Here is a 57671-nt window from a genome sequence, read left to right as displayed (position 1 = left end):
GAATGATGAGCGATAATAGATGAGCGATAATATATGAAAATCTGGGGCGGAGGCGTTGGGGGAGATAATAAAGGCGAACGGAAGGAATCCTGTCGGGGGTCCCGATTACTTAAAATCTCAAAACACAAAAATGCCTATTGACTATTCAAAAAATGGTAATATGCTGGTAGAAAGAAGCGTTGCGCAAGAAATTTCTCAAAAGTTACCCAAATAATATATTTACGGAGACGACTGGTTCGTCACGGCAGATATCGAGGGAGGCATGGAGAACGTGAAAACCATCCGCTTAACTGTAGGGCAGGCGATAGTTCGTTTTCTCGACAGCCAGTACGTGGAATTTGACGGGGTCGAAAGCAAGTTTGTGAAAGGCGTCATAACGGTATTCGGGCATGGAATAGTCCTTGGCATTGGCGAAGCGATGGCATCGTACAACGGAGACATGCGCTTTTATATGGGCAAGAATGAGCAAGGAATGGCGCACACCGCGATAGGCTACGCTAAACAGAAGAACCGCCGAGAGATAATAGCTTGCGCGGCCAGCATCGGGCCCGGCACCACCAACTTCGCGACAGCGGCGGGAACGGCGACGGTGAACCGTATTCCGTTGCTGTTGTTCTGCGGAGACACTTATGCTACTCGCCAGCCGGACCCGGTCCTTCAACAGCTCGAACAACCCGCGAACTACAGCGTGACGGTCGCCGACTCCCTGAAACCCTTATCGAAATATTGGGATAGGGTGACGCGCCCCGAACAGGTGATGAGCGCGTTGCTCAACGCATTCCGCGTGCTGACGGACCCGGTGGAGACCGGCGCGGTGACAATCTGTTTGCCGCAGGACTCCGAGGCGGAAGCCTACGATTATCCCGAAAACTTCTTTGAGAGACGGATACACCACATCGAACGCCGAGTCCCCACTAACGGAGAGATAAAGCGAGCCGCGGAACTCATCGCTGGGAAGAAAAAACCTATGTTGATATGTGGAGGCGGGGTTCTGTATTCCGAAGCGGGGGAGGCGCTTCGCGCCTTCGCGGAAAGACACGGCGTGCCGTTTGCCGAAACGCAGGCGGGCAAAGGAGCCATACTGTGGGATCATCCGCTAAACCTTTCGGGCGTCGGCGTTTCGGGTTCGACAGCTGGCAACAAAATAGCTAAAGAAGCGGATCTCGTCATCGCCGTGGGAACAAGGCTGGGAGACTTCACCACGTCATCCCGGTGGCAGTTCCAGAACCCGGACGTCGATATCCTATCAATCAACGTCAGTGGGTTCGATGCCTATAAAATGAACGCCCGCCAAGTTGTGGCCGACGCGCAACTGTCGCTGTACGCGTTGGACAACGCGATAGGCGGATACAAGGCGTCTTGGGGCGACGAAGTCAAGCGCCTCAGAGATGAGTGGTTTGTCGAGGTTGACCGCGTATTGTCGCTGGAGACGGAGCGTGGGATTGCTCAGACCAGAGCGCTGGGCGAGATGTGGAAGGCTATGGAAGCGGACGACATCATCATTTCCGCCGCCGGGAGCCTGCCCGACGACGTCCGCAAATTCTGGAAGACGCGCGCGTACAAATCCTATCACGTCGAGTACGGATTCAGTTGCATGGGATACGAGGTCAACGCGGCTGTCGGGGTCAAATTGGCAGAGCCGAGCAGGGGTGTGTACGCGGTGGTCGGAGACGGCACATGGCAGATGTTACACTCGGAACTGCTGACGGCCGTCCAGGAAAATCTCAAGATCACCGTGGTCGTATTCGACAACCAGGGATTCGGCTGCATCGAAAACCTACAAAACAGCCAGGGGATTGACTCTTTCTGCACCAGGATCGCCGCGCGAAACGAGAAAACAGGCCGTCTGGATGGCTCACCGCTCGAAATCGACTACGCGAAGGTCGCCGAAGGATACGGGGCGAAGGGCTTCAGGGCATCAACCCCACAAGAGCTGGCGGAAGCGTTAGCGTCCGCAAAGAACGAACCGGGCGTTTGCGTCATAGACGTGAAAGTGCTGCCGAAGACGATGGGCGGCCGCTATGAGGGATGGTGGCGCGTTGGCACGCCGCAGGTTTCGGAGAATCCCAAAGTGCTCGAAGCCCGAAAAGAGCAAGACGACGAGATCATCAAAGCCTGGAAGTATTGATGGAGATTTTTCGAGGGGCAGCGTATTCTGCCCCTTTGCGTATTTTAGGAGGAGTGCGATATGCAGCCAAGGATATTTGTGCAGGGTTATAATGCCCTGACGGACAGGCGGGGGATTCATCCTGAATCCCTTATGGATATAGGGGTGTACGTGTTCTCTCCCGGAGAGAAATTCACGTTTCGAGCCGAACGCGACGAGTCGGCGTTCCTTTTGCTGGATGGGGAAGTATCGTTTGAATGGAATGGACTCTCGGAGAGCGCGTCTCGTCACAGCGTTTTCGACGCGCCGCCGACGGCTCTTCACGTTTCGTCCCACGTGGATGTGGCGATCACAGCCAAATCGTCCGCCGAGGTCCTGATACAGAAAACCGATAACCCTCGCGCCTTTGAGCCCGTGTTTTACCCTTCTTCTTCGATCAAAAACGTATTTCTCGGTGCCGACAACATGCAAGGTTGCGCCAAACGTGTTCTGCGGGATATCTTCAACTACGGCAACGCTTCTTATTCCAACATGGTGCTTGGCGAGGATCTGCACCTGCCTGGGAGATGGAGCAGCTACCCGCCACACCATCATCCCCAGCCGGAGGTATACTACTACAGATTCGACAAGCCTCAGGGATTCGGGGTCACGATCGTGGGAGATGACGCGACCGTCATTAAACATAACCACATATGCGTAATACCCGGCGGAGAGTGTCATCCCCAGGCGGCCGCCCCGGGATACGCCATGTATTACACTTGGATGATACGCCATCTCGATGGTAATCCCTGGACTGACCGCATTGACGACCCCAAACATGTATGGCTGCACGATAAGGACGCGATAATCTGGAACGGCCCGGCGCGCGCGTGACAGTAGAGTAGGATTAAAAGGGCGCGACTAAGGAGTTGGGGGAGTTGAGTTACGTGAAATTTGACGAGAGCAGGCCAATGGACATGGTACTCCTGGGCAGGGCCGCGATAGACCTCAATCCTGAGGATTATTACAAACCTCTCAGCAAAAGCGCGACCTTCAAGAAATACCTCGGCGGCTCGCCCGCCAATATAGCCGTGGGATTATCGCGCCTTGGAAAGAAGTGCGGGTTCTTTACGCGGGTCTCAGACGATCAGTTCGGCGATTTCGTGATAGAGACTTTCGAGTCCGAGGGTGTGGATGTATCTCGTATTCGCCGTTGCACGAACGGTGAAAAACTCGGACTCACCTTCACCGAGATTTTGAGTCCCGAAGAGAGCAGCATTCTGATGTATCGCAACCAGGCGTCAGACCTCAGCCTCTCGGTCGAGGACATTGACGCGGGATACATAGAAGGCGCGAAATGCCTGCTCATATCGGGTACTGCGCTTGCTCAGAGTCCGAGCAGGGAGGCCGCGTTGAAGGCCATGATACTCGCGAAGTGGTCATCGACCCCGATCATATTCGATATCGACTACCGAGCCTATAACTGGAAGAACTTTGACGAGCTTGGCATCTACTGCTCACTGGCCGCGTCGGAGGCGTCGATCATCCTGGGCAGCCGAGAGGAATATGACCTGACCGAGCGAATGTTATGCCCTGGAATGGATGACGCGGCCTCGGCCGCCTTTTGGCATTCCAAAAAGGCTCGTCTGGTGGTGATCAAACACGGCAAGGCAGGTTCGACGGCCTATACGAACGATGGAAACAAATATTCGATCAAACCGTTTCCAGTCAAGATGTTGAAGGGTTTTGGTGGGGGAGATGGATACGCCTCGGCATTTCTCTACGGCATATTGAATGGTATGGAGATAATCGACTGCCTGGAACTGGGCAGCGCGTCGGCGTCGCTGCTGGTGGCAAGCCACGGATGCGCGCCGAACATGCCCACGCTGAAGCAGATAACGGATTATATCGGCGATTGCAAAAGGCAGTATGGTGAAATGATCGCCAGGGCGTAATATTTACGATAAAGCGATGAGAAAGCCAAGGGCTTCAGCCGTTGAGCCGTTAGATGAAAATCGCAACGCCACCAACGAGCGGTGTTCGTTTTTGTTTCTTATCGTGTCTCTAAATTCATGTTAGACTTCTTTCATGATTACGATATCAATGCGGCGCTATCAATGCGGCGCTGAATATCCGCAGAGTCGGGGTATCGACTCTTAAGGGAGAAGACGTAAGACCCACTTCGGTTGGCTGTCTTTGTCGATCCTAGAATCACACGACTTTAGTTGTGGGAGTATGTCAACGAAGCGAAAGGAAGGATCATCGATGATGAAAGCCACGGAATTTTATATGCCTGAGGTTCTTCTTCAGGGACCGAAATGTTTGTCTTTGTTGGGAAAAGAGCTTAAAAGGCTGGGAAAGAACAAGGCTCTTCTGGTTACGGATAAATTCATGGAAAAAGCCGGTTACGCCGAGAAAGTCGGAAAAATTTTGGAGGAAGCTGGCTGTTCGTTTTCGGTGTTCAGCGATATTGGAGGCGAACCGGGAGATAAAGACGTCGTGGCCGGGCTGGAAGCGTACAGAAAGAACGGTTGCGAATTTTTGGTGGCGCTTGGTGGAGGAAGCCCGATTGACGCCGCCAAGGCCATCGGGATCCTTGAAACGAATGGCGGGAAAATAACCGACTATATGGGAGCCGGCAAGGTTCAAAAGCCGACGCTGCCCCTGATTGCCATAGCTACGACCGCAGGAACTGGTTCGGAAATGACGAAGGTCACTATTATCAATGACACCGCCAATGACGTCAAAATGCTGATCAGTTCTCCCTGGATCATCCCGACGATTGCCGTAGCCGATCCGGAACTTACCCGCTCGATGCCTCCCGGCGTCACCGCCGCTACGGGGCTGGATGCCTTCTGCCATGCTATTGAGGCGTTTGTTTCCAAACGAGAGCAACCGATAACGGATGTCGTCGCCCTAAAGGCAATCCGGCTCATCTCGGAAAACTTGCGTAAGGCTTGGTGCGACGGGGATGATATGGAGGCGCGGGCGAATATGACGCTCGCTGCTACCCTTGGAGGAATCGCCTTCAATAACTCCTCGGTAACTTTAATTCATGGCATGTCCAGACCCATAGGCGCTCTTTTCCATATCGCCCATGGAATATCCAACGCGGTGCTGCTACCGGTGTGGGCGGAATTTACTTATGTCGCGAAGCCGGAAAAATTTGCCGAAGTGGCCGCGGTTATGGGCGAAAACGTGAATGGACTGTCGACTCTCCAGGCGGCCCGGAAGGCGGTCGATGCCATCGTGGCTCTTTGCGGGGATGTGGAAATCCCTCCGATCCGCACTCTGATTCCTGACCGTGCGGAGTTTGAAAAGCATCTCGGGAAAATGGCTCATGACGCGCTAGTCAGCGGAAGTCCCGGCAACAATCCTCGTTTTGTTACGGAGGAAAAAATCATCGAACTCTACAAGAAGGCGTATTGAAAGTAGGTGCCCTGCCCGGCTTGCCTTTCCCGAAAGTGGGAGCATGAGCCTAGCGCGTTTAGGGCTCAAAGGAGATTCTTCTCAAGGGAGTGCGGGCAGTGTCTACTGTATGGAGATTTCAGGTTCATTCGTAAATAGAAAATAGAAAAAAGATCTAAACAGCATACTGCCGCCATATGAATAGGAACAAATAACCGGCGCGCGTTGAACGCCACGCCGGAAATTGCCCGATAATTCAACTAAATATTTTTTCTGACAATTCACAAGCCGAAATTCGTGAAACTTCACGCCTCGCGAGCGTAAAGCTCCAGGATTTTAAGCATTGTCGCTGTGGCCTTTTCCATCGCTTGGACGGAGATAAACTCGAAGCGCCCGTGATAGTTGTGCCCGCCGGTGAAAATGTTCGGGGTGAGGAGTCCCCGCCAGGAAAGAGCCGCTCCGTCCGTGCCGCCCCGCATAGGGGTGATCTTGGGTTTGATCCCCAGCTCGCCCATCGCCTCCAGGATCGTATTCACGATATGATCGTGTCCTTGGAGCTTGTCGGACATATTGCGGTATTGGTCTTGTAACGTCAGGGTGAAACGGTTTTCCCCGTATTTGTCCTTCATCCACTGGACAGCCTTCTCCATGAACTTTTTTCGGGCCTCGAAGTGGGGCGTGTCATGGTCGCGGATAATATACTTTAGAGTTGCGGACTCCGTGGTCCCCTGAAAACTGAGGCAGTGATAGTAACCCTCGTAACCCTCGGTGTATTCGGGAACCTCCGCTGGGGGGAAGAGTCGGTTCAGCTCTTGCCCTAAGGTAATGGCATTCAGCATCAGATTTTTGGCCGTGCCGGGATGCACCGCGCGCCCTTTGATGCTCACGCTCGCCTTCGCGGCATTGAAATTTTCGTAGCACACATCCCCCACGGGACCGCCGTCGAAGGTATAAGCGAAGTCCGCGCCAAATTTTTTGATGTCCAGGAACTTCGCCAGGTGCCCCACCTCTTCGTCGGGAGTAAAAGCGATCTTGACGTCACCGTGTTTGATCTCAGGATGCCGTAACAGATAGTCCACCCCGGCCATAATCTCCGCGATACCCGCCTTGTTGTCCGCGCCCAGAAGTGTGTTGCCGTCCGTCACCACTAGATCCTGTTCTTTGTAGTCTGCCAGGTAGGGAAAATCTTTCGGTGATAGGACAACCTCGTCCGCGCCATTGGAGGCGGACCTCAAAACAATATCGCCTCCATCGTAATTTTTCACCACCCGGGGGTTCACGTCTTTGCCCGTCACCTCCGTGGCTGTGTCCATGTGGGCGACGAAGCCGATGGCGGGGATTTTCTTTTTCTTTTCCGAGTCTGTGACATTGGACGGAAGGGTCGCCGTGACGTAGGCGTGCTCGGTGACCTCCACGTCATGGAGCCCCAAGACCTTCAGTTCTTCGCCCAGGACCTTGGCCAGCGTCAACTGTCCCGAAGTGGAGGGAACAATCGTCGCCCCATCCACGGATTGGGTGTCGTAAGTCACATATTTTAAAAAACGGTCGAGAATGGCGTACATCAGACATTGTCCCCCTTTGTGGTGTAGAGGCGCACGGCCGTGTGTCTCTACTTTTTTGACATACTCCCACGACTAAAGTTGTGGGATTCTAAGATCGACAAAGACAGCCGACTGAAATATGAAAATAGACATATGGCAAGAAACCAAATATAAAACAAACGCCGCCAACGGCGGCGTTGCGATTCTCATCTAATGGCTGAAGCTGTTGGATGAGAATCATTTTATCGTAATTCCTCCGTGAAATGACAGGCGACGAAGTGATTTGGCAAGGTTTCCTTCAGCTCCGGTGTCTTTTCTTTGCAAAGATCTTGGCAGTAACGGCATCGACCCATGAAGCGACAGCCCTCCGGCGGCGTGATCGGCGAAGGTACATCGCCCTCCAGGATGATTCGCTCCTTCTTGACGTCCAGCTTCGCCACGGGAATGGCCGATAAAAGTGCCTGCGTGTACGGGTGCAATGGCTTCACGAACAGCTCCTTATAGTTCGAGAGCTCCACGATCTTACCCAAATACATCACCGCGATCCGATCCGACACGTGCTTCACCACACTCAGGTTATGGGAGATGAAGACGTAGGTGTAATGAAATTCCTTTTGCAGATCGTTCAGCAGGTTCAGAATCTGGGCCTGTATGCAGACGTCCAGAGCCGAAACGGGCTCGTCCAGGACAATGAACTCCGGATTCAAGGCGAGAGAGCGGGCGATTCCGATGCGTTGGCGACGGCCGCCGTCCAACTCGTGAGGGTAGTTATTCTCCAGGCGCTCCGCCAGGCCCACGGTGTTCATCAGCTCGCGGACACGTTTTTTCATGGCGTTTTTGGCGGAAAAAACGCTGTTCACGATCAGAGGCTCCGCGATTAGTTCCCATACGGACAAGCGGGGATTCAAGCAGGAATAGGGATCCTGAAAGACGATCTGGACTTTTTTGCGCAGTTCCTTCATCGCGGCGTTGGAGACCTTTGTGATATCAACGTCCAAACCGGTCTTCTCGTTGTGAAGAAGCACGCTCCCTGCCGTGGCGTCCAGTAGGCGAATCAGGCAACGGCCCAGCGTCGATTTGCCGCAGCCGGATTCTCCCACCAGCCCTAAAGTTTCCCCCTTTTGGACCGCGAAGCTCACGTCGTCCACCGCGTGAAGAAGCCCGCGTTTCGTGTGGAAATATTTCTTTAACTTGTCTACTCGGAGATACGGAACATTGTCGTTCATTATGTCGCTCATTATTTTCACCGTCCCTCTACTAAGGCAGGCATGCCTGCCTTGCCTCGAATAGGGCAGGCCGCGAAATGGTCTTTTTCGACCTCGATCATGGTGGGCTTCGATCGTGAGCACTCCTCCACCGCGTAGGTACAGCGCGGGTGGAACGTGCAGCCGGTGGGTAGATCCATGGGGTCCGGCATCAAGCCAGGGATCACGTTCAGAGACTCCCGGTCCTCGTCTAGGTCGGGTACGGAGTTGAAAAGCCCTATAGTGTACGGGTGCACAGGGTTTGTGTAAAGTGCGCGTTTATCCGCGTACTCCACCACGCGCCCGGCGTACATGATCGCCACTTTGTCGCAGATATCCGCTACAATGCCCAAGTCATGGGTGATGAGGATCATGGAAGCGTCGAATTGCTGTTTCAGTTTTTTCATCAGCTCAAGAACCTGGGCCTGGATCGTCACGTCGAGGGCCGTCGTCGGCTCGTCGGCGATCAGAAGCCCCGGATCGCAGGCCAGAGCGATGGCGATCACGACGCGCTGTTTCATCCCTCCCGAAAACTGGTGTGGGTAGTCGTGCATACGCTCGCGCCGGATACCCACCAGCTCCAGCATGTCTCCGGCAAGTTTCAGGGACTCGGCGTCGTCCACGTTTCTGTGAAGTTTGATCATTTCCGCGATTTGCTTGTCCACGGTCATCACAGGGTTCAGACTCGTCATAGGGTCTTGAAAGATCATGGCGATTTTGCCGCCGCGAATTGAGCGCATCTCCGTTTCACTTTTTTCCAGTAGGTTCTCGCCCTCAAAGAAAATTTTTCCTGACCTGATGACGCCGGGGGGAGAAGGGATGAGCCGCGTGATGCCCAGCGCCGTGGTGGTTTTGCCTGCTCCGGTTTCCCCCACGAAGCCCAGAGTCTCGCCATGTCCCAGTTGCAGGTTCAGATTCTCGACAGCGTGCACCGTACCGTTGTCAGTGACGTACTGAATCGTCAAATCCTGAATATCCAAAAGAAGATTTTTATTTACGCCCATCTTTGAACACCTCCTAATAACGCGCTATCGCTTCAGCTTCGGGTCGAGCGCGTCCCGAAGTCCGTCGCCCAGGAAGTTCAGCGCAAGGATAGTGAACATGATGGCTAGGCCGGGGTAGAGGGTCAGGTGAGGGTAGTCTCGGATGTACTGACGTCCGCCCGATAGCATCGCGCCCCACTCCGGGTACGGAGGCTGGATGCCAAGTCCGATGAAGGAGAGCCCAGCCGCGTTGAGAATGGCGGAGGCGACGCCCAGAGTAGACTGGACGATGATGGGGGCCATGCTGTTGGGGATGATGTGCTTCAAAATGATACGTAGGTCGGAGCTACCCACAGCCCGGGCCGCTTCGATAAACTCCATTTCCCGGATGGAGAGCACCGAGCCCCGCACGATGCGGGCGTAGTTGGGCACGGCCGAGATCCCCACAGCAATCATCAGGTTAAAAAGCCCCGGCCCCAAGGCAGCCGCGATGGCGATGGCCAACAAAGTTTGAGGAATCGAGAGCAGCACATCCATGAACCGCATGATCCCGTTGTCGATCCACCCTCCGTAGTAACCGGCCGTCGCGCCTAGCAACCCCCCCACGACCAGGGCGATGCCCACGGCGATAAACCCAACCTGAAGCGAGATGCGCGCCCCGTAAATCAGGCGGCTCAGAATGTCGCGGCCGAACTCGTCCGTTCCCAGCAGGAAGTCCTTCGACGGCGTCTCGAACATGTGAGACAAGTTCTGTTTTCGATAAGGATAAGGTGCCAACTGGTCGGCGAAGATGGACAGAAAGACCAACAATAAAATGATAGCGAGCCCAAACATGGCCAAAGGGCTCTTACGAAGGCGGAAGAAGACCTCTCCCAGGGCGCTCCGCTTTTTCCTTCGGACGTAGACAGTATTTTGAATCGCGTCTGTCGAGTTGTTCATGGTTTTCTCTCCTCCTTACTTGTACTGTGCCTTGATGCGCGGATCGATATAGGCATACACCAAATCGACGAGGAGGTTGACCACACTGAACGCCACGGCGACGAAAAGCACCCCGCCCTGCACAACAGGATAATCGCGCATCTTGATGGACTCCACCATCAGACGCCCGACGCCGGGAATGGCGAAAATCGACTCCGTCAAGATCGCGCCGGCCAAAAGGTGTCCAAATTGGAGTCCGCAAAGGGTCACGACGGGAATCAACGCGTTGTGAAGAGCGTGAACCCAAATGACGACGGACTCTTTTTGTCCCTTGGAGCGGGCGGTTCGGATGTAGTCGGCACGAACGACCTCCAGCATCGACGAGCGCGTCATGCGGGTGATCATCGAGATAGACTGCGCGGACAAGGCCAACGATGGCAATATCATCGCTTTGAATGTGTCGAAGCCGGAGGAAGGCAGCCATCGCAGATAGACCGAGAAATAGAGAATCAGCAAAAGACCCAGCCAGAAGACCGGCATGGAAAGCCCCACCATGGCGAAAATCATCGTGATGGTATCGAAAATCGAGTATTGCTTGATAGCGGACAGGATTCCGCAGGGCAAGCCGATAAGGATCGCGATGACGATGGCGAACGCGGAGAGTTTCAACGTGGCCGGAAAAACCGTCAGAATCTCGTGCATGACGGGGCGTTTGGTGATGTAGGAGCGTCCAATGTCCCCTTGGGTGACGGCTTTGTAAATGTAGTTCCCGAACTGAAGCAGAAAGGGTTTGTCCAACCCTTCTTTAGCCCTAAATTCCTGTATTGCCCCCTCTGTAGCCATATCCCCCAGGATCATCCTAGCCGGGTCGCCCGGCGTCAGATAAAGGAGAGTGAAAACGCAGAAGGCCACGCCAATAAGCACAGGAATCAAAAACAGGACTCGGCGAATGACATAGCGAATCATCGTCTATCCTCCCTTTCACAAAAATTGAGCGATACTTCATAAAAATTGAGCGACACTGTATAGAAAACGGCAGGGGATCTCTACCCCTGCCATTTCGCGACCAACGAGGCATTTTATTATTCCGTTTTGCTTTGCGACACTCCTCTTATTCTTCGAAGTAAACTTCGCGGAAAGAATGGATTTCAGTAGCGCGAGGAATGAAGCCCTTCACGTTTTTCTGCGTGCCCGCGATCGACTCGTCATTGTGGAAGTAAATCATGGGCGTCAGCTCGTTAATGTACTCCTGTAACTCCGTATAAATTTTTTCGCACTCCTCTCCGTAGGGCGTGCCACGTCCCTTAACCAACAGTTCGTCAATCTTTGGGTCGTTCGTGAAAGTGTAGTTACTGCCGGAGTTGGATTCAAGCAGCCCGGAAATTGGCCCGTTGGGGTGAGGAATCGACGTGACCCAACCCAAGAAGAACACATCGTGCTTTTTCTCCATAAGACCATCCAAATACGCGCCCCATTCCAATACTTTGATCTCGGCTTGGATGCCGATTTCTTCGAGCTGGGCCTGAACGATTGTGGAGCTGTCGACGCGCTCTTTGCGCTCATTGGTCCAGATCTCTAATTTAAGGTCTTTCACTCCAGCCTCTTCCAAAAGTTGCTTGGCCAGTTCGACGTTCTGAACATGAAGAGGGACCTTGCTGTTGATGGAGTATGGAATTCCGTCGGGAACCAACGAACCAGGGACCTTACCCACGCCTCGGTAAGCAGCCGCCTGAATAGCAACGATATCCAAGGCTGCGGAAATCGCGTGGCGGACACGAACGTCGTCGAAAGGTTTCTTCGTCATGTTGAAGCCCATGTAAGTGGTCGAAAGCTGAGGTCTCCGGTGAAGCACCAGTCTCTCGTTCTCCTCGATGCGCTTCAGATCATTGTGCGGGATGGGATAGGCAATGTCGGCACCGCCAGACTCCAACTCAATCGTGCGGCTCGTCGGTTCGGGAACGGAACGGACCCTAAGGGTCTTGAACTTAGGTTTGGGTCCCCAGTAATCCTCAAAGCGTTCGAGAACGTACTCGCTGCCCTTCTGCCAGCTCACGAGCTTGAAGGGTCCCGTTCCCATTGGGTTCATACCAAAACTCTCGCCCGCCGATTCGACGTATTTCTTGCTGGTGATGGAACCCCAGGAGTGAGACAGGGACGCGAAGAAGTAATAGTCGGGCTCCTTCAGTCGAAGGACGACCGTGTAGTCGTCCACGATATCCACACCGTCAACGTTTTGGGAGAAAACCTTGATCTTGGCGCCCGCGTCCGTCGTGGCGCGCATAATCGTGAATTGGACGTCTTCGGCCTTCATCTCGTCGCCGTTGTGGAATTTCACGCCCTTACGGAGGTAAAATTTGATCTCCGTCGGAGAGAGGTTTTCCCACTTTTCCGCGAGACCGGGCAGGACGTTGCCTTCCTCGTCCAGGAAGATCAGTGTGTCATAAACCTCGAAGCAGGCGCGAGAGCTGGGAACGTCATTGTGTCCGATGGGGTCCATAGTAGTGGCGTCGTACTGATCGATCACGACTAACGTGTCTTTTGCCGCCGCGCCGGCAACGCCACACAGACCGACAACAAGCGCGAAAACCAACAATAGCAAACTGCACTTCTTCACAACTATCCTCTCCTTAATAAAGTATTGAACGAAAATCTTGAATATATTGTAACCCTTGTTGATTGTAACCCTTGTTGACACTATATAAGTTACCACATAAATTACCACTTAAGCGATAGCTTCCCAGCCTTGTGGTTCCGTTTGCGCCGCGGATTCTATTTCCCTTGCCTCTCTTACTTGTAGGTAAAATAAGCTATAATCAAGTATAGCATACTTTACGGATGAATTGTCCGAGTCGTTGCGCGTCTGTATTTCCATATATAGATAATATAAACAATATATAAATAATTATAGATAATATAGAAAGGGGAGTGCGCTCTTGAGCCAGTTTTTAACGGAAAGGCCCTCATGGTATCGCTTTAGACGACTGTCGGAAGCGGATTCTGTTTTTGCGTTCTTGGCGCGGAGTTTTCTCACCTCCCCCACCAATCTCTCCAATCTCTCCAACCCCTTCAATAAGAAAAATAATGAGGAAGATGAGGAAGAATATCACGCCTTGTTCTCCGGGACCCGTTTTCCATCTCTGGAGCTGTGGGAATCCTGCTATCGTGGAGAGGACAGACGGTTATCGAACAGCGTAACCCTCGACGTCGCGGCTTCGTATCGGGAGGCCGGCATCCATGTCGACGAAAAGTTGAGGCAACCCTCCGACCATATCGGCGTGGAGTGCGCTTTTTTCGCTTACCTCTGCGGCAAGGGCGACCAAGCGCAATCCCTGGGCCACGCTTTCCTTGATCGGCACCTGCGCCCTTTCGCGGTGGAGTTCGCCAACGCCCTGGAGGAAAAAACCCGCTCCCCCATTTACAAAGACTTGGCGCGCTTGCTGCGAGAATCCGTGGAGAAGATGGCGGAGAAAATGGCGGGAAACGAATGGCTCGCCGACACACCCGCTTCGCCTCTTGGGGGGGGCCAGGGGGATGACCTCACGGAAGCTGGCCTGCCTATGGGCCTTCGCTTCTTGAGAACTGAAGAGAGAACCGAGGAGCCGCGCGGCGAAGCCCCTAAGCTCCAAATTCCCATCTGCGGTATCAACAACTGTGGCGGAAAGTGCCCTTTGACCGTCGACGTGTCCGACAACTGTGTCCTGGCGATCCATCCATCGCGCCACCCAGACGCCACGAAGCCGCCTGGAATCCAAGTATGCATCAGAGGCATGTCGTACCACCAGACATTTTTGAGTGGGGCCCGATTGCGTTACCCCCTAAAACGCGCCGGGGAACGGGGCGAGGCCAAATTCAAGCGCGTCACCTGGGACGAGGCCACGGAGACCATCGCGCAAGAGACCGAGCGCATCGGAAAGCGCTATGGACCCCAGTCGCGCTATGTGAACTACTCCACCGGAGTGGCTGGCGCGGCCAGGGGAGATCTGTTTGCGAAGAACCTGCTGGCACTGGACGGAGGTTTCTTGGGCAGATACAACTCTTACAGCACGGCCTGCACGACCTTCGCCACTCCTTTCACCTATGGTACCAGCGAAACGGGAAACTGCGCGGAGGACTTGCTCAATTCCCGGCTGATTATTCTCTGGGGGCACAACCCTATGGAGAGTGTTTTCGGGTCTTCTCAAAAATTTTACCTGAGAGAGGCCAAAAAGAAGGGAATCCCTATTATCGTGGTCGACCCGCGTTTCAGTGATACCGCCTCCGAACTGGCCAGCCGTTGGATCGGGCTCAGGCCCACCACGGACGGCGCTTTGATGGACGCCATGGCCTACGTCATCTTGGACGAGGGTTTGCAGGATCAGTATTTTATGAACCGGTTCTGCTTGGGCTTCGACGAAGCGCACATGCCGGCCGGGATGGAACACTGCGAAAACTACAGGGATTACGTCTTCGGAAAGCACGGCGGAACGCCCAAAACCCCTCTGTGGGCGTCGAAAATCACCAGCGTCGGCGAGGAGACGATCCGATGGCTGGCGAGGGAGTACGCCACCGTAAAGCCGGCGGCCCTCATACAAGGCTACGGACCGCAACGAAACGGCAACGGAGAACAAATAGCCCGTGGTGGAACCTTGCTCGCCTGCCTTACGGGAAATGTGGGCGTGCCGGGAGGTTGGGCCAGCGGCAGCGGCTATATGAGGCTGCACAGACAACCCGCCATTCCGGAGATCCCCAACCCTTACAATGGAAAGATACCCGCCTTCCTATGGACAGACGCGATTATAAGGGGAACGGAGATGACCGCGCGGCATGACGGCGTGATGGGCGTGGGAAAACTGGACGCTAATATCAAAATGATCTTCAATTTAGCGGGAGATACCCTAATCAACCAACATTCCAACGTCAACCGCAGCGCGAGGATACTCCACGACACCACAATGTGCGAATTTATCGTTTGCTCGGACCTCTTTTTGACGCCCAGCGCAAAGTTCGCCGACATTCTTCTTCCCGGAACATCCCTATTCGAGGGCGAAAACCTCGGCCGCCCGTGGCTCGAAGGCGACTATATCTTGTACTGCAATCAGTCGGTGGAGCCCTTGTTCGAGTGCCGGTTTGAATACGACTGGCTGTCAGACGTCGCCCGCAAGCTGGGGTATTACGACGCCTTCACCCACGGCGGTAAGAGCGTGCGCGAGCTTTTGGAGGAGAGTTACAACGCCATCCTGGGCAACGAGCCGGACATGCCGGATTTCGAGAGGTTTCGTGAAAACGGGATCTATCGCTATAGGAAGAAACCGCATTTCATCGCTTTTGAGGAAAATGTCCGCGATCCCGAGCGTCACCCTTTCCCCACACCCAGCGGAAAGATCGAAATTTTTTCTCCTCGCCTCCACGAGAAAAACGATCCACTGCAAATTCCGGCCATTCCGAAGTACGTCCCCAGCTTCGAGGGGCCAGAAGACCCCAGAATCGAAACGTATCCTTTTCAGTTGATGGGCTGGCACACAAAAAGAAGAACCCACTCCACCCACGACAACAATCCCCACATGGACCGCTACGACCCCCATTGCGTCTGGATAAACCATCAGGATGCCGAGAAGGCCGGCGTCCAGGAAAACGATTGGGTGAATGTGTGGAACGACAGAGGCCACATCCGAATACAGGCTCATGTTACAGACCGGATTGTTTCCGGCGTCCTAGCCATTTCCCAGGGAGGCTGGTACACGCCGGACGAAAAGGGAATCGACCTTCGCGGCTGCGTCAACACCATCTCCACCTCGCGCCCGACGCCCCTCGCCAAAGGGAATCCACAGCACAGCAACCTCGTGGCTTTATCGAAGGCCGACGGTTATGCTAAAATGAGCCGAGCTGAAGTGAGTTGCACTGAAGCAAAGTCGAAAACTTGTTAGGAAAATTTACTGGAAGGAATTGATTCATTGTGAGAAAAAATCTTTGGGGCAGCGTTGTTTTAGGTATGTTCATTCTTGCCACGCCGATCGCGGTCGCCGCTCCTGCGGAACAGGGAACTACGCTTCAGGAGGCTGCGCCCCAGCTGGAGAAAAATCCCGATAAGGTTTTAGCCAAGGTTGACAATTACGAAATCAAAGAGAAAGACGTGGATCAGATTATTCAGATGGCGGGACCTCAAGGCGCGGTATACGACAACGAGCAGGGCAGGAAAGCTATCTTGGACGAACTGGTGACTATGCGCCTTTTCGCGCTTTCTGGAGAGAAGCAGGGACTCGATAAAACACCCGAATTTCAAAACGCTCTGGCGAACTTCACCACTCAGGCTTTGGCTCGGGCCGCCATTGATAAGTCTTTGAGCGACTTTATCGTCTCGGACGAGGAAAGTAAGAAATTTTACGACGAAAACCCCGATCAGTTCATGACACCCGATACGATTCACGCTCGTCATATTTTGGTCAGCGACGACGTGATCAGCGCGGACACGGTTTCGTCGATTCAAGAAGAACTGAAAAAAGGAACGTCCTTCGACGTGTTGGCGGTACAATATTCAATCGATCCTTCCGCGGCCCAGGGAGGCGGAGATTTGGGATTTTTCGCCCGAGGCGACATGGTGCCCGAATTTGAGGAAGCGGCCTTCGCGCTGAAGGAGCCGGGCGATATCTCCGAACCCGTGAAAAGCCCCTTTGGCTGGCACATTATCAAGATCGAGGAGAAACAACCATCTACGCTGATGAGCTATGACGAAATAAAACCGCAGATCCTCCAGTACCTATCCAATGAAAAGAGGACTCAGAAATACCAAGAGGTATTGGAGACGCTCAAAAAAGAGTACAAAGTGGAACTCTTCGGCACGGAGCCGGAGCCTCAATAGCTAAAAATAACTAAAAACCAACTGGATCAAGTCAGGCAGTCAGAAAGTCAGGAAGAGAAAGTCAGGAAGGGGGAACCCTTCCTGTTTTTACAATCCGTACACGTGGACCAGCATTCCATCGTGAGTATGTTCTTCCTGAAACAGCCGGTCATACCATGTCTTGCTGTCGTCCTCATCCAGGATGATGAGATAAACCTCGTGAGCTTGGCGCGGTTTCGCGTAAGAAGTCACTCGGACAACTCCGTTGTGAACGATGGCCGCGTGGGATTTAGTAACGTCGAAGAGGCAAATTTCAACTACGAACCGCTCTTCGCGTCGTTCCCCGCTTTCCAAAGCATAGCCCCACCCCACGCTGATATCCACTCGCCCGGTCGAAAGGGCGTAGTCGCATTCCATGCGCCCGCGGTCACCTAGAACATAGTGTAGAAACGTATGTAACAAAATCTGAGCTAAAATGCCCTCCAGCTCGTATCGGCGTCCCCACGCCAGAAAATGGTCGCAGTAAAGCTTCTGGTAAACGTGGATAATGTTCTGAAAATCGAGCCGTCTGTCAGGCTTGAGAAATTGGTTACGATCAACGATGTGCACCAGTTCGTCTTTCAGGCTCATTCCCATCACTTTAGGAATAATCTCTCGGTAAATGGCATTGGGAATGCCCCAACCCGTGGCGGATCTCTTGATCAGCTCCAGGTCTTCCAAGTAGTCCAGGTCTTCTTGTGAAGGTTTTTTCTTCCATCCGCCTCCGACCAGAATAGGGAACAGCGTCTCGCGAACACTGGGGGGGGTGAGCTTTACTGTCAATTGGTTCATGTAGATTTCCTGCCGGGCGATGAAGTGATCTTTTGCTGCGTCAATCATGCCGAAGGTGATGGGCCTCGAAACATCCCTGCCGAACCCCATCTCGTAAATCGCCTCGCCAAGGATCGCGTTCACCAACCAGGGGCGTCCTCCAGTCAAAGCGAAAAGCCGCGGATAGGCATTTTCTTGAAAAACCTGCCGCGATTCCGCCGTGTATTGCTCGCACAACTCTTTGATTTCGTTCTGGGTAAAATTGTTAAGGACAATGGAACGTTCGCGGATATCCGATCCGCTTCTACCAAGGAGAGTCTCGTTGTTGCCGATATCAATGTCGATGTCCCGAACGTCTCGAACGCCGCTCAAAATCACGGATTGAGGAAACAAACGCGGGCTGGTGATCTGCCCCGTACGGAGTTGCCGCAAGACGGAGGTCAGGGTTTCGCCGCGCAAAAGGTCGATACCGTCCAATAACAATACGATAGGAGGCTTGGGAGGTTGTTCTTTGTATAGCCATCGCTCGAAAAGAGTGACCAACGCGCCGTCCGCTCCCGTATGTTCCAGTATAGACGCGAAGTTCTGATACGGCCAAAAGTCTTGGAATTCAAATTCCACTTCTTGAGCGATCCGGCTCAACACCAATCTTATGCCGCGCTCCGTGTTGTTACCCGCCACCTGCGCCGCCTCCACGTTGCAGTAAAGGCAGCGGTATTTCCCTTCTTGGTTGAGCTTTTTTTTGAGAGCCAGTAAAAAAGTGGTTTTTCCGGATTGACGAGATGAGCAGACAGAAAAATTTTGCCCTCTAGTAATGAGGGTTTCGATTGATTGATACTCTATCCGTTTCAATGGATCCAAGCTGAAGTTCTCCGATTCTCTATTGGGACCCGCGATATTGAAATGCCTCATCTTCCCTTCTTACTCCTCTCAGTGAATAATATTTTTATTATAACCTTAAAAACCCCGATGAAACGAGCGGAGGAAAATTCACGTAGTCTCGTAAGCCGGTCATAAATACTCATTGCCGCAGTGGAGTGGGCAGGAGTGGGCAATGGTGGAGTGGGCAATGTGGGCAATGGATGAAAGGTTTGTCGAAAGAAAATCGAGAAAAACTTTTGCAGAAAAAATTTTATGGGCTTGAAAAATCAAAACAAGTTTTGTAAAGTATATCATTATAGTGATCGATAAGAAGGTGGAAAAATCTATGCGTCTAGTCAAGGTTTGTTTCTTGCGTTATACTGCGTGGTAGTGTATGGTTTATTTTTATCTGTGTATTTAATCCTTAGGCGGTGATTGCGTTGGACAGGCACCGGATCGACGAGTTAGGCATCAGTTATGTAGAAAAGCTCTCGCTTTACGAGGAGTATTCCTCGCGTATTCGTAATTTGGTTCAAGATTTGGTAGAGCGGGAGGATATCGAAATATGCAGTATCGACGGTTGGGCCAAGGCTCCTGCCGAGTTAGTGAAGTCGCTGAATGCCCATTATGAGGGAAATGAAGCGTCAGGACTCGATTCGATATCGGATTTGGTGACGGTGCGGGTGCTTTTACGGTTCCCGGAGGACGTTCACAAAGTGGAGGAGATCGTTTGCTCAGAGTTCGAGGTGGATCTCGAACACTCCATTCCTTCCAGTGGCTTGGAGGACCCTTTCCGGTTTGGTTATCCCGCCGTACTCTACACCTTGGCTCTTTCGGGGAGCCGGACGTCATTGCGGGAATGGCGTAAATATGAGGGTCTTTCTTTTCGACTGGAACTTCGCACAGTGTTGCAGGAGGCATGGGCTACTATTTCTCCCCGGGTTAATATGAACGTGGATTCCGTTTCCGAGAAAAAGCTCAAACGAAAGCTGGTTCGATTGGCGGCTCTTCTCGAGGAGGCGGACGAGGGATTCTTATCGTTATGGGAAGAAGTGAGAGATGTGGCCGTTCTGGTCCCCCCCACTTCAGAGCCGGAAATCTCCAGGGACGGGATGGTGTCTGCGGAGCGCATTTATTCGGAGGATGAACTTTACATATTTTTCAACGAGAGCGACAACACTCTCAGTAAATGGGGTTCTACGGCTATCAAGGCGGGATTCCCGATCTTTGTGCCGTCTCCCAACTACCTCAAGGAAAGTTTCCAGTTTCTGTACAGGGTATTTCGCGCGGCGGGCATCGATACCATCTCCGAGGTGGAGAAATTTCTGGCGGAATTGGAAGAAGAAGACCGTGGGCTTTTGCAGTTACGGGCGATTCATGGAGCTTTTGAAAAAGAAAGCGGTGCGTGGCGGGTGGACGCTTTTTCCGCGTTGTTCCTTTTAGTTTTGAACTTGAAGTGGGATGTGTTGAAAGGGAAAGATCTCGTGCAGTTGGAGATCAAGCGCGGCTCCGACCGCATCAGCGGTTTAGAGCATTAAGCCACCCGCTTTAGAGATTGTGAGAGAATGTGAAGTCGAGAGCGTAGTGCGCAATCGAAGAGGGGAGCTTAGGCTCTCCTTTTTTATGCGTCGCGTTATAGTAAAATGGAGACGTCGCTTTTCCGCGACATTTCAATTAGAACTATTACTTGTTTTAGAACTATTGCTTGTTGGTGGGTAATGATTTTCGATTCGATCCGACCATTTCAGGAGGGGTGCATTATGAGGAGTGCAATACTTTGGATGACCGTTTCCTATTTCATCGGGTCTATCCCGACAGGGTATCTTGTAGTACGGTTGATAAAGGGCGTGGATATTCGCAAAGTCGGATCGGGAAGCATCGGGGCCACAAACGTGCGGCGCGTTATGGGGCATGGATGGGCCGTTTTTGTGTCCATTGTCGATATGCTGAAAGGTTCTTTGGCTCTTCTTGTCACGGCGACCACGGCGACCATGTCCCCCACGCTTCTCTCCTTGGCCGGATTCGCCGCGGTGATGGGCCATAACTATCCCCTTTGGCTAAAGTTTAAAGGAGGCAAGGGTGTGTCGACAACTTACGGCGTGGTGTTTTTCTTACAACCCTACGAATCTTTCGCCGTCACACTGATGAGCGGGGCGATTTGGTACGCCGTCATGACAACGACGCGTTACGTATCCCTAGCGTCGATCATCTCCTTGTTGGCCTTGCCCGTATTTTTCTGGATGCTGGACGTTCCCGTTCCTTTTATTTTGGTTTCGTTCGCCCTGGCCGTTTTCGCTCTCTACCGCCACAGCGAGAACATCACGCGCCTGAGTCAGGGGCGCGAAAACAAGGTCTGAGCGTTTTGTAGTGAATTAAAGTAAAAGGTCTGATGAAGAAAGGTCTGATGAAGAAACGAAGCGAATCGCGTTGATCGCTTCGTCTGTTGGTTAGTTGTCTGCTTATAAAGTTAGCACAGTAAAAAGCGCCTCTATCTAATATCGTGGCGCTCATTGTGGTGCCCTAATATTGTGGGCCTAAGTCGACTGTATGGGCATTGGATAGCTCCAAATTTGTGGGAGAATTTAGAATATGCTTATTAATACTGCAAACGACCTCATTACCTCATGGCAGGAAACGAGAACTGGATTCATAGAATTTGCTCTGGAGAAAAACAGGCGTTCTAAATCGTTTATTGAAAGCGCGAAAGCGTTTCGGTATTTTGCTTCAAAAGCCAGAACACCTGCCGCGTTACTTACGATTGCAGAAATCCGCGAGCCATTATTAACGGCTTCGGGGTTATCGGATAAGTCATTGCGTTATTTCACCGAAGCCGACAAAGACAACGCGATAAACGCCTTGATAAAGAATTTTCTCGAACCGGCGGGAGATGACTTTATTGATGAAGTAGTGTATCGCTACTTGCTTATCAAAGGCGATACTTTGGGTGGTAGTATGCGTAATGTAATAGGTGCGTTGGCACAGCAAAAGCTGATACGTTCATTGTTATCTGTCATGTCGTTGAACGATATGGATTACAAGTGGCTTTCCAGTGGGAGTAAAATATGGAAAACAAAACCGAAAGATGATTATGAGATTGAAAACAAGATGAAAGCGATTTCTTGGAGAAATCTCAGCGGGTTTCGCACGTTTGCTTTCAATCTCACTATTCCAGTTGTCAGCAAGAACATTGATCTGTGCCTATTTTCGTGTTCAACGGAAGAATACGCACTTGGTAGGATAGTAACAAATGCAAACGCTCCAATTATGTTTGGAGAATTAAAAGGCGGCATTGATCCTGCTGGCGCTGATGAGCATTGGAAAACTGCAAACACAGCTCTAAACCGTATTAGAGCTTCATTTTCAAACCGAAGAAACAGTTTGCTGACTTCTTTTATTGGAGCGGCAATCGAACAAAGTATGGCTTCGGAAATATTTACTCAACTTCAAGACGAAACGCTGTCATATGCGGCAAATCTTACTAAGACGGAACAAATATACGAATACTGCAAATGGTTACTTTTTTTATAAAAGGAGTCACGATTATGCCTGCCCCTACAACGAAGCAACTACGTCTGTTTAACATAGACAGATTTTCCGATAGCGATGCTATCGCCTCAAATAACGGAAAGTGGAGTATCAATCAATTTTCCGCGGAAGGGCTATGCCCCGAAGCAGAACGCCAATCATTGGAGCGAAAATTCCTCCCCCTAACTCAAATAACTAGTGACTTCAACCGTCAATCTGTCAGTTATCAGATGAGTAAAAAAGATTGTCTTCATCGTTGGCTGAAATATAAAGAAGGATTTTCCGCCGACTTGGTGGAACAGCTCTTGGACGAGATGGGCATCAAGCAAGGAGATACGATACTCGACCCATTTTTGGGTTCTGGCACTACGTCGTTAGTAGCACAGATGCGCGGCATAAATAGCATTGGCTTTGATATTATGCCGATGTTAAACATAGCTATTAAAGCTAAGGCAAATGTGGCAAACTACGATTTACGCGAACTCTCAAGTTTCTTGCATTATATTATCTCAATAAAAAGACCTTCCGGCTATAATAAAAGAGTAAACTCTGTCTACGTTACAAAAAATGCGTATGCTATTGAAACCGAAATGGATATTGCTTTTTTTACTGACGCCATTAACGACTCGCATTTTTCCGAACATGCGAAAACCCTCGGTATCTTGTGTGTGCTAAACTCTTTAGAACATGTTAGTTTTACTGCCAAGGACGGGCAATATTTAAGATGGGATGAGCGTTCAACTAAAATCATCGAAGCGAATATCACCCGACAAGCGGCAGGCAGACCTCCTTTCAAGATTATTCTGAATAAAGGCGAATTGCCCCAATTGAAAGACGCAATCATTGAACAACTAAAACAAGCGATAGACGATGTTCACTATCTTCAAAATAATTCGTCGCCGCTTTTAAGCAAAGCAAAGATCTCGTTCACACAAGGAAGCTCGCTTCTCGAATTACCCCGATTGGATAATAATACAATCCACGGGGTTATTACTTCGCCCCCTTACTGTAACCGTTACGACTATACGCGTATCTACGCTTTGGAATTAGCTTATCTTGGAGTTGGCGAAATAGAGATTAGGAAGATACGGCAAGACTTGCTTTCTTGCACGGTAGAAAGCAAGCCTAAAATAGAGTTTCTTTCCGAATACTATCGCTCAATCGGCAAACAATATGATTATGACGAGATAATGTCAATCATCAACTCTAACGAGGTTCTGAACGAAGTTCTTTATGCGCTCACGAAAAGAAACGAGCGCGGCGACATTAACAATAAAGGTGTTCTGCCTATGGTCAAAGGATATTTTGAAGAATTGACCTTTATCTTCTACGAGTTGTTCAGAATATGTAGAAAGGGGGCACAGGTAGCATTCGTGAACGATAATGTAAGATACGCGGGTGAAGTTATTCCTGTTGATTTTTTATCGACTGCAATAGCCGAACGTATTGGCTTCAGGCCAATTAAAATCTATACACTTAAACAACAAAAGGGTAATAGCAGTCAACAAATGGCAAAGTTCGGCCGGGTTCCCTTAAGGAAAAGCATAACTATTTGGGAAAAATGATTTGAGAATACGTTGAGACTCCAGGATATCCGCCTCCTTCATTGATGCCCGCCGAGAGATTTAATAGATTTCATCTTACCCGCAAAGGACGGTGAGACGCGCGTGGACGCAGCAGCAAGTATCAGCTTGCCTCTCTCGTATTCAATCCAGAGATACAGCAATGATACAAATACTTTTCAGGAGCTATTCGATTTTGGTTAGAGACGCGTATTTGTTGCTTCTTTCCTCTTGTGATTATGCGAAAAATTCATATAATGGTATTACTATATTTAATTTACGACACTGAGGGAGCGTCTTGACTTGAATGGATAATTCAAATGGATAATTCAAATGGACAATTCAATGGGTAGTTCGGCGGGACAGTCGATAGGCGCGAACATCAAAGCCAAACGCCGTGCCCTGGGTTTGAAGCAAGAAGACCTGGCAAACAAATTAGGTTGGACCCAAGCGAACGTAAGCCGGGTCGAATCCCGCACCAAAGGACCTAGCGCGGAGGCTCTGTTAGCCGTGGCCGAGGCTCTGGGCTGCGACGTTCGCGAGCTTCTAGGTGTGGAGACGAGTGAACGTCTGGTGCAGGGTTTAGACAACGAAGCAAAGACCTTCGTTTTGAAGACGATGGAAAGCGATCCTCAGTTCGGGCTGTACCTGCGCAGTTTCGTCAAAGAATCCAAGGATTTGACGGATAAGGATTGGAAATTTCTGGCAATCCATCTGAAATTAGCATTAGGTTACGCCAACGACGCCATCAAGTCTAAGCGGCTGCATGGCAATTTTTGAAGAAGGTTTTTCGTGTGCGTACCCTTAAAATCCGTCCCTTCAAGAGTGCTTCCAATAGGCAGTCTCCTGAATGGACGGAGTACTTCGATAACTTTTGAGCCGCTTTGCCTCAAGTCACTTTAAGTTAAATCACTTTAAGTTAAAGGGCTTTAAAAATTTATCAGCTTCGATTTTTCTGCCACGGGCATCCTCTACCGGAACCTTGGCAAAGGTCCAACCTTCCACCTTGGACGGGTCGGCTCCAGCTTCAAGAAAAATATCCGGGTTGAGGACAAACACGATATCTTTGTCATTCTTGCTCACGTCCTTGGCCCACTCGAAAAGAGTGCCCTCGGAGAAGGTGATGCCGTAGTGGTCCAGCGCCGCGTGATAGCCGATGGAATCCCGGTCGAGCTTCACGATCTGCTCGAAAGACGCGGCGGGCGTTACCTCTCTTTCGTAGACCAAGGGCTCCAGAGACAGCTTTCTTCCCAACACGATCTCGTCGCCGGACACGAGCCCCTCCGGCAGCTTGCTCAGGTCCAGCCCGGCGTCCACGAAGGGCTTCGCGTCGAACCAGATATAGGCGTCGTAAGCACGGGTGTCGCAAATACGAGGGTCATGGATACTCGCGTTATGGGCATGAATGTCTTCCGCGTCCCGCCGCCAGGCGAAGCGCGCGGAACCGTCCGGGGCGGTCAGTATCCACACTTCGTTGCCCTCGTCGACCTCCGCTGGTGAGGGCAGCGCCTCCAGCATCGCCGAAAACGACGTGACTGCGCTCTGTCCGACAATGTCCGTATTGAAGAATGCCGCTTCCACACCTCCGGCCAGCATAGCCAACAAGCCCACTAAAAAAACTAAAACCAAAAATTTCTTTATCATGCTATGTTCCTCCTATATTTTTATTTTTAACTGTGGAACGCTCTACCGCGCTGCGGCCTAAAGCGCTTCAGCCTCAGCGCGTTGGAGAGAACGGAGACCGAGCTGAGCGACATAGCCGCTGCGGCCAGAATCGGGTTGAGCAGAGGGCCGCCGAAAAGATAGAGCACTCCGGCGGCGATGGGGATGCCCGCTGTATTATACGCGAAAGCCCAGAACAGGTTTTGCTTGATGTTGCGGATGGTGCTCTTGCTGAGTTGGATCGCAGTGGGCACGTCCATCAGGTCGCTCCTCATCAAGACGATATCCGCCGACTCCATTGCAACATCGGTGCCCGAACCAATAGCTATCCCAATATCCGCTTGGACCAGCGCGGGGGCATCGTTGATCCCGTCACCCACCATAGCGATTTTGCGGCCCTCCGCCTGGAGCTTCTTCACCTCATTGGATTTGTCCTGGGGCAAAACCTCCGCCAGAACCCTGTCGATACCCACCTGCCTGGCAATAGCGCTGGCGGTTTTAAGGTTGTCGCCGGTGATCATCGCCACGCCGAGGCCCATGTCGCGCAAAACCCGGATAGCGTCCGCACTGCTTTTCTTCACCACGTCCGCCACGGCCACGATCCCCGCGAGTTGACCGTCCAGAACCACGTACATGGGGGTTTTCCCCTCCTCCGCCAGGCGGTCGGACTCGGTTTCCAGATCGCCCAGAGAGATGTCCCGCTCAGTCATCAGCTTCCGGTTCCCCGCGTAGAGGTGGGACCCTTCAATGTCGGCCTCGATCCCCAGGCCGGTGAGAGCTTGGAATTTTTCCGCCCGAAGAAACTCCAGATTTTCTGTTTCGGCCTTTCGGACAATAGCCTCGCCCAAGGGGTGTTCAGAACCTTTTTCGGCGGAGGCCGCCAACTGAAGTAACCGGTCGCGCTCCATCCCCTGAGCCGCGACGACATCCGTGACTTCGGGGTTGCCCTCCGTAATTGTCCCAGTCTTGTCGAAAACGATGGTGTCGATTTTATGGGTGGTCTCCAGCGCCTCTCCGCTTTTGAAGAGAATGCCGTACTCCGCGCCCTTGCCCGTTCCCACCATGATGGCGGTGGGGGTGGCAAGCCCCAGGGCGCAGGGGCAGGCGATGATGAGGACGGAGATGAAGATGGTCAGCGCGAAACTGGCGTTCTGGGTGTACACGTACCAGGCTACGGCTGCGGCGACGGCTAGGACGCACACAACGGGAACAAAAACCCCGGAAACCACGTCAGCCATTTGCGCGATGGGGGCTTTGGAGCCCTGGGCGTCCTCCACCAGCTTGATAATCTGCGCCAAGGCCGTATCGCTCCCCACCTTGGTGGCCTCAAAGCAGATCACGCCGTTTTTGTTGAGGGTGGCGGCGTACACCTTATCTCCCGGTTTCTTGTCCAGGGGGATGCTCTCCCCTGTAAGCATCGATTCGTCCACGGCAGAGTGCCCCTCCGTGATGACCCCGTCCACGGGGATTTTTCCGCCGGGCCTGACCAGGATCACGTGGCCGATCTCCACCTCATCAATGGGGATCTCGGTTTCTTTTCCGTTCTGGATCACGGTGGCGGTTTTGGGCGCGAGTCCCATCAGCTTCTTGATGGCCTCTGAGGTTTTTCCTTTGGAAATGGCTTCGAGAGTTTTACCCAGAAGGATCAGCGTGATGATGACCCCCGCGGATTCGTAGTACAGGTTCTCCACCGCCCCGAAGTTGCCGGTGACAATCTCGTAGCTGGAGTAAAAGCTATACAGCACCGCGGCCGACGTTCCGACGGCGATGAGGGAATCCATGTTGGGGCTGCCCTGGAAAAAGGTCCTGAACCCCACGGTGTAGAAATTGCGCCCCACGATGAGAATAGGGAGGGTGAGGACGATCTGCACGATCACGTAATTCAGGGGATATTGCATCGGCCTAAGGAGCTTGGGGTAGGGGAGCCACCACAGCCACCAAATCATAGAGGTCATAGCTAGATAAAGAAGAGGCGCGCCAAACACGGCGGCGACGATGAACTTTCTCTTTAACGTGCGGATCTCCCTCTCTTTTCTCAACTTATCTTCGTCCACCGCGCCGCTTTTTTCCAACTCCAAGGCCTGATATCCGGCCCCCTCGATGGCGCTCCGTATGGCGGAGAGTTTTGCCAGTCGCGGGTCATAGGAAACTGTGGCCTTCTCCGTGGCGAGGTTCACCGACACGGAGAGTACCCCCTCCACCTTGCCCACCGCTTTTTCAATACGTTTCGCGCAGGCGGCGTAAGTCATGCCGCCGATGGGGATTGTCGCGCTATTTTTAGCGCTTTCCTTTAAGACGTTATAACCCGTGTCCACGATTTTTTGTTCGATATCTCCTATTTTCAATTGTTGCTCGTCGAACTCCACTGACAGCTTTTCCGTGGCGAAGTTGACGGTGGCGCTGGCGATACCCTGGAGTTTGCCGACCGCTCGTTCGATTCGTTTTGCGCAGGCGGCGCAAGTCATGCCGCCGATCGCTACGGTTTGTTTTGTCATGCTAAACTTCCTTTCCCGTTTGTGAAGTATGAGGCCCTATTCCCCCGTTTATCGTTTCCAGTTGGTGAAAATGGCCTTTGCCCGGACCAAAAACTCTCTGGGGATGGTGACGCCCTTTTCATCGGTGGTTTTGTATTTCTCGGTGATGGGGACGGGGTTGCATCCACCGTGAACCACCTCGATATCAGAGGTTCCAAAGCGATTGCCGCAGTTCTGGCACACCAAAAAGTTGCCCTGCTGTTTGTAGTAGCCCCTACCGGATCCATAACAGACCTGACAGGTATTGAAAGCCGTGCGGATGGTGCCATCAAGGGCCCTGACCGCGAAAATTTCTATGTTTGTGCCGTCCACGTTGATCGGATAAAATTTCGCCGTCTCCGTAACCTCCTCAGCAGGGATGAACAGGTCCCCGTTTTCCAGCTCACCCGCGTGTCCCAAAAAACTCATGAGCAAAACCACCGCCGCCGCCATTATCGCCCTTTGACATCCTTTCCGAATCATGATCATTATAATCCGCTCCTTTTCGTGTAATCTGTTTCATGTAATCTGTACGTTTCTATTCCTGATCTTCTTTATCTTCTTTATCTTCATCTTCTTTATCTTCTTTTTGGCCTTCCTTTTGTGCCTTTGCGCTGGCATCTCGCCTCGCGCACAACAGATACGCCACGAGGCCGATGAGCGGCAATACGCAGTGCCAGTGACTCGACAAAAACTCCATGTTCTTTCACCTCTCTCATATGACATTTTAAAAATCAGTGACAACTGCGCTGGGTTTGAACGCGACGTGCCCCTCTGGTCACTAACGTGACGGGACCGGTGGTACAACAGGATCTCCTATTTGCCATGACGAAGCTGGAGTACTGGGCATTCTCCTCGACTTTGTCGCTTTCGTTTGCGGCGTCGAGCAGCTCGAAGATGTCGAAATCCTCCGAGGTGGCAGCGGCGATGTCGGTCAGGACGTCTGGCGGCAATTCGACGGCAAGAATTCCGTCGTCGAAATCACCATTGCCCGCCTCATCGAGAACCGTGATTCTACCCCGAATCATTCCCATCCAACACGTGTAGACAAAGGACCCGCTCCGAGTGGGGGTGAACTCCAGAACGTTGTCACCGGCTTCGAGGGTTTTCTGCATTTTTCCGTATTCGGGGATGATGATCCGGTTGTTGCACCCGTTGAGGGTATCGGGTTCCGCGTGAATGATCCAACGGACGGGAATACCGACTTGAACGGCGATGGGCTCATAGCGTCCCGATGCCAACTCGGTCCTGACGACCTGAACGTCTCCTTCGACTTGAGCGCGGGTCGCCTGTGCGGCGCTGGGGGCAAAACCTGGCAGGGACAGACCCGACAGATTCATTCCGTTTCCGAACATGGCGACGCCTAGGACCACCACCAGGGTAGCGCCCACGGTTATCATTCCGTGGGTGAATTTTTTGCTCAAAAGGGAACTCAGGACGCTCAGACCCAACATGAGAGGGAGGGTTCCCAGGCTGAAAAGGAACATGGAAAGCGCGCCCTCGGTAAAATTGCCCGTGGAAAGGGCGTACAATTGCATAGATTGAAGGGGACCGCAGGGCATTAGGCCATTGAGCAACCCCACGTAAAGGGGCGCGCGTTTGCGGTCGCCGCTGTGGATTTTGTCCGCGAAAAATTTCGGCAGACGAGGGTTTAGCTTCCGAAGCCAGGGGAAGACGTTCAGCATGTTGAGGCCCATGACGACCATGAAGACCCCGACCACGAGCTGCACCCAGCCCCGCGCGTTTCCAGAAAAGCTGACGGCTGACCCCAGTGCCCCCACGACCCCCCCCAGAAACGTATAGGAAACAACCCGGCCCAGGTTATAGAGCGCGCCGGATTGGAGCGCCGCCAACCGCGCTCCTAGTGTTTCCTCTAGAGCGCGCGGCAGGGGAGACCGAGGGGCGAAGGATTGTGAGAGATTAATGCCACCGCACATGGCGACGCAGTGGACCGAGGTGAGAACCCCGATCAGGAACAACATTCCGTACCCCATCTCCGCCTTTGCCTCCGGGAACGCGTAGAAGACGTCGAGGAGGCCGAACCGGTCGAAGAGAGTATAGAGTTCGTAGAGGGCGATCATGACCCATAGGACTTTCAGAAGGTCCGTTTTGGGCGCGTGCTCTTTTGAGTTTTCCGGCTTCACGACGCGGTACTCCAGTGCTTCGATATGCCGTTCGATTGTTTCCATCCCGACTTTATCCGTGTCGTAAGTCACCTGGACGTTGCTCTGAGCGAAGCTCGCTTTGACGTCCGCGACTCCTTCCACGCTCTTCAGTTTTCGCTCGATTCGGCTTTCGCAGCTCACACAGGTCATATTGGCGACGTGAAGAGTTTTCGTTTTCAAATTCTGCGGCATATTCCAAACAGTTCCTTTCAAATTTAAATATAATCTTATTAAATATAATCTTATTTAAATGTAATCTTAAACACAAACTCTGAAACTCTGCCTGGAGAAGTCATGAACAGACATTCTTTCATTCTTTCCTCCGCCATTCTTTCCTCCGCGGTGGAGATAGTATCAAAAACTTTTGTAGAGTTTGTGTAGACTCTTATCACGCGGAACGAATCTCGCGGCATCGAAGTATCCAAGAAGTTTTTCCGAATCGAAGTATCCAAGAAGTTTTTCCGATGCCCTGATCGTCGAAAAAATTACGGCGCGGAAGTCGGCTTTCACCGAATCCCGCGCCACGCGCTCAACGAAATTTATGAGGCGGTTATACGGCCATCTCGGAGGCCGCTATCTCCAGACCCAAAGCGCGAAGGGCCTCGGCAAAAATCCAGCGCAGATTCCGCACGCCATTAGGTGGAAGAGGACCCATGTGCGCCGCCAACTTCGCGCCGCCGAACAAGCCCGTATAGGTGCCTTCCCGCTCCGCCCAAGCCGTGATAGGCAGACTCAAATCGCTTTCACGGGGGTTTCCACAGAGATGGGAAGTCAAGAGCACTCTTTTCACACCCTTCCCATCACTCCCGGAAAGGCCAAAGTCAAGAGGCGAGCAATCCACGAAAAGCGCCGCGCTCACCGCGTCGTCTTTAATTGCTTGGACCGCGTGGGCTGCCGCGCTCGCCCCTTGAGGGATCAAGCCAGAGGCGAGAAGCCCGGCCACGTTGGCCCCCAATCCGTAAAGGCTCTTCAGATTTTCGGCGCAGGCCGCCAGTTGGGTATTAAACTCTATCGCCTTGGACAAAACCGTCATCTTCTGCACCAAAGCGGCCACGTCCGGTTTCGCCTTGCCCCTTAGCGTCTCCGTCTCGAAGGAGGCCAGAAGCTCAGAAATCGCTCCCGGTTCTTGGGCAAAGTCTTTTGCCGCGACAATAGCTTCTTGTTGGAATTCTATAACCGACTTGACAGCCGCGATTTCCTGATCCGTCAGGGATGACCCAAGAAATATCGCTACTTTGCCTTTCAAAATCTCCGACAATTTTTCTATCCCTTGAATCCAATCGATAGTCTTCGTTCCGATCCTGGGTTCCGTCAGTCTGTCTTTCGCCACGTCTTGGAAATGGTAACGACCGCGCAGGCAGGTTAAACCTCGATTGGGGGTGTTCACCGCGTCCATGTCCGTGGCGATTCGGGCAATGCGTGTGCGTTCTTTGTCCATATTTAGCGCCAATTCACAACCCAGAGGGCAATGAGGACAGGTGGTTTTCACCGTCGTCAACGTGTCCTGGTGAGGCAGACGCTCCACTCGCCGCTCCAATAACGCCCCCACGGGGCAAAGCTGGGCGCACAAGCCGCAGAACGTGCAGTCGGAATGCTCCATGTCCTTGTAGAACTGTGGAGACAGAATCGACTCGAACCCGCGTTTGGCGAAATCAATGGCGTGAACTCCGGCCACCTCGTCGCAAACCCGGACACAACGCCCGCAGAGGATACACTTATCCATGTTGCGGACGTAGTAGCGGTTGACAGCCTCTTGTTTGGCGATGTGAGCCCCGGCAACCCTCTCGGGGTGAACTTCCAGATTTATGGCGTACTCTCTCAGCTTGCACTCGTGAACGTCGGGACAGCCGCACTCCATGCAACGGGTGGACTCGCAAAGCGCCTGTTCCCGCGTGAAGCCGTAGTTATACTCGACGTCTGGGGCCTTTAAACGCGTCTCCGCCGGTTCCTCCCGAGGGTGGTTTTGGGGGATTTTCTCCACATGAGTGAAATCCTTCGGTCCCAGATCGGGGTTAGTTACGTCGTACACGAAAGGCTTTTTCGGCGCTCCGAGCTTGAAATATCGGTCCACGGACTCCGCGCACCAATGTCCGTTACCGATGGCCTCAATGGCAATTTTCGCCCCGGTCTGCTGATCGCCGCAAACGAACACTCCGGGCAGAGGAGTGGCGTAGTGCTCGTCCACCTTCATGCGGCGTCCGTCGTGGAGTTCCGCGGGCACGTCGGCAAAATCCACCCCTTGTCCGATGGCGGCGATAACGTTGTCCACATTGAGGACAAACTCCTCCCCCGTGGGGACGGGGCTGCGCCGGCCAGAGGCGTCGGGTTCCCCCAGCTTCATGCGCTCGCACACCAAGCGTTCGACCTTCCCCGCGCCCTCGATGGATTTTGGGGCCGCCAGATAGACGAACTCCACGCCTTCTTCCGTGGCCTCGCGGATTTCCACATCCTCAGCGGGCATTTCCTCCCGGGTGCGGCGATAGACCACGTAGACTTTTTCCGCCCCAAGACGCCGAGCGCTGCGGCAGGCGTCCATAGCAGTATTACCCCCACCCACGACGGCCACGCGGCTGCCAATCTTCATCGGGTCATGGGTGTTGACCGTATAGAGGAAGTCAATGCCCCCCACGACGCCGGGCAAATCCTCGCCTTTCACTCGCATGGAGGAGGACTTCCAGCATCCCATAGCCAGCACAACAGCGTCATAACGGGAGCGCAGGCCGGACAAGGTCACGTCCTTCCCCAGAGCTTTTCCCGTCTCAACTCTCACGCCGTGATCCAGAATCCACCGCGCTTCCTCTTCCACCACCGACGGAGGCAAGCGATAATCCGGAATCCCGTAACGCATCATGCCTCCCAGGGCCTGTTCTTTCTCGTAGACCGTCACGCTGTAGCCTAAACGCCGCGCAAAGTAGGCGAAAGAAAGCCCAGCGGGTCCACCTCCCACGACGGCTATGCTTTTTCCGTTCTCAGCAACTTTGAGAACGTCGCCTAGGGAGCCTTGCTCTCGGGCCCAGTCCGCCACGAAACGCTTGATCTCCCGGATGGAGACCGTCTCGTCCACGAAGTTTCTGCGGCATTTCGTCTGGCATGGAGCGGGGCAAACACGCCCGATGGAGGCGGGCATCGTGATGTGATCGTGTAGCTCGTCCAGAGCCTCTCGAAACTTTCCCTGGGCTGTTAGGTTGACATAGGACTGAACCTTCCCCTGAGCCGGGCAGGCCAGGTTGCAGGGCGGGCGACAATCTCCTACATGGTCGGACAACATCAATTCCAGGGCCAGACGGCGGGCCGCCAATACACGGTTCGTACCCGTGCGGACCACCATATCCGGAGCAATGGCGTTAGTGCAGGCGCGCATTAGAGCGCGCGCGCCCTCAATCTCCACCAAACAGACGGAGCAACCGCCGTGGACGGACAGATGGGGGTCATAACAGAGCGTCGGGATCTCTATACCCGCCTCGCCGCACAGCTCCAACACCTTCTGTCCCGGATACCCATAGACATCTTTCCCGTCGATGGTGACTTTTACCGTTCTATCGATTCTGTTCATCGTCTCTCATCTTCCTCCCTACGCCACCGACGCCTTGGGATCGGTGTCCCCCGAACTCAGTTCTATGCAGGAGACCGGGCAGGTCTTTTTGCAGAGCCCACAGCGCACGCAGACCTCTTCGTCGATGTGGTGCGGGTTCTTCACCTCTCCTGAAATGGCCTTGACCGGACAGACCTTCGAGCAGCGTGCGCAACCGATACAGCGCGACGGGTCGATAGAGTAGCGGATCAATGCCGCGCATACCTTGGCCGGGCACTTTTTTTCGACGATGTGGGCGATGTACTCGTCCCGGAAGTACTTCAGCGTCGTCTGCACGGGGTTAGGCGCGGTCTGGCCCAGGCCGCACAGAGAGCCGTCTTTGATTTGCTCTGCCAGGCTCAGAAGTTTATCGATGTCCTCCAGCACACCCTCGCCTCGCGTAATTCTTTCGAGGATCTCCAACATCCGTTTGGTGCCCACTCGGCAGAATGGGCATTTTCCGCAGGACTCCTTTTGCACGAAGGCCAGGAAAAAGCGCGCCACGTCCACTACGCAGGTGTCTTCATCCATGACCACCATGCCGCCGGACCCCATGATGGCTCCCGTAGCGTTGATGGACTCGTAGTCCACCGGGGTATCCAACAAATGCTCCGGCACACAACCGCCGGAGGGGCCGCCCAATTGCACGGCCTTGAACTTTCGGTCGTTTTCTATGCCCCCGGCGATGTCGTAAATGACCTCCCGTAGGGGCATACCCATGGGGACCTCAGCCAGTCCACCTTTTTTGATCTTACCAGCTAGGGCGAAGACCTTCGTCCCCTTGCTGCGGCCGTGCCCGTAGCGATTGAAGGCCTCGGCCCCGTGGAGCAGAATCCAGGGCACATTGGCGTAGGTCTCCACGTTGTTGATGTTCGTAGGCTTTTTCCAGACCCCGCTGTTGGCTGGAAAGGGTGGACGAGGACGGGGCATACCCCGCTGTCCCTCGATGGAGGCGATCAGCGCCGTCTCCTCGCCGCAGACGAAGGCGCCGGCCCCTTCTTTGACATAAATGTCGAAATCGAAGTCCGGGTCCCCCAGAATACCCTTCCCCAAAAAACCCCACTCCCGAGCTTGTCCTAGGGCGATATCCAGATGCTGAATTGCCATAGGATACTCCGCGCGGCAGTAGATGACCCCATGAGACGCTCCCACAGCGTAAGCTCCGATGGTCATGCCCTCAATGACGCTGTGGGGGTCGCTTTCCAGAACGGAGCGGTCCATAAACGCGCCGGGATCGCCCTCGTCCGCGTTACAGACCATGTATTTGTCGGTTCCGTTGGGGTTCGACGCATTGGCTTGCGTACCCTTAGCGTCGCGGGCAAAGCGCCACTTCATCCCCGTGGGAAATCCCGCCCCGCCTCTACCTCGAAGACCGCTGTTCAGCACTTCTTTGATGACCTCGTCCCGGGACATTTTCTGAACGGCCTTGGCGAGACCCTGGTAGCCCTCTCGGGCGATATACTCATCCACGTTTTTAGGGTCGATGAGCCCGCTATTGCGCAGGACGATGCGTACCTGCTTCTCCATGCGAGAGTTTTCGCTACCGCTATCGCTGTCTTGCTTTCCCGTTCCGTCGGTTAGGATCAGGTGTTCTTTCACAATTTTGTTCCCATTGACGTGCTCATCCACGATCCGGCGGAGAATCTCCACGTTCACCTTGCCGTAGGTGTAGTTTTTCCCGTCGCGTTCTACACCCACCAGAGGCTCCATGTAGCAATAGCCAATGCAGCCCACTTTCTTGATCTCCACATCCTCGCGGCCGGCCAAAAGCCTTTCGAGTTCCTCGGCAACGGGAAGCGCGCCGGAGGCCACTCCGCAGCTAGCCAGCCCAATTGTTACCGTCGTCTTGCTCAATTTGTTCAACGCGACACCCCCAGATATGACTCTTTCAAATTATGACTCTTTCAAATAAAGCTTTTTCAAATATGGCTTCTAATATGACTTCTAATATGACTTCTAAAGCGCGTATTAACAGCTCTATTGCGCTTTCCGCAGATCTTCCAACACAGCGACAGCTTTTTCAGGCGTCAGGCGACCGTGAACATCGTTACCCACCAACATCACCGGAGCCAAGCTGCAACATCCCAAACACGCCACGTATTGGAGGGTGAACATCAGGTCCTCCGTGGTTTCGCCGTCGTGAATCCCCAGCGATCTTTCCAGTTGTTCCGCCACCCGTCCGGATCCTTGAACGTGGCAGGCCGTTCCTCGGCACAGGCGGACGACGTATTTTCCCTGGGGCTGGAAGCGAAACATGGCGTAAAACGTCGCGACCCCGAAAAGCTCCGCCGCCGAAATCCCCAGCTCGGTGCCCACGTACTCCACGGCCTCCTCGGCCACGTAGCCGATCTCCTTTTGTACATCCGCCAACAGCGGTATAGCCACGCCCACCTTACCGCGATACCTCTCGATGATCGGGGTGAGTCGAGTCTCCAGGTTCGAGATGGTTCCCGCAATAGCCGCAGTCATTAAAACATCAGCTCCTCTACCTTCTCTTGTGATATTATTTGAGATGTTGGAATAAGCATTATTTAGTGTATCGTCATGGAGACATGAACGCAAGACGGTTTTTTCAATTTATCAAGCTATTGTGAGTGGACCAACGGAGGAGGCTTATGCCGGCAAGAAGTACAATGTTCGTGAAATCGATTATTGGGCTAATGGAGATCGAGTCTGTAGATTCAAAAGAACCATCCTCGGTTAAAATCCGAGATTCAGAAGCCTGAGATTTTCGAGAGGAGGTTTTTCGGGTGAACGAAAAATTATTTTTATCGCTCGCGTATGGAGCCGCTTTCACGAGTGGTGAGCGCGCGGTGGCCTTCTCCGACTTGGAGAGCCTGACGCCGGGGTTCAAAGAAGGTGACGCGTGGCTGCGCAAAAACGCTTTGGAAGGGAAAGCGGGATTCGGGTGGCTCAACCTACCCAAGCGTAATGTGGACGACGTTCTGACTTTGTCGCGCTGGCTAGGTACGCGAGACTCCATCGTTCAAGTGGGGATCGGGGGCTCCGCCTTAGGTAACTTGATGCTCCACGGCGCGCTTTTGCCGCCTTACTGGAACGAGCTCTCCAAAGCCAAGCGAGGGCATCCCCGTTTTTTTATGTCCGACAACGTGGATCCCGTGGACAACCGGGCAATCTGGGAGCTGATCGATCCCGAAAGTACCGCCGTTATCGTCGTCAGCAAGTCAGGCAGCACGGCGGAGACCGCTTCGAACTTTTTGTTCTTTTGGGAAAAACTCCGGGATACCTTGGGCGAGGCGGCGGCCTGCGAGCGAGTGATCGTGGTGACGGACAAGGAAAAGGGTATTCTGCGTCCCTTCATTGATGAGACGGGCTGCAAGAGCCTGATTCTTCCCGAAGACGTGGGGGGCCGTTTTTCCGTTCTCTCTTGCGTGGGGTTGCTTTCGGCATGGGCGTTGGGCATCGACTGCAAGGCCCTTCTTGCTGGGGCGGCTGCTATGGACGAGGCGCTCGCCAAGGCCGAGACGGTTTTGGAGAATCCCGCGTGGATCCTTTCGGGGCTTTCTTACCTCCACATGAACGAAGGTCGTAACATCGACGTTCTGATGCCCTACCTCGACGCGTTGGAGAAGTTCTGCGAGTGGTTTGCCCAGCTTTGGGGCGAGTCCCTGGGCAAGGGAGGGCACGGCTCGACGCCGGCGCGGGCCCTGGGGGCCATCGACCAGCATTCTCAGATCCAGCTTTACACATCGGGGCCGGACGATAAATTCTACACGGTCCTCACCGTGAACCAGGGGCACAAAGATATCGCCCTACCCGCGGTCCCAGAGAAAGCGTTCGAGAAACTTTCCTATCTTTACGGAAAGTCTATGGACGAGCTGCGCAACTTCGAGGCCTCCGCCACGGTCGCAGCTTTGGCGAAAGTGGGCCGTCCCGTGGTTACGCTCTCAGTTCCCCTGTTGGACGCGTACCATCTGGGAGGACTGATTCAGTTCTACGAATACATGACGGCCATGACGGGGTGGCTGATGCGGATCGACCCCTTCGACCAGCCCGGCGTGGAGCAGGGCAAGAACTACACCTACGGACTTATGGGTCGCGGAGGGTACGAGACTCAGGCGCAGGAAGTGCGAAATCTCTCCGCCAAGATAGCAGAGCGGGTGGCAACTCTCTGAATTCTAAAGGGAAATTCTCCCAAAGCGTAAAACGATGTGAGATGTGAGATGATAGATGTGAGATGATATAAGAGGAGAATGAGTGAACCGCGGTTCTAAGACGCGGAAGCTTTTAGGAGCTGCGGTTCATTTTCTACTTTTCTATTGTGGTTATAGTTCACAATTATAGTTCACAATTTCGGATATCTTTTGGAGTTTGGGCTTAACGAGGAGAAGCACCTCTCGAATCACATACTCACAAAATAGGCAATATAGGGAATCAGGCTATCGCACCATGCCTCGAACATCTTTGCCGAGGTCAACTGTCCCACGGTAAAATAGTCATCTGCGGCTCCTCCAAGAGAGTCGTCGAGAAGAGCTTTTTTATACAAAAATATCGGTAGAGTGTAGATTAATTCCTGCTTTTCCTGAGATTTTTGCGGAGGTGAGGCATAATAAAACCCCGCTCCACTTCCCATTGATCGTTTCAGCTTGGGTTTATATCCCAACGCCATCATGCCGTCTTCGCGTTCAAAGAAGGTCACGACGGTGTCTATATTCCCCAAAAGGCCGGCAGGAAAGTCCACACGCCGCTTTCGAGTATATCCATCACCCAGCAGATCTTTGTCGCTGTCTAAAGACGCCCATACTGTTATATCGCTCAACTTCTCCATATGCCGCACGTACCCCACGAACTTGCGTCCCAGGGATTTCAGGCGAGGATCACCGATTTTGAAGCTTAAGGGTTTTTCCAGTTGCCCGGCGCGCCAAATTTCGTCGGTGAACTCCGCACCATCCTCTCCGCAGTAGGAGAAGCCCAGTAATATCGCCGCAGCCATGATACGCACTGGCCGATACCACCTGGCGATGTTTGCCCCGTTCAACTTGCGAAGCGCGCCGGTTCTTACCAGGTCGTCAATACCGCATCGGTTTTCGACGAAGAGCAGCCCTTTCTCAGAAACTGTCTTGTTTTCCCTTTCGTTCAGTGGGAAAAAAGGACGGAAAAAACCGCTCCCCTTTTCCTCTCCCGTAAGATCCGAGATCCAAATGCGAGAGCGTTTTTCCTCCGGCAAGAGAGAAAATTCGCTTTTATCGAAAACGATAGCCGGAGCGTGCAACACCCTTTCGAGGGTCACGGAGAACCTCCAAAGGTACGTTTTAAAAGGAGTGTACACGGCGTATTCCGATAAAATACGCTGTAGAGGCGACAACAAATTTGATAACGTATAATTGATGATCGATCCCCTTTTTTTCCCCTTGATAGAAAGGGTACGGTCGAGGTTTTCCAGCCAATTGAGTCGTATGAACTTTTTCTTGTTCTGGGTTTTGTTAAAAATTACCAGCCTAGGAGAAAGGCCTTTCGTCCAAATTTGCAGGACCAGGTTTTCGTCTACCTCGTAAGAGCTGATAATTTCTCCTTTGTCATCCATTTTGATTATCCATTTTGATCATCCATTTTTGTCACTCATTACGACTCACACAACCGAACCTTTCCTCATTAAAAATCTCTGAAAATTTCTCTTGGATTTTTTAAATTCATAACTTCGCGTGCGCCTCTTATTATACTGAGGGCAATCCATATTGAGCTGTAATCGTGATGGAACTCACTAATATTTTGAAATAGATTTTGAAATAACACGCCCTCCCGATAAAATGGGAGGGCGCAAAAGCAATTATATAGACTTTACCATTAGCCTTGAGGAATGTGATAGGGCATTGCCCCGGTCAGGATGAGAATGGCGACGAAAATGACGAATATCCCGATTGCCCATTTGGCAGACTCTCTCTGCCACTGCCCCATATCCAGGTCGGTTAACTTGAGCAGAAGATAGATGAACGCCACTAGAGGACTCAACAAATGGAACGCTTGCCCCATCAGAGAGGCTACAGCCATCTGCATGGGCGTGAAGCCGTAAGAATACCCCGCCTCGGCGAGCACCGGCAACACCCCATAGTAGAAGGCGTCGTTGGAGAGGAAGAATGTCCCCGGAGCGGACAAAGCGGCCACCACGAGCCCCCAGTATCCTCCCCAGCTGGCCGGAATGATGGTAGCAAGACTCTTGGTTATAGCGGTAGCCATGCCAGTTCCCGTGAAAAGCCCCATGAAGAGGCCGGCCGCGAACACCAAAATAACTACCTGCACCGCGTCACCTGCGTTATCGGCGATGCGACGGCTCTGCTCCTTAAGGTTGGGGTAGTTAATCAGGAGCGCCAGCACTGTACCCGTCATAAAGAGGAACACCGGCGGGAAAAAATCCTTGACCAAAAGGCCCAGCAAAACGATAGTCATGATCGAGTTAATCCAGATGTTTTTGGGGCGACGCAATTCGAGGACCTCCGGGTCGGAGACCTGGGTGAGCTGGTCGATGGCCTCGTTCGTGAGGGTGGTGATACCGAGGCGTTTTCGTTCTTGACGGCCGAGGTAATAACCAACCCCAATCATATAGAGGGCGGCGGCGAGCATTCCAGGCCAGATGTAGGGAAGGATGTTCTCCTCGATATGGAGAACGCTGAGAGCCCGGGCAGTGGGGCCTCCCCAAGGCAGCAAGTTCATGATCGTGTTTTGCAGGATCAGCAAGACGCCCAGGTTCATCATTTTGAGTCCGAGTTTTTTATAGATGGGAATGAAAGCGGCGCAGCAGATCATAGTCGTCGTGGTACCGTCGCCGTTCAAAGAAACCGCGGCCGCGACGATGGCCGTGGCCACCAATATCCTGGCAGGGTCTCCCTTGGCAAAACGGATCATGCTCTTTGTGACTGGGTCAAACAATCCGGCGTTCAACATCAACGCGAAATACAAGATGGCGAAAAGCAACATGATACCCGTAACTGAGGTCGTTCTGATGCCATCAATGGCAAATTTTCCCAGTTCGGCGATAGAGACCGGGTTTCCCCGCTCACTGATAGCGACTCCGGCAAGCACGGCGATAACCGAAAAGACAAGTGGAATAAACACAAGAGTGGTAAGCGGAGACATTTTCTTCGTCATAATGACATACATGAAAACAATGAGCATCGCGTAAGCAATGATTGTAATATTCATCATTAAATACCGGTCCGATCCTTTCAGCGTACTAATACCTACTTATAATGAGTAGATACATTCCGCATAGTATTTCTTCGACTATAAAGCCAAAGAAAAAGCTAAGTCTCACAAAGCTCGAAGAAATATCCCACGAGCACCGCTTTAGCGCCGAAAAATATTCTCTTCTGAGTGAGCTCACCCCTCTTCAAAATCCCAAACTTCATTACTAAACTTCATTACAAATTTAAAATTTTACTACAAAATAAAATTTTACTACAAATTTACCACAAAATAAAATTTTTTTGTGGCAATTACTGATTCCTCATCGGTTCTTTTTCCATCATTCTTGACTCTACATACAGAGTACAGTATTCTATATGAGAATCAAGCTGCAAAAAATACGTATTTTATGATAGAGTTGCGTTCAAGAATGATCTAGAGAATGATCTGGACAAATTCTAAAGAAGGTACCTATGAAGTTTTGTATATGCTTTTTAAATATGTAGGCAACACATAGTATCTAAATAAGCTATAATTCATCAATATTGCTACTTGATACGCTATTGTAAAACGCTAAAATGTGTTTAGGTATTAGTACGCTGAAAGGATCGGTGATTGCGTGTTGCTCAAAAAAGCTCAGGCGGGAACATTGGAGTCGTCTGATTGTATGGTGGTGGTTTCGCCCGCGGATTCTTATGTTCTGGAGTATGGCGGACAAAACGAGGCGATCTTCAAGGAAAGGACCGAGCGTATCGCGGGAGAAATCGCGCGGCGTTACGCTCCGGCCGTGGTCCAGATACAGGACCGAGGAGCCCTGGAGGCGACGCTGCGAGCCCGAATCGAAACGGCCTTCGAGCGCGCTGTAAAGGCGGACTGAGGGGGAATTGTCGATGAGAGAACGCAAGAAAAGACGTCCCTGCCGCTCTATGCTCTACATGCCTGGAAACAATCCGGGAATGATGCAGCATGTGCCGGCGTTTGGGGCAGACAGCGTGTTGCTTGACTTGGAGGACGCCGTGGCCGAACGCGAGAAAGACGCGGCGCGGCGCCTGGTGTCCCACTTTGTCAAGGAGATCGATTTCGGAGGCGTTATTGTGACCGTGCGGGTCAATGGGGCCGATACGCCTTATTTCGAGGACGATCTGGAGGAGATTATTCCCGCTAGGCCCGTGGCGGTGCGCGTCCCTAAATGTCATTCTCCAGAGGACGTGAAGCACGCCGACGCGATCATATCCCGTATTGAAAAGGATCATGGAATGCCCTTGGGCGAAGTCCGCATCCACGCGATGCTGGAAACGGCCCACGGCATTGAACACGCTTTCGACATCGCCCGGGCCTCGGAGCGAGTGGAAGCCCTCACCTTGGGCGGACAGGATCTGACCGCCGATATGGGAGTTCAGAAAACCCGCGACGGCGTGGAGCTTTTTTACGCCAGGGGTCGTGTGGTGATGGCGGCAAAAGCCGCGGGCCTGATGGCCTTTGACACGGTTTGGACGGACATCGAGGACACGGAGGGTTTAAAAAACGAGGCGAAGCTGGCGGCTCAAATGGGTTTTACGGGCAAGGCGGCCATTCACCCCATGCAGATCGACGCCATTCACGAGGCCTACCGGCCCGATCCACGGGAGCTGCGCCGAGCCTTTCGTATCGTGGACGCGGCGGAACAGGCCGAACGGGAGGGCAAAGGGGTCATATCCGTGGACGGACGTATGGTGGACGGTCCTATCGTCGTGCGGGCGTTCTCCCTCATTGAACTGGGACACCTGTACGGCATCGACGAGGAAGTGGGCTTATGAATGGAGGCGGGCTTATGAATCTCGAAATGGTTGAAAACGCGATCTCGCGGGCCGTACCCGTGGAAATTCCGGGATTGGGGAAATATGAACCCTACGTTTCTCCCTTTGCCTATCTTCAACGCCAATTGACCCCGACGCGGAAAAATTTTCCACTCAATCCCAGAGAACCCCGACACGACAAGGTGACGGACGACATAAAAAAAGCTGTGGAGCGGTCGGGATTGGAAGACGGCATGACGATTTCCTTCCATCATCACCTGCGCAACGGAGACGCGGTCATTCCGACGATTTTGAAGACCCTGGACGAGATGGGCTTCAAGAATCTGACATTGGCCCCCAGCTCCCTTCCTGATAGCCACGATATGGTCGCCGGCTACCTGCGCAACGGCCTGGTCTCCCGGCTTTTTTCATCGGGAGCGCGGGGCGAGGTGGGTAAAGCCATTTCCGCGGGAGAACTCGATATTCCCGTGGTTCTCCGGAGCCACGGAGGTAGAGCTCGGGCAGTGGAGCAAGGAGATATTCCCATCGACGTGGCTTTTCTGGCGGCGCCGGCCTGCGACAAGTACGGCAACATGACGGGCAGCTCCGGCCGCTCGGCCTGCGGTTCCCTGGGATACGCTCAAGTGGACGCCCGCCACGCCCGCCACGTCATTGCCGTAACTGACAACCTTCAAGATTATCCCTTGCGACCCCGGATCTCCATACCTCAATATTTGGTAGATCAAGTTCTAGTGATCGACAGTATCGGAGACCCCTCGAAAATTGCCACTGGCGCGGCCCGCATCAGCCGTAACCCTGTGGACCTGCGCGTCGCCCGCAACGCTTTCGACCTGATCGCGGCCTCCGGACTCCTGATCAATGGATGTTCCTTCCAGGTTGGAGCCGGCGGGGCCAGCCTCGCCGTGGCAGTTTATGTCAAGGAATACATGGCAGCAAAAAAAATCAAGGGCGCTTTCGGCCTGGGGGGAATGTCCGGGTACATGATCGAGATGCTGGAGCAGGGTTACTTTGAGGCCATGCTGGACACCCAGAGCTTTGACAAGGCCGTGACGGACTCCATGACGCGTAACCCCAACCACATCGAGATCGACGCCTCTTGCTACGCGAACCCCTTCAATAAGGGATGCGTCGCCCACAACTTGGATACCGTGGTGTTGGCGGCGTTGGATATCGACGTGAACTTCCACGTCAACGTTCAGACAGGACACGACGGCGTTCTAAGGGGGGCCATCGGTGGACACCAAGACACCGCGGCGGGGGCGAAGCTGGCCGTGATTGTGGCGCCCTCCTTCCGCGGCGGGGTTCCCACCATCAAGGAAAGCGTGACCACTGTTTGCACGCCGGGTGAGACGGTGGACGCTTTCGTCACGGAGCGGGGAATTTGTATCAACCCCAGAAGAGAGGATCTCTTGAAGCTCGCCAGAGACGCGCGTCTGCCGGTCAAGGACATACGGGACCTCAAAGCCGAGGTGGAGAAGATGACCGGCGTTCCCGACCTTCCTGAATTTGACCGGAGTCGCGTGGTAGCGGTGGTGGAGAATAGGGACGGGACACTTCTCGACAGCGTGTACAAAGTGCGCGGGTAACAGCGCAAGAGCAGAGACGCACGTCCGTGCGTCTCTGCCTCGATAGCGTCTACTAAAGATAATATCAAAGATACCATCTACAAAGTGCGAGGGTAACCCAATGTGTTTATCTCGCTTCGATGGGGGTGAGTGTAAAGTCCAGCGGTTTTGCCAGACGCTGGTAAGCCGTCAGGCGATCCATGGCGTCGCGCTCGCACTGGTTGAAAAGGTCCTGAGCCAGGTCGGGGAACTGACGGAATAGTGCCGCGTAGCGGACCTCGCTTTTCAAAAACTCCTGAAAGCTCGCATGGGGAGTTTTTGAGTCCAGGATGAAGGGGATTTTTCCTTGATTCTTTAACAAGGGGTTGTAGCGATAAAGACCCCAGTAACCCGCATCGACAGCGCGTTTTTCCTGCTCTTGAGACTTGCCCATACCCAAAGAGATCCCGTGGTTGATGCAGGGACAGTAGGCGATGACGACCGACACCCCAGGATACGCCTCTGCCTCCACGAACGCCTTCAATGTCTGGTTTTTGTCCGCCCCCATAGCGACCTGGGCAACGTAGATGTTTCCATAGGGAATCATCATCATGCCTAGGTCTTTTTTGCGGGTTTTTTTGCCACTGGCAGCAAAACCCGCAATGGCCGCGGCGGGCGTGGCTTTGGAGGATTGTCCTCCGGTGTTAGAGTAAACCTCTGTGTCCAGGATCAGAATGTTGACGTTCTCGCCGGACGCCGCCACGTGGTCCAGGCCGCCATAGCCAATATCGTAAGCCCAGCCATCCCCGCCCACGATCCACTGCGCTTTACGAACGAAAAAGTCGCGGCGATCATAAATCTCATTGAGAATTTTATTGAGCAAAGGATCGTTGTTTTTGTTTTTATAAAACTCCAAAATCGCTGTGAGGCGAGAGGCACGCTCACGGGTCGCGAGACCCGACTCCCTCTCTTCATACCACTCTTTCATGGCGTTCCTAAGTTCGTGAGGCAAATTCTCTTTGAGGACTTGGGCTACTTTATTAGCCACGAGATCGCGCACTTGAGTGGTCCCAATGTGGATCCCAAATCCGTACTCTCCACAGTCCTCAAACAAGGAATAAGCAAACGTGGGCCCGTGTCCCTGAGCATTGACGGTGTAGGGAATAGCAGGACAGCTTCCGCCCCAGACGGTGGTGCAGCCGGAGGGGTTCTGGATGTAAAGCCGGTCCCCGAAGAGCTGGGTTAGAAGTTTCACGTAGGGCGTCTCCCCGCAGCCGGCGCAAGCCCCGCTGAACTCCAGCAGAGGTTGGGCAAACTGACTTCCCTTGACGGTACGTAACTGTTCCTCTGGAAGAGCTTTGTAAGAAACGTGAGAAGCCGCGAAATTCCACAATTCCGTGCCCCAAGGCAATTGCGAGGCCAGAGGTGTCATTTCGAGGGCTTTTTCTTTGGCGGGGCACACGTCAACGCAGTTGCCGCAGCCGGCGCAATCCAAAGGCGAAATGGACAAGTGGAATCGCCTGCCAGGTCTGTCGAAAAAGCCCGACGCGGGTTTTGTCTGGAACTTTTCCGGCGCACCGGTCAACTCTTCTTCATCCGCTAGAAGCGGGCGAATGGCGGCGTGAGAGCACACGAAAGCGCACTGGTTGCACTGAACGCAGTTTTCCGATTTCCACACCGGCGCGAACACGGCAATCCCCCGCTTTTCAAAAGCGCTGGACCCCAGAGGAAACGTTCCGTCTTCGCAGCCCTTCAGGACACTGACGGGCAACTGGTCGCCCTCTTGACGGTTGATGGGATTCACGAATTTCGCAATGAACTCTGGGACAGAAAGATTTTCGTCGCGGGGCGCGTCGGAAGCCTCTTCCCATTTTTCTTTCCATTTTTCTTTCCATTCCGCCGGAACGGGGACGGAAATCACGTCGGAGATGCCTCGGTCGATAGAGGTGAAGTTTTTCTCGACAACTTCCTCTCCCTGCTTGCCATAGGACTCGGCGGCCGCCTCCTTCAGATATTTGGTGGCGTCCTCGACGGAAATGATGTTTACGAGTTTGAAAAACGCCGCTTGCATAATCATATTGATGCGGCTTCCAAGGCCGAGTTCCTGAGCGATCTTCACGGCGTCGATGACGTAAAACGCCGCTCCCTTTCGGGCAAGGGCGCGTTTCATGTCACCGGGGAGATTTTTTTCGATTTCATCGAGACTCCACTGGGCGTTTAGGAGAAAACACCCTCCCGGCTTCAAATCGCTCAGGAGGTCGTATTTTCCCACGTAAGCGGGGTTATGGCAGGCGACAAAATCCGCTTTGCTGATGTAATAGGAAGACTTGATGGGTGTTTTCCCGAACCGCAGATGAGAGATCGTGATGCCTCCTGACTTCTTGGAATCGTAGGCGAAATAAGCCTGGGCGTAGAGGTCCGTGTAGTCTCCGATGATCTTGACAGCGCTTTTGTTGGCGCTAACCGTTCCGTCGGATCCAAGACCCCAGAATTTGCAAGCTGTTGTTCCTGCGTGGGAAGGGTCGAAATCCTCCTTGGGGCGTGGCAGGGAGGTCATTGTGACGTCGTCGTCGATGCCCACGGTGAAGCCGTTCTTGGACTCGCTCAGCGCCAGGTTCTCGAAAACGGCTAGAACGTCCGACGGACCAAAGTTCTTGCCTCCTAGACCATAGCGCCCCCCTACAACCAGAGGTAAAGCAGCAAACCCCGCCTCCGAGGCTCCTGCCAGGGCGAGCTCATAGAAGGCGCTGCGCACATCTGTGTAAAGAGGTTCCCCTGCGGCCCCAGGTTCTTTGGTACGGTCCAGGACGGCGATTTTTTTCACCGTTCTCGGCAATGCCGCGACCAGGCGTTCGGGACAGAAAGGACGGTACACGCGGACGTTAATCAGTCCCACTTTCTCCCCCCGGGCGTTCATCCAATCCACCGTTTCCTCGATGGTTGTGCAGGCCGAACCCATCGCGATCACTAGGCGTTCAGCGTCCGAGGCCCCGTAATAGTTGAAAAAAGCGTAAGGCTGACGGCCTTCTTTGCCATCGCGTTCTGTCAACGTGTTGATCTCCTGAAAATAATGATCGAGGATCGCTGGCAAATCCCGGTACCAGGGGTTGACCGCCTCCCGCATCTGAAAAAACACGTCGGGGTTCTGGGTCATCCCTCTGTGAACGGGGTGGTCAGGGCTCAAAGCGTGGTCGCGGAAGCTCTTGAGAGCGTCCTTGTCCAGGAGCTTTTCCAGCTCTTCGTACTCTAGTACCTCGATTTTCTGGACCTCGTGAGAGGTACGAAAACCGTCGAAGAAGTGCAGGAAAGGGATTCTGGACTTGATAGCGGTCAAATGCGCCACAGCCGCCAGGTTCATGGCGTCCTGCACGTTGCTGGAGGCCAACATGGCGAATCCCGTTTGGCGAGTTGCCATGACGTCCTGGTGGTCGCCGAAGACACTCCAGGAATTGTTGGCCAGGGCACGGGCGCTGACGTGAAACACGGCGGGCAGAAGCTCCCCCGCGATGCGGTACATGTTGGGAATCATCAGCAAGAGCCCTTGAGCCGATGTATAGGTCGTAGTCAGAGCTCCCCCTTGCAACGAGCCGTGGAGCGCCCCGGCCGCGCCTCCTTCCGACTGCATCTCCACCACGCGCATCGTTCTGTCGAAGAGATTTTTTCTGCCGTTTGCCGACCACTCGTCCGCTAACTCCGCCATAGGAGAGGACGGGGTGATTGGGAAAATGGCCGCTACCTCGCTGAAGGCATAGGAAACATAAGCCGCGGCCGTGTTGCCGTCCATCATCCGCGTCTCGCGTTTAGCCATGATTATAGCCTCCAAAACTTTCTCCAAAACTTTCGACCTTTTTTGCGACCCACGCCCACATTAAATTCAAAATTAGATTCAAAATTAGATTTGGAATTAGATTTGGAATTAGATTTGAAAATTTTTCGGCGCGCTCCTTTTTCGTTTTCAACAACAAAATTATCACCCCCGGTTTTGTTTGTTTGTCTGATATGTTTTAATAATAATAGCCCATACAAGCAGATACGTCGCGGGAGGCGTCTTATGGAAAATATGAAAATGGAAAATATGAAAAGAGTGTACTGTGAACTGTTTCAGAACTTGCAAGAGGGGCAAGACACGGTTTTGGTCACGGTGATTGAGCCTTCCGGTCTGGAAAAAACCCTGCATACTGGAGCGTCCGTCGCCTACTGGACGAATAAATGGGATAATAGCTACTCGTTGTATGCTAAAGAAAGTAAAGGAGAGATTGTGGTTGTGGAACATTTTCTCCCTTCTCAACGTTTGATTGTTTTTGGCGGGGGTCACATTGCGATGCCCTTGTCCGAAATGGCGAGTCTCCTAAAGTTCAAAGTGACCGTCTTTGACGACAGACCTTTTTTTGCCGACAGAACGCGCTTTCCCAACGCCAGTGAGGTAATCTGCGAGAGCTTCGAAAGGGTATCCCAGCGTTTGACGTTTTGGGGCAACGACTACGTGGCGATCATGACGAGGGGGCACAGACACGACATAGAGTGCCTGCGAAGCGTTCTGTCGAGTGAAACTTTTCCTTTGTATGTGGGGATGATCGGCTCGCGTCGTCGGGTCGCCCTCGTGCGGCGGCAGATGAAAGAAGAGGGTTTTTCACCAGAGCGCCTGGAGCGGTTGCACGCGCCAATCGGGCTGGACATCGGCGCGGTGAGCCCTGAGGAAATCGCTCTGTCCATTCTGGCGGAAATCGTGCGGGAAAAACGCGGCGGCATATCGCGAAAACGAGAGTGTCACGCCAATATGGAGCTGATGCAGTTGCTCGGTGGCACGGCGAAGGAAGGGACAGAAGAGCGTATAGCGGTGATAACGGTCGTGTCCGCCAAAGGATCGACGCCCCGAGAAGCGGGCGCGAAGATGGCGGTTTTTTACGACGGAAGAACCGTCGGCAGCATCGGTGGCGGCTGCGCCGAAGCGGACGTGGCGAGGGACGCGAGGCAAGTCATCCTGGAAGGCGGGTACCGTTTGAAGACCATCGATATGGAGGACTTGGCGGAAGAGGATGGAATGGCCTGTGGCGGAAAAATGGAAGTCCTGATGGAAGCCCTTTGACATACTCCCACGACTAAAGTTGTGGGATTCTAAGATCGACAAAGACAGCCGACTGAAACCGGTCTTAAGTCTTCTTCTTTTTTATTTTTTAATTTTTTATTTTTTAAGAGTGGATGCCCCCACTCTGAGAATATTTACAGCCGCATCAATAATCATCAATAATCCCGATTGATATCCCGGTCGTGTTCCGCCCCGCACCTCGCGTTGATAAGCCATAAAAGGAGTTTAACATGAAAGTAGATATATGGCAAGAAACCAAATACAAAACAAACGCTGCCAATGGCGGCGTTGCAATTCTCATCCAATCTCATCCAATCTCATCCAACAACGGCTGAAGCCGTTGACTTTCTCATCGCTTTATCGTAAATCGGGCAGACGATAGTGAGGTGGAGCTAGTTTTAGTTGACGAAGCGGAAATAGATAGAAATAGATAAATAGATAGAAATAGATAAGATGTGAAGTAATGATACAATAAACAAAGCAGAAGCTGAAGTAGAAAGGTGTGAATGTGAATAAAATGATTGTCGTTACTTCCAAATTCGAGAGTCTTCCGGGAAAAAGAGCGGAGGTTGTGGAATTGGCTCGACCTTGTATCGAGACGACCCGTAAGGAAAAAGGATGCGTTCATTATGAGTTGTTTGTGTCCAGCGAGGATGATGTGACGTTACAGTTCGTCGAGGAGTGGACGGATCTGGATTCTCTACGCGATCATTTGAAATCCCCGCATCTGAAGACCTTCAAGGAGCGCCGGGAGGGGCTCCTTGGAAAAGGCGGAACATTGAAGATCTTCGAGGCCAAGGAGTTATCTTTGAGTTAATAAACGGCTCTCGCTATTTTTATTGAGAAGTTTCCAACAAGAATTGAGAAGTTTCCAACAAGGCAACAAGGGTGGATGGATGTAGAGACGCGCGGTCGTGCGTCTCTATAATGTCTTCGGAGGTTAATTTCGATGAGCTTTACAAACTTTATCCGTTCTTTTTCCAAACCGGCCGACTTGGGCGAGGGGCCGGTATGGCTTACGCTTTTGCAGATGTCCATGCCCGCCATTGGTATGATGCTTTTAAACACGCTTTTTTTTATGGTGGACACGATCTTCATCTCCTGGTTGGGGGAACTGTCCACGGCGTCTGTGTCTTTGACCTTTCCCGTCAACATCGCGTTCTTCGCCCTGCTGGAGGGACTGGGAGGAGGCGTAACCGCGCTGATCGGGCAAAACTTGGGGCGTGGCAATTTGCCGGTCGCGCGGAAAGTGGCTTTTTCTGGTTTAGCCTTGGGATATATCCTTACCGTTTTGGTTTTTCCCATGCTCATTCCCACGGTATCGGGCGCGATCTTCAATCGGCTTGGCGCGTCGGGAGACGAGATGCTGGCATTGACCTACGCCTATAACATGTGGCTGCCGTTGATGGCGCCGTTCATCACCTACACGTTCCTCGCCAACAACGTCTTCCGATGTCAAGGGGACACGGTGACTCCTCTGATCTGCATGGCAACCGCGAATCTGGTCAATGGTGTCCTTGATCCCATTTTCATCTTCACATTTGGTTGGGGTGTGGGAGGGGCTGCCGCGGCCACTTTCGTGGGGCGTGTGTGCGCCGCCGTGTATATCTACCGCAAAATGAAGCGTAACGCGGACATTTCTTTGTCTTTCCTTTTGCCTCTGAGCAGGTCTTTGATGGCTCACTGGAAATCAATTGTGGCTGTGGGTTTTCCTGTGACACTCTCCACGGGCAGCATCGCTCTGGGCTTTGGAGCAGTAAACCGTGTTCTCGCGACCTTTGGGACTCATGCCATCGCCGCCTGGATGCTGGGCATTCGAGTCGAGGATTTTTATTTCACCATCGCGATGGGAGTGGGGTCGGCGTTGACCCCCTTTCTGGCCTTCAACTACGGTCGTAGAAACATTCCTCGCATGATGGAGGGGATCAAGACTGCCGCGTGGATCGCGGGTGGATTAATGACGGTTATCGGAGCCATCATCTTTATTTTCCCCCATCTGTTTTTGGGGTTGTTCCACCCCTCTGAGCGGGTGATGGACCTCGCCACCCAGTCCATCCGCATCAGTATGCTGGCCTACCCCATCGTGGTCATGCAGTTTACTCTGGGATCGGCTTTCGTGGCAACGGGTTATTCTATTTTTGGTACGGCGACTCAATTGACGCGATCAGTGTTTTCCCGTGTTCCCGCAGCCTATTTTTTCGCTTGGTGGTTGGGGGAACGGGGCATTTGGTGGTTTCAGCCTTTTTCTTTTGTGGCAGGAGGAACCGTGAGCTGGTTGTGTTTCGTCTATATGATGAAAAGGATACAAAAAACGTAAACGTTCAAGCTCAGGGAGACAGAACTTAAACGTTTACGCCAGTAGAAACGCAACATCGACAACTTAAGCATTGACCCGATTCGATCCTAATATTGCTTGGATTTTGCCGGAGCCTAAATTGTCGATATTGCTTTCAACAAAATTGCTTTCAACAAACGCCTGCTTTTGTTGCCTCTCTTGTTCTCTCGTCTCCGTCTCTTTCTCCGTTACTCGTCTCTCAATCTCTCCGTTACTCGTCTCTCGAAAACTATTTTCAGATAGCGTTTCTCTCTTACGCTCCCAATACGGTGTAAAACTAAAGAAAAACCTAACTCCAACCCCATAAAACTCACTCGGATTCCTCATATTAATTATTCTTGTCTCTTTGGTGGAGTTATCCTCCTAAAACGGCTGGTAGTATACACTATAAAGCCACATCAATGTCAAGAGGGGGGATCGTGAATAAGATAAAATCGATTAAATTATTGTCATAACTTGATTTATGTATTATGAGTTCATAAAAACCAAATAGAATGTTCTGAAATTTATCAAAAATCCTTAACGTTGCTTTATAGTTATGGAGATCCTCATCAGGTATTGATTTGGATCAGGGATCGAAATCTCATTGAGGGGATATGTTTCGTAGGCGGGGCCGCAAATTTCGAGGTGATGTTGGTCGATGTACGCCAACAGCCTCTTGTATAGAGCGTCACTTTGACCGTAGTTTCCCCGTATGTAGCCTGTGATGTACAGGCCCTCCGGTTTTTTATCGGGAGCGTCCGGCATTTTGAAATAAAACCTGTCTGGGCCAACCCAGTCTCCGCGTTTTATTCGCTTCTCAGAAAAGAGGCCCCACACCGGATAATACAGCTCCATGTTTGGTTCCTTCGCGCTGCAATACCGGTAAAAATTCAGCGTAGCTTCTTCGATCGACATCCCGTCCGAGTAGTCGTTTTGAGGGCCGAGGAAGATGGATTCGGGCTCGGACCAATGGACCTCAATCTTCTCCTCGCCGTCGACGCTGACAGCTACACCTCCGCCGATGATGTTCTTTAGGGTCACCAATAATTTTTGAGCCTGCGACAGTCTCTTAATTTTTTGGTCAATCTGATGGCTCTGTTCCGAGAAAAGACGCATAATGCTCTCCGGCGTGCGCGACCGCAAAAGCCCCGCGATGTCGCCAAGCGGCACTCCCAGTTTTTGAAGTGTGACGATCAAGTTGATCGAGGCGATTTGACGGTGAGAATAATAACGATAGTTATTTTCTCCTCGTTCAACGGGAGACAGTAGCCCCATTTTGTCGTAGTGAATCAGAGCGGTACGCGTAATCCGAGCGAAATCCGCCAATTCGCTGATGGAAAGCAATCCCTTTTTTTCCATGTCTCAACTCTTTTTCATGTCTCAACGCCAACTTTCGCGAAATCCAAAAGGAAGAGAAGAAGAGAAAAAGAGAAGAGAGGAAGAAGCGAAGGAAGTGCCTCCGCCTCCCTGCCCATGCTCAAAATAAATTCTTCGCCTCGTCCAGTTTTTCTCGGAACGTGCCCATTGTTCGCTCGAAGGGTTCGGGGCTTTTCAGGTCTACCCCCGTGCGCTTCAAGATGTCGAGTGAAAAATCGCTTCCGCCACTTTTCAGAAAGGTCAGGTAACGCTCCCGAGCCGGCGCGCCCTCGTTTAAAATTGCCGATGCAAAAGCGCCCGCCGCCGTAAAGCCTGTCACATACTTGTAAACGTAGAAGGCGGAGTAAAAGTGCGGAATACGTGCCCACTCCATGCGAATGGGACCGTCCACTGTCATGGCAGGGCCGTAGTATTTTCCGCAAAGCTCCCCCCACAGCTTGCTGAGCCACTGGGGCGTCAATGTCTCGTTTTCTTCCGCGCTACGATGGGTTTGCCGCTCGAACTCCGCGAACATTGCCTGACGGAAAAACGTCGTCCTCACCATGTCGAAATAGTAGGCTAAAAGCCACTTCTTATCGGCCTCCGTCGTGCTCTTACGCAGCAGGTGTTCGAGTAGCAGTGACTCGTTGGTCGTCGAAGCGACCTCCGCCAGCAGGATCGTGTAATCCGCGTAGGCTTGAGGCTGTGTCCCGTGCGAGTACCAAGAATGGAGGGAGTGCCCCATCTCATGGGCGATCGTGAAGACGTCGCGCAACGTCCCGTTGTAGTTCAACAACACGTAAGGTCGTGTGCCGAAACTGCCCCAGGAGTACGCGCCTTTCCTTTTGCCTTGATTCTCATAGACGTCGATCCATCGCTCCGAAAAACCGCACTTCAGGTTGAATACGTAATCAGACCCCAGTGGCTCCAAAGCCTCCGTCACCATCTCCAGAGCATCTTCGTAAGACACGTCGGCTAACGGCTCTTCCGATAGGGGGACGTTCAGGTCGTAAAAATGCAGGGAGTCCAGTCCGAGCACCCGCTTACGCAGCTCCATGTACTCGTGCAGCAAGGGCGTGTAACGCCCCGCGGTCTCCACCACGTTGTCGTAAACGCTCTCTGGCACGTTGTCGGAAAAAAGAGCGCTGTTCAGGCTGTTTGCGTATCGACGCGCTTTGGAGTAAAAGATGTCTCCCTTCACCGACCCCGCGTAGAGCGTTCCTATCGTGTTTTTGTAAATGCCATAAGTATCGTGGATGCCCTCAAAAGCCGCTTTGCGTACGTTTCGGTCCTTGCTTCGGCTGAACTTGTAATAACGTTCCTCGGTCAGTTCCACATCCTGGCCGTTTTCGTCTTGGATCACCGGAAATTTGATATCGGCGTCGGTCAGCATCGTGAAGGCATTCTGAGCCACGCCACCAACCTCCTGGGTTCGGGCCAACAACTCCTCTTCGCGGTGGTTTAACACGTGCTCTTTTTCCCTCAGAATCTCCGAAAAGAAGAAGTCGTAAAGTTTCAGCTCTTCCTTTTCGGCCAGGAACCGGGCAAGCTGCCCCTCCGGCATGGCGAGAACCTCTGGCCGGAAAAAGGACGTCGCGGTTCCATGACGCATCGAGAGATTCTCGATTTTACCCGTCAACTCCTGGTAGCGCGTCACGCGAAGGTCCTCGTGGCTCTTCATATTGGCGTAAACGTAGAGTTGCCCCAGTTCTTTGGCCACCGCTTCCTCCTCGCGCAAAAAAGACAGAAGCGCCTCGGCAGAGGAGGTCGCTTTACCCTCGAAGGCGACCAGGGCGTCGAGTCTGGGGGACAAGGAGGCAAAGGCCGCCTCCCATGCCTCGATGGAAGGGTAAATGTCCTCTAGGTTCCATTTATATTTTGCGTCGATCTCCGCCCGTTCTGGAACTTTTCCTTGAGTCGAGGTTGTGCTCGGACTCAGACATGGATTCCGTTTCGGATCCGGCGCCGTTTGCATCAGGTAACGCATTCTATCGCTTCATCCACCTTTACGTTGCTAAGTATGTAAACGTTCAAATTCAGAGGTACGGACAAATTCAACGGACAAATTCAGAGGTACGGAGCTCAACGTGAACAGTCCGAATTTCCAAAATTATAGCATTTATGACTCAATACAAATTAGTGAGATAGTCCAAGCAAGTACGGACGCCCCAAGCGGAAGCTCCTCTGGCGTAAACTCCGGAGTTTTCTTTCATGAAGTCGGCGCCGGCGATATCGATATGGGCCCAGGGGATTTCCTTTTCTACAAATTCGTTCAGGAACATGGCGGCGAAAGTGGCGCCCCCGTAGCGGTTGGCTCCGTTGACCAAATCCGCGAACTTGGACTTCAGAGTTTCCCCGATCTTCTCGTCGTCCATCGGCAGGCGCCACAGACGTTCACCCCTCCTGCCCGATGAGGCCAAAAGACTCTCGCACAGCCCTTCGTTCATCGTGAAGAGCCCCGCCGACCAGGAACCCAGAGCCACGGCGCAAGCGCCGGTCAAGGTCGCCATGTCGATGATCGCGTTGGGCCTCATCTCACTGGCAAAGGCAAGGGCGTCGGCCAGAACTAAACGGCCCTCGGCGTCGGTGTTGTCGATCTCTATGGTCTTTCCGTTTCTCGCCCGGATGATGTCGTCTGGACGGAAGGCGTTGCCGCCCGGCATGTTCTCCGCCGCGGCAATGATGCCGTGGATTTCCGCCTTTACCCCCAGAGCCGCCGCGCCCTTCATAATCCCCAGAACGTTGCAAGCCCCACTTTTATCCCCCTTCATGGTTTTCATGAAGTCGGAGGGTTTTAGGTCCAGACCGCCGCTATCGAAGGTGATTCCCTTACCCACGAAGACGATTTTATTTTCTTTTCTATTGTCCTTGGGTGTATAGGTCAAGTGAATTAATCGAGGAGGGTTTTTCGATCCTTGTCCCACAGCTAGGAGGGCTCCCATTTTTTCGTCCGCCAATTTTTTCTCGTTCCAGACCTCGCAGGTTAGGCCCTGTTCTTTTGCGAAGTTTATGGCGATCTCCGCCAAGGTCACGGGGTTGATGACGTTACCCGGCTCGTTGGCCAGGTCGCGGGCAAAGCATTGGGAGTCAGCGAAAATCTGTCCCTTGGCCGCCAACTCCGTGTCGAGCTTCTGGACAAAAATTTTCTCCAGGACAAAACCACTTTTGTCTTCTTCTTCTTTTTTCTTGTACTTATCGAAGACATAGCCACAAAGCCCAGCGGACTCACCCAGGATCATGTCTGCTTCGGGATCCGTTTGATCGGACAAAATCAGTATCGATCTGTTCCGTTCGCGTCCAATTTTGCGCAACGCGCCCGTTAGAACGTCGCGCAATGTAGCGGGCGAGCGTTTTGCGATTTTACCCAACCCCGCCAGGTAGAGGTTTTTGACGTTTTTTGCGCCCTCGAAAAGAGGGATTTTCGTCAGGCTGCCCTTCTTCCCCTCGAAGTCCCCGCGCTCCAGCAGAGCCTCGATGTATTCGCCATATCCATCCCAAGGAGACGGAATAGGGCGTTCCTTGCAGTCCTCTTCGTGCAACAACGCCAAGAGCGCATCGCCTTGCCACTCTTTTGGTGAACTAGCCCAAGTCGCAATATTAACCATTCAAAAGCCTCCTCCAAAATATGTCGGTCCAAACTCGACCGTCGATGTTCAAGACAAGGCTTTACGTTACCCCAATTTTTGTTTTTTGTCACTCGTCCGGACGAACACAGACCCTCAGCGCAACCGATAGCTCCTTAAGAGATCACGCCCATTTCCCTGCCTACGGAGACAAAAACCTCCATACCCTTGTCCAGGTCTTCCTTGGAGTGGGTCGCGCTGACCATAATGCGGATCCGGGCGGTATCCTGCGGGACCGTGGGAAACACGATAGTGGTCGCGAAAATCTTTTTATCGAAGAGTTTTGCGCTGAAATCTTTGGCCACCTGGGCCTCGCCAATAATGACGGGGGTAATGGATGTTTCGCTATGAGCCACGTCAAATCCCTGACGTTTCATCTCGGTTTTCAGTTGACATACTCCCACAACTTTAGTCGTGGGAGTATGTCAAAGGATGCGCTAAATGAAAGATTTTAGTCCACAGGAAATAAACATAACCAAGGAATTTTCCTCTCGGTCGTTTCAGCGTTTAATCGTCATTCATCATTGCCGTCATTCACCGTTCTGCCAAACCTATGTGCTAATCATTCATTCTGTGAGACGGTCTTTTTTTTCGCGCGCCAGAGCAAGTCGGTCGTGAAAATAGCGATGCTGATCCAGGTGAGCACGAAAGACAACATCCGCACAGCAGGTATGGGCTCGTGATAGATCACTGTGGCGGAAAGGAACATCAGGATGGGAGAAGCATACTGGACGATCCCAACGGTGGTCATCGCGCTTCTTTTCACGCCCCACGCGAATAGGATGAGTGGCACGGCTGTCACTACCCCAGTCCCGGCCAGTAAAAGGGTAATCCGCGCCTCGTAGGGGAAATGCGCCGCACCCAAATATTGCCGCCAAATGAGCCACAACAGAAAAAATGGGGTTATAAACAGCGTTTCCACGGTCAGGCCAAGAAGAGATTCCACGGCCGAGAGTTTTTTAAAAAGACCATAAGCGCCGAGCGTAAGAGCCAGACTGAGCGATATAAAGGGCAAATGTCCTAACGCGACCATTTCGCAACAGACTCCAGATGCCGCGATGGCGATTGCCAGCCACTGGATTTTTCCAAGTCGTTCCTTAAAAATTACGACTCCAAACAAGATGCTGACTAGAGGGTTTATGAAAT

Annotated in this window: 41 protein-coding genes; 18 read left to right on the top strand and 23 right to left on the bottom strand. The window is 52.7% G+C overall.

Annotation, left to right across the window (positions count from 1 at the left end; translation table 11 throughout):
* Positions 1–262 precede the first annotated feature (262 nt).
* From iolD to LBJ36_05350, 4 genes are all read left to right on the top strand, one after another.
* Positions 263–2128 (top strand): 3D-(3,5/4)-trihydroxycyclohexane-1,2-dione acylhydrolase (decyclizing), encoded by a 1866-nt coding sequence (gene iolD / locus LBJ36_05365; GenBank protein ID MDR1378462.1) that lies wholly within the window; start codon positions 263–265, stop codon positions 2126–2128.
* A 60-nt stretch (positions 2129–2188) separates the two neighbouring features.
* Positions 2189–2980, top strand: a complete 792-nt coding sequence (locus tag LBJ36_05360; protein MDR1378461.1) for a 5-deoxy-glucuronate isomerase — start codon at positions 2189–2191, stop codon at positions 2978–2980.
* Positions 2981–3033: 53 nt separating this feature from the next.
* Positions 3034–4041 carry a 5-dehydro-2-deoxygluconokinase gene (iolC, locus tag LBJ36_05355; protein ID MDR1378460.1) on the top strand — a complete coding sequence of 336 codons (1008 nt, stop codon included), beginning with the start codon at positions 3034–3036 and terminating at the stop codon, positions 4039–4041.
* A gap of 310 nt (positions 4042–4351) precedes the next feature.
* A complete protein-coding gene (locus LBJ36_05350) occupies positions 4352–5515 on the top strand; it encodes an iron-containing alcohol dehydrogenase (protein MDR1378459.1) in 1164 nt (387 codons plus the stop codon).
* Between the two features lie 284 nt (positions 5516–5799).
* Here the strand turns inward: LBJ36_05350 and pepT are convergent, their stop codons facing one another.
* The 6 genes from pepT to LBJ36_05320 all read right to left on the bottom strand — a co-directional run bounded on the left by pepT (position 5800) and on the right by LBJ36_05320 (position 12794).
* Positions 5800–7056: a peptidase T gene (gene pepT, locus LBJ36_05345; protein MDR1378458.1), complete on the bottom strand. Its 1257-nt coding sequence runs from the start codon at positions 7054–7056 to the stop codon at positions 5800–5802.
* Between the two features lie 221 nt (positions 7057–7277).
* Entirely contained in the window at positions 7278–8261 is a 984-nt protein-coding gene (locus LBJ36_05340; GenBank protein ID MDR1378457.1) for an ATP-binding cassette domain-containing protein, read from the bottom strand.
* Between the two features lie 17 nt (positions 8262–8278).
* The gene (locus tag LBJ36_05335) at positions 8279–9283 is read right to left on the bottom strand and encodes an ABC transporter ATP-binding protein (protein MDR1378456.1); all 1005 of its coding nucleotides are present in this window, start codon (positions 9281–9283) and stop codon (positions 8279–8281) included.
* A gap of 24 nt (positions 9284–9307) precedes the next feature.
* Positions 9308–10201 (bottom strand): ABC transporter permease, encoded by an 894-nt coding sequence (locus tag LBJ36_05330; GenBank protein MDR1378455.1) that lies wholly within the window; start codon positions 10199–10201, stop codon positions 9308–9310.
* Positions 10202–10216: 15 nt separating this feature from the next.
* On the bottom strand, positions 10217–11146 hold the full coding sequence (locus LBJ36_05325; GenBank protein ID MDR1378454.1) for an ABC transporter permease: 930 nt from the start codon (positions 11144–11146) through the stop codon (positions 10217–10219).
* Between the two features lie 145 nt (positions 11147–11291).
* Positions 11292–12794, bottom strand: coding sequence for an ABC transporter substrate-binding protein (locus tag LBJ36_05320; GenBank protein ID MDR1378453.1), 1503 nt, complete (start codon positions 12792–12794; stop codon positions 11292–11294).
* A 319-nt stretch (positions 12795–13113) separates the two neighbouring features.
* Here LBJ36_05320 and LBJ36_05315 point away from each other — a divergent pair, with 319 nt between their 5' ends.
* Entirely contained in the window at positions 13114–16083 is a 2970-nt protein-coding gene (locus LBJ36_05315; protein ID MDR1378452.1) for a molybdopterin-dependent oxidoreductase, read from the top strand.
* 29 nt (positions 16084–16112) lie between these two features.
* Positions 16113–17015, top strand: coding sequence for a peptidylprolyl isomerase (locus tag LBJ36_05310; protein ID MDR1378451.1), 903 nt, complete (start codon positions 16113–16115; stop codon positions 17013–17015).
* A gap of 87 nt (positions 17016–17102) precedes the next feature.
* Here LBJ36_05310 and LBJ36_05305 read toward each other — a convergent pair whose 3' ends face one another.
* The gene (locus LBJ36_05305; GenBank protein MDR1378450.1) at positions 17103–18716 is read right to left on the bottom strand and encodes a hypothetical protein; all 1614 of its coding nucleotides are present in this window, start codon (positions 18714–18716) and stop codon (positions 17103–17105) included.
* Between the two features lie 389 nt (positions 18717–19105).
* Between LBJ36_05305 and LBJ36_05300 the strand changes: the two genes are divergently transcribed.
* The 5 genes from LBJ36_05300 to LBJ36_05280 all read left to right on the top strand — a co-directional run bounded on the left by LBJ36_05300 (position 19106) and on the right by LBJ36_05280 (position 24532).
* Positions 19106–20203 carry a RelA/SpoT domain-containing protein gene (locus LBJ36_05300; protein ID MDR1378449.1) on the top strand — a complete coding sequence of 366 codons (1098 nt, stop codon included), beginning with the start codon at positions 19106–19108 and terminating at the stop codon, positions 20201–20203.
* A gap of 222 nt (positions 20204–20425) precedes the next feature.
* Complete coding sequence (gene plsY, locus LBJ36_05295) at positions 20426–21022, top strand: glycerol-3-phosphate 1-O-acyltransferase PlsY (GenBank protein MDR1378448.1); 597 nt, start codon at positions 20426–20428, stop codon at positions 21020–21022.
* A 232-nt stretch (positions 21023–21254) separates the two neighbouring features.
* Positions 21255–22193: a hypothetical protein gene (locus LBJ36_05290; protein ID MDR1378447.1), complete on the top strand. Its 939-nt coding sequence runs from the start codon at positions 21255–21257 to the stop codon at positions 22191–22193.
* A 14-nt stretch (positions 22194–22207) separates the two neighbouring features.
* Complete coding sequence (locus LBJ36_05285) at positions 22208–23755, top strand: site-specific DNA-methyltransferase (protein ID MDR1378446.1); 1548 nt, start codon at positions 22208–22210, stop codon at positions 23753–23755.
* Positions 23756–24085: 330 nt separating this feature from the next.
* Complete coding sequence (locus tag LBJ36_05280; protein MDR1378445.1) at positions 24086–24532, top strand: helix-turn-helix transcriptional regulator; 447 nt, start codon at positions 24086–24088, stop codon at positions 24530–24532.
* A 129-nt stretch (positions 24533–24661) separates the two neighbouring features.
* Here the strand turns inward: LBJ36_05280 and LBJ36_05275 are convergent, their stop codons facing one another.
* From LBJ36_05275 to nuoE, 8 genes are all read right to left on the bottom strand, one after another.
* Entirely contained in the window at positions 24662–25396 is a 735-nt protein-coding gene (locus LBJ36_05275) for a hypothetical protein (GenBank protein MDR1378444.1), read from the bottom strand.
* Positions 25397–25422: 26 nt separating this feature from the next.
* Entirely contained in the window at positions 25423–27909 is a 2487-nt protein-coding gene (locus LBJ36_05270) for a heavy metal translocating P-type ATPase (protein ID MDR1378443.1), read from the bottom strand.
* A gap of 48 nt (positions 27910–27957) precedes the next feature.
* Positions 27958–28416, bottom strand: coding sequence for a DUF2318 domain-containing protein (locus LBJ36_05265; GenBank protein ID MDR1378442.1), 459 nt, complete (start codon positions 28414–28416; stop codon positions 27958–27960).
* A gap of 49 nt (positions 28417–28465) precedes the next feature.
* On the bottom strand, positions 28466–28627 hold the full coding sequence (locus tag LBJ36_05260; protein MDR1378441.1) for a hypothetical protein: 162 nt from the start codon (positions 28625–28627) through the stop codon (positions 28466–28468).
* A gap of 34 nt (positions 28628–28661) precedes the next feature.
* Positions 28662–30284, bottom strand: coding sequence for a sulfite exporter TauE/SafE family protein (locus LBJ36_05255; protein ID MDR1378440.1), 1623 nt, complete (start codon positions 30282–30284; stop codon positions 28662–28664).
* 358 nt (positions 30285–30642) lie between these two features.
* Positions 30643–33645: an FAD-dependent oxidoreductase gene (locus LBJ36_05250; GenBank protein ID MDR1378439.1), complete on the bottom strand. Its 3003-nt coding sequence runs from the start codon at positions 33643–33645 to the stop codon at positions 30643–30645.
* Between the two features lie 18 nt (positions 33646–33663).
* Positions 33664–35517 (bottom strand): NADH-quinone oxidoreductase subunit NuoF, encoded by a 1854-nt coding sequence (locus tag LBJ36_05245; GenBank protein ID MDR1378438.1) that lies wholly within the window; start codon positions 35515–35517, stop codon positions 33664–33666.
* 123 nt (positions 35518–35640) lie between these two features.
* Complete coding sequence (gene nuoE, locus LBJ36_05240) at positions 35641–36132, bottom strand: NADH-quinone oxidoreductase subunit NuoE (protein ID MDR1378437.1); 492 nt, start codon at positions 36130–36132, stop codon at positions 35641–35643.
* Positions 36133–36413: 281 nt separating this feature from the next.
* On the opposite strand from nuoE, the gene LBJ36_05235 reads away from it, so the two are divergent.
* Positions 36414–37799: a glucose-6-phosphate isomerase gene (locus tag LBJ36_05235; GenBank protein MDR1378436.1), complete on the top strand. Its 1386-nt coding sequence runs from the start codon at positions 36414–36416 to the stop codon at positions 37797–37799.
* A 227-nt stretch (positions 37800–38026) separates the two neighbouring features.
* Here the strand turns inward: LBJ36_05235 and LBJ36_05230 are convergent, their stop codons facing one another.
* Complete coding sequence (locus tag LBJ36_05230) at positions 38027–39208, bottom strand: hypothetical protein (protein MDR1378435.1); 1182 nt, start codon at positions 39206–39208, stop codon at positions 38027–38029.
* 260 nt (positions 39209–39468) lie between these two features.
* Positions 39469–40824, bottom strand: a complete 1356-nt coding sequence (locus LBJ36_05225) for a citrate:proton symporter (protein ID MDR1378434.1) — start codon at positions 40822–40824, stop codon at positions 39469–39471.
* Between the two features lie 598 nt (positions 40825–41422).
* Here LBJ36_05225 and LBJ36_05220 point away from each other — a divergent pair.
* Genes LBJ36_05220 through citF form a run of 3 tightly spaced genes read left to right on the top strand, consistent with a single transcriptional unit; the run spans position 41423 to position 44185 of the window.
* Positions 41423–41680, top strand: coding sequence for a citrate lyase acyl carrier protein (locus LBJ36_05220; protein MDR1378433.1), 258 nt, complete (start codon positions 41423–41425; stop codon positions 41678–41680).
* Positions 41681–41693: 13 nt separating this feature from the next.
* The gene (locus LBJ36_05215; protein ID MDR1378432.1) at positions 41694–42599 is read left to right on the top strand and encodes a CoA ester lyase; all 906 of its coding nucleotides are present in this window, start codon (positions 41694–41696) and stop codon (positions 42597–42599) included.
* Positions 42600–42613: 14 nt separating this feature from the next.
* Positions 42614–44185: a citrate lyase subunit alpha gene (gene citF / locus LBJ36_05210; GenBank protein ID MDR1378431.1), complete on the top strand. Its 1572-nt coding sequence runs from the start codon at positions 42614–42616 to the stop codon at positions 44183–44185.
* A 106-nt stretch (positions 44186–44291) separates the two neighbouring features.
* Here citF and nifJ read toward each other — a convergent pair whose 3' ends face one another.
* Positions 44292–47951, bottom strand: coding sequence for a pyruvate:ferredoxin (flavodoxin) oxidoreductase (gene nifJ / locus LBJ36_05205; GenBank protein ID MDR1378430.1), 3660 nt, complete (start codon positions 47949–47951; stop codon positions 44292–44294).
* 243 nt (positions 47952–48194) lie between these two features.
* Between nifJ and LBJ36_05200 the strand changes: the two genes are divergently transcribed.
* The 3 genes from LBJ36_05200 (at position 48195) to LBJ36_05190 (ending at position 51546) form a co-directional block, all read left to right on the top strand.
* Positions 48195–49229 (top strand): XdhC family protein, encoded by a 1035-nt coding sequence (locus LBJ36_05200; GenBank protein ID MDR1378429.1) that lies wholly within the window; start codon positions 48195–48197, stop codon positions 49227–49229.
* A gap of 517 nt (positions 49230–49746) precedes the next feature.
* A complete protein-coding gene (locus LBJ36_05195; protein ID MDR1378428.1) occupies positions 49747–50046 on the top strand; it encodes an antibiotic biosynthesis monooxygenase in 300 nt (99 codons plus the stop codon).
* Positions 50047–50178: 132 nt separating this feature from the next.
* Positions 50179–51546 (top strand): MATE family efflux transporter, encoded by a 1368-nt coding sequence (locus tag LBJ36_05190; protein ID MDR1378427.1) that lies wholly within the window; start codon positions 50179–50181, stop codon positions 51544–51546.
* A gap of 537 nt (positions 51547–52083) precedes the next feature.
* Here the strand turns inward: LBJ36_05190 and LBJ36_05185 are convergent.
* From LBJ36_05185 to LBJ36_05165, 5 genes are all read right to left on the bottom strand, one after another.
* A complete protein-coding gene (locus tag LBJ36_05185) occupies positions 52084–52905 on the bottom strand; it encodes a MerR family transcriptional regulator (GenBank protein ID MDR1378426.1) in 822 nt (273 codons plus the stop codon).
* A gap of 118 nt (positions 52906–53023) precedes the next feature.
* Positions 53024–54889, bottom strand: coding sequence for an oligoendopeptidase F (pepF, locus tag LBJ36_05180; GenBank protein MDR1378425.1), 1866 nt, complete (start codon positions 54887–54889; stop codon positions 53024–53026).
* Positions 54890–55028: 139 nt separating this feature from the next.
* Entirely contained in the window at positions 55029–56507 is a 1479-nt protein-coding gene (locus LBJ36_05175; GenBank protein MDR1378424.1) for a leucyl aminopeptidase, read from the bottom strand.
* Positions 56508–56641: 134 nt separating this feature from the next.
* A complete protein-coding gene (locus LBJ36_05170) occupies positions 56642–56902 on the bottom strand; it encodes an aminotransferase class I/II-fold pyridoxal phosphate-dependent enzyme (GenBank protein ID MDR1378423.1) in 261 nt (86 codons plus the stop codon).
* 185 nt (positions 56903–57087) lie between these two features.
* Positions 57088–57671: EamA family transporter (locus LBJ36_05165; protein ID MDR1378422.1), on the bottom strand; the 584-nt coding region annotated here is incomplete at its 5' end.

This window comes from Synergistaceae bacterium, assembly GCA_031267575.1.
In the GTDB taxonomy this organism is placed as follows: Bacteria; Synergistota; Synergistia; order Synergistales; family Aminobacteriaceae; genus JAIRYN01.
The sequence above is the reverse complement of the archived record's forward strand: the minus strand, read 5'-3'. Positions and strand labels throughout refer to the sequence as shown.

What these genes read in the sequence shown, in the direction of transcription:
- iolD (MDR1378462.1), top strand. Translation starts at nt 263, where the DNA reads ATGGAGAACGTGAAAACCATCCGCTTAACTGTAGGGCAGGCGATAGTT.
- LBJ36_05360 (MDR1378461.1), top strand. Translation starts at nt 2,189, where the DNA reads ATGCAGCCAAGGATATTTGTGCAGGGTTATAATGCCCTGACGGACAGG.
- LBJ36_05350 (MDR1378459.1), top strand. Translation starts at nt 4,352, where the DNA reads ATGATGAAAGCCACGGAATTTTATATGCCTGAGGTTCTTCTTCAGGGA.
- pepT (MDR1378458.1), bottom strand. Translation starts at nt 7,056, where the DNA reads ATGTACGCCATTCTCGACCGTTTTTTAAAATATGTGACTTACGACACC.
- LBJ36_05340 (MDR1378457.1), bottom strand. Translation starts at nt 8,261, where the DNA reads ATGAACGACAATGTTCCGTATCTCCGAGTAGACAAGTTAAAGAAATAT.
- LBJ36_05335 (MDR1378456.1), bottom strand. Translation starts at nt 9,283, where the DNA reads ATGGGCGTAAATAAAAATCTTCTTTTGGATATTCAGGATTTGACGATT.
- LBJ36_05330 (MDR1378455.1), bottom strand. Translation starts at nt 10,201, where the DNA reads ATGAACAACTCGACAGACGCGATTCAAAATACTGTCTACGTCCGAAGG.
- LBJ36_05325 (MDR1378454.1), bottom strand. Translation starts at nt 11,146, where the DNA reads ATGATTCGCTATGTCATTCGCCGAGTCCTGTTTTTGATTCCTGTGCTT.
- LBJ36_05305 (MDR1378450.1), bottom strand. Translation starts at nt 18,716, where the DNA reads ATGAGGCATTTCAATATCGCGGGTCCCAATAGAGAATCGGAGAACTTC.
- plsY (MDR1378448.1), top strand. Translation starts at nt 20,426, where the DNA reads ATGAGGAGTGCAATACTTTGGATGACCGTTTCCTATTTCATCGGGTCT.
- LBJ36_05290 (MDR1378447.1), top strand. Translation starts at nt 21,255, where the DNA reads ATGCTTATTAATACTGCAAACGACCTCATTACCTCATGGCAGGAAACG.
- LBJ36_05285 (MDR1378446.1), top strand. Translation starts at nt 22,208, where the DNA reads ATGCCTGCCCCTACAACGAAGCAACTACGTCTGTTTAACATAGACAGA.
- LBJ36_05280 (MDR1378445.1), top strand. Translation starts at nt 24,086, where the DNA reads ATGGACAATTCAATGGGTAGTTCGGCGGGACAGTCGATAGGCGCGAAC.
- LBJ36_05275 (MDR1378444.1), bottom strand. Translation starts at nt 25,396, where the DNA reads ATGATAAAGAAATTTTTGGTTTTAGTTTTTTTAGTGGGCTTGTTGGCT.
- LBJ36_05270 (MDR1378443.1), bottom strand. Translation starts at nt 27,909, where the DNA reads ATGACAAAACAAACCGTAGCGATCGGCGGCATGACTTGCGCCGCCTGC.
- LBJ36_05265 (MDR1378442.1), bottom strand. Translation starts at nt 28,416, where the DNA reads ATGATCATGATTCGGAAAGGATGTCAAAGGGCGATAATGGCGGCGGCG.
- LBJ36_05260 (MDR1378441.1), bottom strand. Translation starts at nt 28,627, where the DNA reads ATGGAGTTTTTGTCGAGTCACTGGCACTGCGTATTGCCGCTCATCGGC.
- LBJ36_05255 (MDR1378440.1), bottom strand. Translation starts at nt 30,284, where the DNA reads ATGCCGCAGAATTTGAAAACGAAAACTCTTCACGTCGCCAATATGACC.
- LBJ36_05250 (MDR1378439.1), bottom strand. Translation starts at nt 33,645, where the DNA reads ATGAACAGAATCGATAGAACGGTAAAAGTCACCATCGACGGGAAAGAT.
- nuoE (MDR1378437.1), bottom strand. Translation starts at nt 36,132, where the DNA reads ATGACTGCGGCTATTGCGGGAACCATCTCGAACCTGGAGACTCGACTC.
- LBJ36_05230 (MDR1378435.1), bottom strand. Translation starts at nt 39,208, where the DNA reads ATGGATGACAAAGGAGAAATTATCAGCTCTTACGAGGTAGACGAAAAC.
- LBJ36_05225 (MDR1378434.1), bottom strand. Translation starts at nt 40,824, where the DNA reads ATGATGAATATTACAATCATTGCTTACGCGATGCTCATTGTTTTCATG.
- LBJ36_05215 (MDR1378432.1), top strand. Translation starts at nt 41,694, where the DNA reads ATGAGAGAACGCAAGAAAAGACGTCCCTGCCGCTCTATGCTCTACATG.
- citF (MDR1378431.1), top strand. Translation starts at nt 42,614, where the DNA reads ATGAATCTCGAAATGGTTGAAAACGCGATCTCGCGGGCCGTACCCGTG.
- nifJ (MDR1378430.1), bottom strand. Translation starts at nt 47,951, where the DNA reads ATGGCTAAACGCGAGACGCGGATGATGGACGGCAACACGGCCGCGGCT.
- LBJ36_05200 (MDR1378429.1), top strand. Translation starts at nt 48,195, where the DNA reads ATGGAAAATATGAAAATGGAAAATATGAAAAGAGTGTACTGTGAACTG.
- LBJ36_05195 (MDR1378428.1), top strand. Translation starts at nt 49,747, where the DNA reads ATGATTGTCGTTACTTCCAAATTCGAGAGTCTTCCGGGAAAAAGAGCG.
- LBJ36_05190 (MDR1378427.1), top strand. Translation starts at nt 50,179, where the DNA reads ATGAGCTTTACAAACTTTATCCGTTCTTTTTCCAAACCGGCCGACTTG.
- LBJ36_05185 (MDR1378426.1), bottom strand. Translation starts at nt 52,905, where the DNA reads ATGGAAAAAAAGGGATTGCTTTCCATCAGCGAATTGGCGGATTTCGCT.
- pepF (MDR1378425.1), bottom strand. Translation starts at nt 54,889, where the DNA reads ATGCGTTACCTGATGCAAACGGCGCCGGATCCGAAACGGAATCCATGT.
- LBJ36_05175 (MDR1378424.1), bottom strand. Translation starts at nt 56,507, where the DNA reads ATGGTTAATATTGCGACTTGGGCTAGTTCACCAAAAGAGTGGCAAGGC.
- LBJ36_05170 (MDR1378423.1), bottom strand. Translation starts at nt 56,902, where the DNA reads ATGAAACGTCAGGGATTTGACGTGGCTCATAGCGAAACATCCATTACC.